At 71.9% G+C, this 57,671-nt stretch carries 42 protein-coding genes; 18 read left to right on the top strand and 24 right to left on the bottom strand.

All coding sequences use genetic code 11. The features are described from left to right. The first annotated feature begins 889 nt into the window (after positions 1-889). The gene (locus Ani05nite_RS41085) at positions 890-1,885 is read left to right on the top strand and encodes a hypothetical protein (protein WP_239130069.1); all 996 of its coding nucleotides are present in this window, start codon (positions 890-892) and stop codon (positions 1,883-1,885) included. Between the two features lie 1,404 nt (positions 1,886-3,289). Here the strand turns inward: Ani05nite_RS41085 and Ani05nite_RS16465 are convergent. Further along, on the bottom strand, positions 3,290-4,237 hold the full coding sequence (locus tag Ani05nite_RS16465) for a D-alanine--D-alanine ligase family protein (protein ID WP_377881482.1): 948 nt from the start codon (positions 4,235-4,237) through the stop codon (positions 3,290-3,292). Between the two features lie 8 nt (positions 4,238-4,245). Continuing rightward, positions 4,246-5,547, bottom strand: coding sequence for an aminotransferase-like domain-containing protein (locus Ani05nite_RS16460; protein ID WP_203769255.1), 1,302 nt, complete (start codon positions 5,545-5,547; stop codon positions 4,246-4,248). Between the two features lie 198 nt (positions 5,548-5,745). Between Ani05nite_RS16460 and Ani05nite_RS16455 the strand changes: the two genes are divergently transcribed. After that, on the top strand, positions 5,746-6,411 hold the full coding sequence (locus tag Ani05nite_RS16455; RefSeq protein WP_203769254.1) for a GNAT family N-acetyltransferase: 666 nt from the start codon (positions 5,746-5,748) through the stop codon (positions 6,409-6,411). 2 nt (positions 6,412-6,413) lie between these two features. Here Ani05nite_RS16455 and Ani05nite_RS16450 read toward each other — a convergent pair whose 3' ends face one another. From Ani05nite_RS16450 to Ani05nite_RS16415, 8 genes are all read right to left on the bottom strand, one after another. Then, the gene (locus Ani05nite_RS16450) at positions 6,414-7,565 is read right to left on the bottom strand and encodes an N-acetylmuramoyl-L-alanine amidase (protein WP_203769252.1); all 1,152 of its coding nucleotides are present in this window, start codon (positions 7,563-7,565) and stop codon (positions 6,414-6,416) included. A gap of 134 nt (positions 7,566-7,699) precedes the next feature. Further along, entirely contained in the window at positions 7,700-8,023 is a 324-nt protein-coding gene (trxA, locus tag Ani05nite_RS16445) for a thioredoxin (protein WP_203769250.1), read from the bottom strand. Between the two features lie 16 nt (positions 8,024-8,039). After that, positions 8,040-8,999 carry a thioredoxin-disulfide reductase gene (gene trxB / locus Ani05nite_RS16440; RefSeq protein ID WP_203769249.1) on the bottom strand — a complete coding sequence of 320 codons (960 nt, stop codon included), beginning with the start codon at positions 8,997-8,999 and terminating at the stop codon, positions 8,040-8,042. 145 nt (positions 9,000-9,144) lie between these two features. Continuing rightward, positions 9,145-10,131, bottom strand: a complete 987-nt coding sequence (locus Ani05nite_RS16435) for an RsmA family anti-sigma factor (RefSeq protein WP_203769248.1) — start codon at positions 10,129-10,131, stop codon at positions 9,145-9,147. After that, positions 10,128-10,877 carry an RNA polymerase sigma factor SigM gene (gene sigM / locus Ani05nite_RS16430; RefSeq protein WP_239130063.1) on the bottom strand — a complete coding sequence of 250 codons (750 nt, stop codon included), beginning with the start codon at positions 10,875-10,877 and terminating at the stop codon, positions 10,128-10,130. Before sigM ends, Ani05nite_RS16435 begins: the two co-directional genes overlap by 4 nt. Positions 10,878-10,922: 45 nt before the next feature. Further along, complete coding sequence (locus tag Ani05nite_RS16425) at positions 10,923-12,467, bottom strand: protein kinase family protein (RefSeq protein WP_239130061.1); 1,545 nt, start codon at positions 12,465-12,467, stop codon at positions 10,923-10,925. 177 nt (positions 12,468-12,644) lie between these two features. Further along, positions 12,645-14,408: a murein biosynthesis integral membrane protein MurJ gene (murJ, locus tag Ani05nite_RS16420; protein ID WP_203769246.1), complete on the bottom strand. Its 1,764-nt coding sequence runs from the start codon at positions 14,406-14,408 to the stop codon at positions 12,645-12,647. A 51-nt stretch (positions 14,409-14,459) separates the two neighbouring features. Next, positions 14,460-15,359: a hypothetical protein gene (locus tag Ani05nite_RS16415; protein WP_203769245.1), complete on the bottom strand. Its 900-nt coding sequence runs from the start codon at positions 15,357-15,359 to the stop codon at positions 14,460-14,462. A 93-nt stretch (positions 15,360-15,452) separates the two neighbouring features. On the opposite strand from Ani05nite_RS16415, the gene Ani05nite_RS16410 reads away from it, so the two are divergent. Next, the gene (locus Ani05nite_RS16410) at positions 15,453-16,883 is read left to right on the top strand and encodes a CCA tRNA nucleotidyltransferase (RefSeq protein WP_203769244.1); all 1,431 of its coding nucleotides are present in this window, start codon (positions 15,453-15,455) and stop codon (positions 16,881-16,883) included. Positions 16,884-16,913: 30 nt separating this feature from the next. Continuing rightward, positions 16,914-17,372 (top strand): methylated-DNA--[protein]-cysteine S-methyltransferase, encoded by a 459-nt coding sequence (locus Ani05nite_RS16405; protein ID WP_275410561.1) that lies wholly within the window; start codon positions 16,914-16,916, stop codon positions 17,370-17,372. A gap of 183 nt (positions 17,373-17,555) precedes the next feature. Here the strand turns inward: Ani05nite_RS16405 and Ani05nite_RS16400 are convergent, their stop codons facing one another. Next, positions 17,556-18,635, bottom strand: coding sequence for an inositol-3-phosphate synthase (locus Ani05nite_RS16400; RefSeq protein ID WP_203769260.1), 1,080 nt, complete (start codon positions 18,633-18,635; stop codon positions 17,556-17,558). Between the two features lie 17 nt (positions 18,636-18,652). Then, positions 18,653-19,288, bottom strand: a complete 636-nt coding sequence (locus Ani05nite_RS16395; protein WP_203769242.1) for a PadR family transcriptional regulator — start codon at positions 19,286-19,288, stop codon at positions 18,653-18,655. A 164-nt stretch (positions 19,289-19,452) separates the two neighbouring features. On the opposite strand from Ani05nite_RS16395, the gene Ani05nite_RS16390 reads away from it, so the two are divergent. The 3 genes from Ani05nite_RS16390 (at position 19,453) to Ani05nite_RS16380 (ending at position 24,566) form a co-directional block, all read left to right on the top strand. After that, positions 19,453-19,920 carry a DUF5318 domain-containing protein gene (locus Ani05nite_RS16390; RefSeq protein ID WP_203769240.1) on the top strand — a complete coding sequence of 156 codons (468 nt, stop codon included), beginning with the start codon at positions 19,453-19,455 and terminating at the stop codon, positions 19,918-19,920. A 522-nt stretch (positions 19,921-20,442) separates the two neighbouring features. Next, positions 20,443-22,923 (top strand): transglycosylase domain-containing protein, encoded by a 2,481-nt coding sequence (locus Ani05nite_RS16385; protein ID WP_203769238.1) that lies wholly within the window; start codon positions 20,443-20,445, stop codon positions 22,921-22,923. A 125-nt stretch (positions 22,924-23,048) separates the two neighbouring features. Then, entirely contained in the window at positions 23,049-24,566 is a 1,518-nt protein-coding gene (locus tag Ani05nite_RS16380; protein ID WP_203769236.1) for a glycosyltransferase family 87 protein, read from the top strand. Between the two features lie 15 nt (positions 24,567-24,581). Here Ani05nite_RS16380 and Ani05nite_RS41080 read toward each other — a convergent pair whose 3' ends face one another. Then, complete coding sequence (locus Ani05nite_RS41080; RefSeq protein WP_239130059.1) at positions 24,582-27,245, bottom strand: hypothetical protein; 2,664 nt, start codon at positions 27,243-27,245, stop codon at positions 24,582-24,584. A gap of 56 nt (positions 27,246-27,301) precedes the next feature. Further along, on the bottom strand, positions 27,302-28,078 hold the full coding sequence (locus Ani05nite_RS16370) for a deoxyribonuclease IV (RefSeq protein ID WP_203769234.1): 777 nt from the start codon (positions 28,076-28,078) through the stop codon (positions 27,302-27,304). A gap of 148 nt (positions 28,079-28,226) precedes the next feature. Here Ani05nite_RS16370 and Ani05nite_RS16365 point away from each other — a divergent pair, with 148 nt between their 5' ends. From Ani05nite_RS16365 to rplI, 5 genes are all read left to right on the top strand, one after another. Next, positions 28,227-29,228, top strand: coding sequence for a hypothetical protein (locus Ani05nite_RS16365; protein ID WP_203769232.1), 1,002 nt, complete (start codon positions 28,227-28,229; stop codon positions 29,226-29,228). Positions 29,229-29,517: 289 nt separating this feature from the next. Beyond that, positions 29,518-29,808, top strand: a complete 291-nt coding sequence (gene rpsF, locus Ani05nite_RS16360; RefSeq protein WP_023563150.1) for a 30S ribosomal protein S6 — start codon at positions 29,518-29,520, stop codon at positions 29,806-29,808. Between the two features lie 67 nt (positions 29,809-29,875). Continuing rightward, positions 29,876-30,436: a single-stranded DNA-binding protein gene (locus Ani05nite_RS16355; RefSeq protein ID WP_203769230.1), complete on the top strand. Its 561-nt coding sequence runs from the start codon at positions 29,876-29,878 to the stop codon at positions 30,434-30,436. Positions 30,437-30,471: 35 nt separating this feature from the next. Beyond that, positions 30,472-30,711 carry a 30S ribosomal protein S18 gene (gene rpsR / locus Ani05nite_RS16350; RefSeq protein ID WP_007073789.1) on the top strand — a complete coding sequence of 80 codons (240 nt, stop codon included), beginning with the start codon at positions 30,472-30,474 and terminating at the stop codon, positions 30,709-30,711. 14 nt (positions 30,712-30,725) lie between these two features. Next, complete coding sequence (gene rplI, locus Ani05nite_RS16345) at positions 30,726-31,175, top strand: 50S ribosomal protein L9 (RefSeq protein WP_203769228.1); 450 nt, start codon at positions 30,726-30,728, stop codon at positions 31,173-31,175. Between the two features lie 92 nt (positions 31,176-31,267). Here the strand turns inward: rplI and Ani05nite_RS16340 are convergent, their stop codons facing one another. Continuing rightward, positions 31,268-35,260, bottom strand: coding sequence for a hypothetical protein (locus Ani05nite_RS16340; protein ID WP_203769227.1), 3,993 nt, complete (start codon positions 35,258-35,260; stop codon positions 31,268-31,270). Positions 35,261-35,819: 559 nt separating this feature from the next. On the opposite strand from Ani05nite_RS16340, the gene dnaB reads away from it, so the two are divergent. Beyond that, positions 35,820-37,259 (top strand): replicative DNA helicase, encoded by a 1,440-nt coding sequence (gene dnaB / locus Ani05nite_RS16335; protein ID WP_203769226.1) that lies wholly within the window; start codon positions 35,820-35,822, stop codon positions 37,257-37,259. Here dnaB and Ani05nite_RS16330 read toward each other — a convergent pair. The 5 genes from Ani05nite_RS16330 to Ani05nite_RS16310 are packed head-to-tail and all read right to left on the bottom strand — an operon-like array spanning position 37,256 to position 47,480. Beyond that, positions 37,256-37,762, bottom strand: a complete 507-nt coding sequence (locus Ani05nite_RS16330; RefSeq protein WP_203769225.1) for a hypothetical protein — start codon at positions 37,760-37,762, stop codon at positions 37,256-37,258. The genes dnaB and Ani05nite_RS16330 overlap by 4 nt on opposite strands. A 27-nt stretch (positions 37,763-37,789) precedes the next feature. Then, on the bottom strand, positions 37,790-38,530 hold the full coding sequence (locus Ani05nite_RS16325; protein ID WP_203769224.1) for a hypothetical protein: 741 nt from the start codon (positions 38,528-38,530) through the stop codon (positions 37,790-37,792). Next, complete coding sequence (locus Ani05nite_RS41865) at positions 38,520-46,745, bottom strand: toxin glutamine deamidase domain-containing protein (protein ID WP_203769223.1); 8,226 nt, start codon at positions 46,743-46,745, stop codon at positions 38,520-38,522. Before Ani05nite_RS41865 ends, Ani05nite_RS16325 begins: the two co-directional genes overlap by 11 nt. Continuing rightward, complete coding sequence (locus Ani05nite_RS16315) at positions 46,742-47,074, bottom strand: hypothetical protein (RefSeq protein ID WP_203769222.1); 333 nt, start codon at positions 47,072-47,074, stop codon at positions 46,742-46,744. The genes Ani05nite_RS41865 and Ani05nite_RS16315 overlap by 4 nt, the downstream gene beginning before the upstream one ends. Continuing rightward, positions 47,067-47,480, bottom strand: a complete 414-nt coding sequence (locus Ani05nite_RS16310; protein ID WP_239130056.1) for a YbaB/EbfC family nucleoid-associated protein — start codon at positions 47,478-47,480, stop codon at positions 47,067-47,069. Before Ani05nite_RS16310 ends, Ani05nite_RS16315 begins: the two co-directional genes overlap by 8 nt. Before the next feature lie 124 nt (positions 47,481-47,604). On the opposite strand from Ani05nite_RS16310, the gene Ani05nite_RS16305 reads away from it, so the two are divergent. Then, positions 47,605-48,837, top strand: coding sequence for an SUKH-3 domain-containing protein (locus Ani05nite_RS16305; RefSeq protein WP_203769218.1), 1,233 nt, complete (start codon positions 47,605-47,607; stop codon positions 48,835-48,837). A 4-nt stretch (positions 48,838-48,841) separates the two neighbouring features. On the opposite strand, the gene Ani05nite_RS16300 is transcribed toward Ani05nite_RS16305, so the two are convergent. From Ani05nite_RS16300 to Ani05nite_RS16285, 4 genes are all read right to left on the bottom strand, one after another. Further along, positions 48,842-49,531 carry a maleylpyruvate isomerase N-terminal domain-containing protein gene (locus Ani05nite_RS16300; RefSeq protein ID WP_203769216.1) on the bottom strand — a complete coding sequence of 230 codons (690 nt, stop codon included), beginning with the start codon at positions 49,529-49,531 and terminating at the stop codon, positions 48,842-48,844. A 68-nt stretch (positions 49,532-49,599) separates the two neighbouring features. Next, on the bottom strand, positions 49,600-50,022 hold the full coding sequence (locus Ani05nite_RS16295; protein ID WP_203769214.1) for a TFIIB-type zinc ribbon-containing protein: 423 nt from the start codon (positions 50,020-50,022) through the stop codon (positions 49,600-49,602). A 1-nt stretch (position 50,023) separates the two neighbouring features. Further along, positions 50,024-51,289 carry a glycosyltransferase 87 family protein gene (locus tag Ani05nite_RS16290; RefSeq protein WP_203769258.1) on the bottom strand — a complete coding sequence of 422 codons (1,266 nt, stop codon included), beginning with the start codon at positions 51,287-51,289 and terminating at the stop codon, positions 50,024-50,026. After that, positions 51,262-53,799 carry a putative bifunctional diguanylate cyclase/phosphodiesterase gene (locus Ani05nite_RS16285; protein WP_203769212.1) on the bottom strand — a complete coding sequence of 846 codons (2,538 nt, stop codon included), beginning with the start codon at positions 53,797-53,799 and terminating at the stop codon, positions 51,262-51,264. The genes Ani05nite_RS16290 and Ani05nite_RS16285 overlap by 28 nt, the downstream gene beginning before the upstream one ends. 564 nt (positions 53,800-54,363) lie before the next feature. Here Ani05nite_RS16285 and moaC point away from each other — a divergent pair. Genes moaC through Ani05nite_RS16265 form a run of 4 tightly spaced genes read left to right on the top strand, consistent with a single transcriptional unit; the run spans position 54,364 to position 56,970 of the window. Beyond that, positions 54,364-54,837 (top strand): cyclic pyranopterin monophosphate synthase MoaC, encoded by a 474-nt coding sequence (moaC, locus tag Ani05nite_RS16280; RefSeq protein ID WP_377881495.1) that lies wholly within the window; start codon positions 54,364-54,366, stop codon positions 54,835-54,837. Further along, on the top strand, positions 54,834-55,319 hold the full coding sequence (locus tag Ani05nite_RS16275; protein WP_203769208.1) for a MogA/MoaB family molybdenum cofactor biosynthesis protein: 486 nt from the start codon (positions 54,834-54,836) through the stop codon (positions 55,317-55,319). The genes moaC and Ani05nite_RS16275 overlap by 4 nt, the downstream gene beginning before the upstream one ends. Beyond that, the gene (locus Ani05nite_RS16270) at positions 55,316-56,542 is read left to right on the top strand and encodes a molybdopterin molybdotransferase MoeA (protein ID WP_203769206.1); all 1,227 of its coding nucleotides are present in this window, start codon (positions 55,316-55,318) and stop codon (positions 56,540-56,542) included. Before Ani05nite_RS16275 ends, Ani05nite_RS16270 begins: the two co-directional genes overlap by 4 nt. Further along, on the top strand, positions 56,539-56,970 hold the full coding sequence (locus Ani05nite_RS16265; RefSeq protein WP_239130049.1) for a molybdenum cofactor biosynthesis protein MoaE: 432 nt from the start codon (positions 56,539-56,541) through the stop codon (positions 56,968-56,970). The genes Ani05nite_RS16270 and Ani05nite_RS16265 overlap by 4 nt, the downstream gene beginning before the upstream one ends. Positions 56,971-57,671: the final 701 nt, after the last annotated feature.

The following is a 57,671-nucleotide window of genomic DNA, read 5'->3' as shown; positions in this document are numbered from 1 at the left end:
CACTCGAGCTCGTCTCAGGACACCGGCCCACCAGCGATCGAGACTGCAGTTCGACCAACGCACAGACGGCGTCCGGAGGGCTCTGACAAACTGGCTCGCCCGCAGTGGCCACGAACCTCGGATGTCACAGAGGAAGGCCGCAGACAGGACCGCGTCGACCACTCAAACACCCGTGCCCGACTCATCCGAAGAGACGGCGAACAGCCCGCCGGCCCACCGCAGGTTTCACGTGAAACAACATGGAAGCGGTCGCCGACCCGCAGCCACCCGGAGCCAACTTGCGGCCCTCCGACGAACCCTCGGCAGCGGCTCCATCGTCCCTACAACCGCGCCCCCGAGATCGGCACGCAGCACTATCCACAAGCTGTGCGTAGAGACTGTTGAAGAAGCTCCCCGTGGCCGTTTCACGTGAAACAACTCCGATGGATGACACGTCCTCCACCGCTGTATCCACAGGGGGTGAGCACCATCTACGTCGTGTTTCACGTGAAACTGGTCAGCCTGTGGATAACTTCTGTGGATAACTTTCGCCGTGGCCCCTCCCCCACCGAAGGTGACGATCGTCGACCTTCCGGGCACTGTCTGAACGGGTGAGGGAGCATCGGCGAGTCCGCCGGAAATTGACCCGGGACAGTGCCCCTTGAGCTGGGCTAGGGTCAGCGTCGTGCCCCACAATCCCCCGCCGCTCCCCGACTTCACGCGCTGGCCTTCCTTCCCCTTCGAGGGAGACATGCGCGTCAAGAACCTCGCCGAGCCGGTCGAGGTGGAGCCCCCACGCAGTGGCGAAGACGCCGCCGACTGCGTCGCCTGCAACACGCCCGACGACGCGTACATCTGGGTCAGCGAGCGCTGGCGAGTCCGCGGCATGGACCGGCCCACCGGGCTGCCCATGGTCCTGATCCTCGAGTGCCGCTCGCACCTCGACATCGGCGACCTGCCCAACCTGCTTGCCGCGGAGCTCGGGGTGATGACGGTCCGCCTGGAGCGAGCGATCCGATCCCTCGACAGCGTCGCCCGCGTGCACGTGAACCGCTGGGGCGACGGTTCGGCGCACCTGCACATGTGGTTCCTGGCGCGACCCTACGGACGGCTGCAGCTCCGCGGCACGTTCCTGTCGCTCTGGGACGACCTGCTGCCGGTCATCCCGGAAGAGCAGTGGCGCGAAAACCTGGCGCTCGTCGCGGAGTGGCTCGCGGGTTTCGGCGGCCGCGCCATCGCCGAGCCTCCCCACATCCACTGGCAGTCGCCGTCCACATTTGGCAGCGAACCACCGAGCGCCCCGGACACCACCCCCGCAACCGGCGCCGAACCCCCGGCTTCATCCACAGGCCCCACGCCCGACCGCTCCCCCGCCGACCCGCTCCGGCCCAGCGACATCACCGCGGCCAACGCGGAGACCCGCAACCTCTCCTCCTACGCCACCCGCACCGCCAACCCCACCGATGCCGCCACCGCCGAACCCGCGCGGAACAACACCCCGACACCCGACGCCGGAAGTGCGACCCCAGACCCGAAACCCTCCCCCGCGCCCATCCCCGAAAACCCAAGCGCGATCTCACCGGAAACGGCCAAGGCCGAGGACACGCCACCCAGCGACGCATCCGGTACGGGCACAGCGCCCCCAACCGCAAGCACCCCGGTCCCCCATGCAACGGCTGCCTCGGACTCCCCCGGCCACCCCACCACGGCGGCGCCCCACCCGGCCCCGTCCGTGTCGCCGACGATCCCCGAGCAGTACCGCCCGGACAGCGCCAAGCCCGCCAACAAGACCCCAGGCAAGGGCGAGGACGAAGTTGAAGTCGAGGCTGAGAGTGCGGAGAGCCCAGTGCGAGGAGGGCTAGCCACCGCGAATCAATCCACAACCCCCGCCGCCCCGACTAACTGACCAAAGTCGGCAGGTCCACAGCCCAACCCACAGCCGAAACGCGGGCACCGCGCGGTCGGTACTCCACAGCCGGTTCCGCGCGGTTGGCACTGCACAGCCCGACTCCGCTGTCGGTACTCCACAGCCGGCGCCCGCAGTCGTAATCCACAGCCGGGCTACGGGGGTTGTTGACGCACAGCACCGCTACGTGCGATTGATAGTCACAGCGTGGCTTTGTGGGTTTGCTAGTCCGCAGCCGGACTCGGTGGTGGTGGTAGTCCACAGCGGGGCTCCGCGGGGCTGATAGTCCGCAGCGGGGCTGGATGGGCCTGGTGGTCCGCAGTCGGGTTCGGGGACTGGTAGTCCCCAGCCGGGCTCGGTGGGGTGGGCATTCCACAGCCGGGCTCCGTGGGGTAGGCATTCCACAGCCGGGCTCCGTGGGGTAGGCAATCCACAGCCGGGCTAAGTGCGAGGGGTAGTCCACCTCTCGCCCCGCGCGCAGCTAGCGATCCTCAACCCCTGACCAATCCGCCCGCGATAGTCCACGGTCGGACCTCGGGCGGCCGCCCGTCCACAGCCCTGATCCGCGTTCGCGCGGGCGGTACTCCACACCCCCGCTTCGCGACTGGAGGCCCACAGCCCAGCCGCACCCCAATCAACAAGGTCGGCGAGAGACATCCGTGAAGCGCTGAAGTCGAGAACTAAGGCGGCTCGCGATCAAGTCGGCACCGTGGACGAGCACAGCGGTGGGGTCATCCGCGTAGCAGCCAGCAGGACGCAACTCATCCCAACAGTCCGCGAACCTAAGGGTCAGCGCGTGGCGGCTGGGCCACGGACAGCGTGCTCCCTGCTCGCGGTCACGGGTCCTGTTGGTTGATCAGTGGAGCCGAACCGCGAATCGGTTGGTCGGTCGGCACCCCGGGCAAGAGCCACGATCAACTCCCGGAGCGGCGCACCTTTGCGCGACCCCCACAGACGACTGCAACCGACAACGGCACACAACGCGCAGGCGGAAAGGCCAGTGATGCATTCCCACCGGAGCCGCTGCGGCCGACCAAAGTCTGGGCAAGCGAAGATGTGTCGCCGAACCCTCGCCCGAGCGAACAGGGCCCAGGCCCCATCCCGACCGAAACCAAGGCCAAGGCCAAGGTCGAGCGGAGCGGAATCACCCCGACCAGAACCGAGCCCTAGCTCACGCTCGCGCGAGGGCCGCCTGTGGAAGGGGCGGGGGCCTGTGGGATGGGCGGGGCTGTGGAAGGTGCCGAGCCTGTGGAAGGCGCCGAGCCTGTGGAAGCGGCCGGACCCTGCGGAAGGAGTGAACCCTCCACCCAACCACCACAGAAACAAGATCAGGCCACCACCCAACAAAAACGGGGTGGTCGCCCAATCCAACGGACAACCACCCCGAAGAACGACCGCCCCCAATCACCCTCCCCCGCGAACAACCGCCCGCCCCACAAGATCCGCCAGCACCTTCCCAAGATCAAGCCCAGCCGCCTGCACCGCCAACGGCAGCAGCGAAGTCTCCGTCATCCCCGGCGATACGTTCACCCCGAGCACGTGCGGCTTCCCCTCCCCGTCGACGATCAGATCCACCCGCGAAAGGTCGCGCATCCCCAGCGCCCGGTGTGCCGCCAGCGCCGTATCGGCCACCGCCGTCGCCACCGGGGGCGCCAGCCGGGCCGGCGTGTGCCAGGTCGTCAGGCCCGCCGTGTACCGGGCCGCGTAGTCGTACACCCCGTCGCGGGGGACGATCTCCACCGGCGGGAGGGCCTCCGGGCCGTTGCCCAGGTCGACCACCGACACCGCCACGTCCGTGCCGGGCACGAAGCGTTCCACCAGCGCCGTCGAGTCGTACGCGAAGCAGCCCACCATCGCCGCCGGCAGCGCCGCGGCCTCGCGCACCACCGCCGCTCCCAGGCCCGATCCGCCCTGTGCCGGCTTCACCATCAGCGGCAGGCCCAGCCGCTCCGCGATCCGGTCGAGCACCGCTACCGCGCCCAGTTCCGAGAAGCGGTCGTGCGGCAGCGCGACCCAGTCGGGAGTCGGGATGCCGGCCTCGCGCAGCATCGCCTTCGCGGTCGGCTTGTCCCAGGCCAGCCTGGCCGCGCGGGCGTCGCAGCCCACGTACGGGATGCCGCACAGGTCCAGCACCCCGCGCAACGAACCGTCCTCGCCCGTCGCACCGTGCAGCGCGATCACCACCGCGTCCGGCGGGTCCTCCCGCAGCGTGGGCAGCAGGGCCACGTCCGCGTCGCTCAGTTCCGCGGACAGGCCGAGCGCGCGGAGGGCGTCCAGCGCTCGGCGACCCGAACGCAGGGACACGTCGCGCTCGTAGGACAGGCCGCCGGCCAACACCAAGACGTGGGTCATGGAAGTGATCATGCCAAGTCCGGGCCGGGAGTGTCCGCGCCGGCGTGCCCGCGGCGGCGCGGCGGTGGTGTCGGTCCGAAGACCGCGCGCATGGCCAGTTCCTGTTCCATCACGCCGGCCAGCCGGCGCACGCCCTCGCGGATGCGGTCCGGCGGCGGGAACGAGAAGTTCAGTCGCAGGTTCTGCCGGCCGGTGCCGTCGGCGTAGAAGCCGGTGCCCGGCACGTAGGCGACGCGGGCCGCGATCGCCCGGGGCATCATTGCCTTCGAGTCCAACCCCTCCGGCAGGGTGGCCCACACGAACAGGCCGCCCTCCGGCCTGGTCCAGGTCGTGCCGGCCGGCATCAGGTCACGCAGGGCGTCGAGCAGCGCGTCGCGCCGCTCCCGGTAGATCTCGCGGTACGTCTTGATCTGCTCGCGCCACGGCATGGTCGACAGGTACTGCGTCACCGCGCCCTGGGCGAACGCGCTCGGGCACAGGATGTTCGCCTCGCTGGCCATCACCAGCTTCTCCCGTACGGCATGGGGGGCGAGGACCCAGCCCACCCGCAGCCCGGGCGCGAACGTCTTGGAGAACGTGCTGACGTAGATGATGCCCTCGCGCCGGCGGGACCGGAGCGGTCGCGGTGCCTCGTCGGAGAAGCTGAGCATCCCGTACGGGTCGTCCTCCACCACCAGCAGCCCGTGCCGTTCGCAGATGTCGAGGACCTCCTCGCGCCGGGCGTCGGTCAGCGTGACGCCGGCCGGGTTCTGGTACGTCGGGATCGTGTAGAGGAACTTCGCCCGCCCGGCCGCCGCGACGACTGCCTCCTCGAGCGCGGCGGGCACCAGGCCGTCCGCGTCCATGGCCACGTGCCGCACCTGTGCCTGGGCGGCCTGGAACACGCCGAGTGCGCCGACGTACGTCGGCCCCTCGGCGAGCACCACGTCACCCGGGTCGAGGAACAGCCGGGCCACCAGGTCCAGGCCCTGCTGGCCGCCGACGGTCACCACCACGTCGTCCGGGGACGCGCCGGTGGCCGCGTCGATGCCGGACAGGCTCATGACCTCGCAGATGCGCTCGCGCAGCTCCATCGTGCCCTGGCCGATGCCGTACTGGAGGCTTGTCGTGCCGAGCTCGGTCGCGAGCCGGCCCATCATCTCCCCGACCGCGTCCAGCGGCAGCGCCGCGATGTACGGCGAACCGCCGGCCAGCGACACCACCTCGGGGCGGCTGGCCACGGCGAACAGCGCGCGGATCTCCGACGTCGTCATCCCGCGGACCCGCCGCGCGTACCTATCCGTGTAGTCGTCCTGGGTCGTGCCGGTCATGCGGCTCACCTCGATAAATCGCTGGTCACATCGGCGTCCCATGCTAAAGGTCCGACGCCCGGGGTCGCCTGCGGTTAACGACCGTTACGCTCCCGTTCAAGGCCATTGCGGCGTAGTATCCGTGCGGGGGCGCGGACGGGCACGTGAACAGGACCGTGCTTCGAGTCCGGAAAACTGTCGACTCTCAAGGGGTCCCGCATGTCGCGACGCCTGGTCAACCTGACTCTCGACACGCTCGAGGATCTGCCCCGGCCCTGCCGCCAGTGTGTGTACTGGGAGCTCGACCCGGTCGCCGCCGAGCGGGCCTGCGCCTCGGGTGATCCGGGCCTCGAGAAGGAAGCCTGGGTGTCGCAGACCCTCCTCGAATGGGGGAGCTGCGGAAAGCTGGCGTACGTCGACGGGATGCCCGCCGGCTTCGTCATGTACGCCCCGCCGGCCTACGTCCCGCGGTCCATGGCGTTCCCCACGTCGCCGGTCTCGGCCGATGCGGCCCTGTTGATGACCGCGCACGTGGTGGCCGCGTTCGCGGGCGGCGGCATCGGCCGGATGCTCGTGCAGGGCGTCGCCCGGGACCTCACCAAGCGCGGGGTCAAGGCGATCGAGGCGTTCGGCGACGCGAAGTTCGGCGAGGCCGGCGACGGCGAGGAGGGCTGCGTCGCCCCGGTCGACTTCTTCCTGTCGGTCGGCTTCAAGACGGTCCGCCCGCACCCGCGCTATCCGCGGCTGCGCCTGGAGCTGCGCACGGCGCTGTCCTGGAAGTCCGACGTCGAGTACGCGCTGGAGAAGCTGCTCGGCTCGATGAGCCCGGAGACGCTGCTGCGCCCGGTGCGGCCCGCGGCCGCCACCCGCTCGACCCCCAACTAGCGTCAGGCGTTGCGGGAGGCCAGGGCGAGGCGCAGCTGCCGCACGTCGATCGAGCCGGTCGGCACGTCCGCCTCGACGGGGAAGTACATCCGCTGCACCGCGGCCAGGATCGCCTCGACGACCTGCTCGCGGAAGGCCGGGTCGATCAGCCGCTCGCGGTCGGCCGGCGAGGTGAGGTAGCCCAGGTCGACGCGGACGGCCGGCATCCGGGTCAGCCGCAGCAACTCCCAGGTCTTGGCGTGGATCCGGCAGTCGCGCATGCCGGTCCGTACGACGATCTCCCGTTGCACCAGGTTGGCCAGCCGCTCCCCCACCGTGGAGGTGAGGCCGCTGCCGGTGCCGTAGTGGTACGTGGCCACGCCGTCCGCGGCCGGCGACTCCTGGCCGTCCAGGTGCAGCGAGATGAACAGGTCGGCGCCGAGGCTGTTGGCCAGTGACGCCCGCTCCTGGCTGGTCATCGGCCGGGCCGGGGACGGGCCGCGGGTCAGGTGCACGCGCATGCCGGCGGCGAGCAGCCGGCCCTCGAGCCGGTTGGCGAAGTCGAAGGCCAGGTCGGCCTCGGTCCACCGCAGCGGGCCGTCCGGCACGATCACGCCGGGGTCCTCGGCGCCGCCGTGGCCCGGGTCGATGACGATGGTCTTGCCGACCAGGCTGGAGCCGGACTGCCGGAACGCCTCGGCCTCGCGCAGCCACTGCGGCCGGCCGCCGACGACCTTGCGGCCGAGGCGGCGCAGCGCCTTCATGGTCTGCGGGCCGCAGGACCCGTCCGGGGTCAGCCCGACCTCGCGCTGGAACTGGGCCACCGCGCGGGCCGTGCGCGGGCCGTAGATGGCGTCGGCGCGCCCGCTGTCGAAGCCCATCTCCAGGAGCCGCTCCTGCAACGCCCGGACGTCCTCCCCGACCAGCGACGTGGGCACCGAGTGGTAGAGGGTGCGGGCGCCGAGCTTCCAGCGGGCGCCGTCGAGGGCCTGCCAGGTCTCGGGGCCGACCAGACCGTCGACGCCGATGCCGCGGCTCTGCTGGAAGGCGCGTACGGCGTTCTCGGTGGCCTCGTCGAAGGTGTCGGCCGCCGCCGACAGCAACTCCAGGCCGACCAGGATCGACTGGATCTCCTCCACGGCCGGTCCGGTGTCTCCACGTCGGATCGAACGCACGCGCGGCTCCCTAACGACTGGGGGGAAGAGCAGAGGGCAACTTACGGAGCGTACCCCCCGGCGCGGGCCGGGAATCACTCATGGCGAAGCACAACGCCCCGCATCCGATCGGATGCGGGGCGTCGCGGAGCGGCTCAGAGAGCCGACTCGATGAAGTTCACCAGGGCGCCCTTGGGCTTGGCGCCGGCGACGGAGTTGACCGCCTCGCCGCCCTTGAACATCGTGAGCGTCGGCACCGACATCACCCGGTAGGCGCGGGCGGTCTCCGGGTTCTCGTCAATGTTGACCTTGACGATCTGCACCCGGTCGCCCATCTCGGTGGCGATCTCGGCCAGCAGCGGGTCCACCTTCTTGCACGGCGCGCACCACTCGGCCCAGAAGTCCACCAGCACCGGCTTGTCGGACTGCAGCACGTCGGCCACGAACGTGGCGTCGGTGACCGCCTTGGTTGCTCCCACGGAAAACCCTCCTGAATTACAGCTCTACGAACGAGGCGATGAAGCGTTCCGCGTCGAGCGCGGCGGCGCAACCGGTGCCGGCGGCCGTGATGGCCTGGCGGTAGGTGTGGTCGACGAGGTCGCCGGCGGCGAACACGCCCGGGATGTTGGTGCGGGTGCTGGGGGCGTCGACCTTGACGTAGCCCTCGTCGTCCATCTCGACCTGACCCTTGAACAGCTCGCTGCGCGGGTCGTGGCCGATCGCGACGAAGACGCCGGTCACGTCCAGCACCTTGGTCTCGCCGGTCTGCACGTTGCGCAGCCGGGCGCCGGCCACCTTGCCGTCGTCGCCGAGGATCTCCTCGACGACGCTGTTCCACTCGACCTTGATCTTCGGGTTCGAGCTCGCGCGCAGCGCCATCACCTTGCTGGCGCGGAACGAGTCACGCCGGTGCACGATCGTCACCGTCTCGGCGAAGCGGGTGAGGAAGGTCGCCTCCTCCATCGCGGAGTCGCCGCCACCCACCACGATGATGTGCTGGTTGCGGAAGAAGAAGCCGTCACAGGTGGCACAGGACGACACGCCGTGGCCGAGCAGCTCCTGCTCGCCGGGCACACCCAGCGGACGCCACGCGGAGCCGGTGGAGAGGATGACGGCGCGGGCGAAATACTGCTTCTCGCCCACCCAGACCGTCTTCAGGCCCTCGGCGCCCGCCGCGGTGGGCTTGTCGCCCAGCTCGACGCGGGTGGCGTCGTCGGTGATGAACTCGGCGCCGAACTTCTCGGCCTGCTTGCGCATGTTGTCCATGAGCTCTGGGCCCATGATCCCGTCCGGGTGCCCGGGGAAGTTCTCGACCTCGGTGGTGGTCATCAGCGCGCCGCCGGACTGCACGCCCTCGATGACGAGCGGCTTGAGGTTCGCCCGGGCCGCGTAGAGCGCCGCGGTGTAGCCGGACGGTCCCGAGCCGATGATGATCAGGTTTCGGACCTCGTCCACTGCCGACTCCTCAGTCTGGTTCCGCCGGTTCACCCGGCGACATCGCATGCTGGAACGTCATCGTATGAGGGCGCATTCCCGCGCGTCCCGGCATGTGCCGGAGGGCATAGGTAACCCACCTCACGCCGGGCGGGATGACATCGGCTCAGCCTACCCGCACCGCGGCGAGCTTGTCCGCGCCGACTCCGGGCGTGCCGCAGGCCGGGCCGGAGGCCCACACCCAGGTCGCGTCGCCCGCGGCGACGAACCGCACGATCACGGCCGGGGCGCCGTCGTACCGGGCGAGGTCGATGGTCTGAGCGGTGATGTCGCCGGCGCCGTACTGCGCCGCGATGGCCTCGATACAGGCGCGCAACGCCGCCTGTTCGCGCAGCCGGTCCAGCGCCGGGTCGGGCTCGACGGCCGCTGCTCCCCCGCCCAATTTGCGGGACGGTGACTCCGGATCCTGGGCGGGCGCGGGGGCGAGCATCGTGCTGTTGCCGGGCGCCGCGAGGGTCTCCCGCCGGTAGTCCGTGCCGCTCTGCAGGATCTGGGCGGCGCCGTTGGGCAGGGCGAGCTCCTGCGCGGCAGCCGGCGGCTCCGCGGCGGAGCCGGCCGACGAGGCCGTGTCCTCGCTGCTCCCGCCGGCGAACTGCTGCTGCAGGCCGAAACCGGCGAACGCCAGCACTCCGGCGGCGATCCCGATCGGGGCGGTCCACCGCAGGCGCCGGGCGCGCCTTCCGCTAGACCCGGACGGTACGGCGACCAGATGCCGATCAGGCGCAGCACCATCACTACCCGGCTCCATGGCGCCCGGACCGGCCGTGACACCACCCGGAACGTCATCAGGCACGCTACTGCCGGGGGCAGCCGCCTCGACGGGGTGCGCGCCGTGATCGGCGGCGGTGAGCAGCGCGGCGTCGAGCCGGGCGATGACGTCCGCGGGCATCGGCTCGGCCGCCTCCCCCAGCGCCCGCAGGTGACCGGTCACGGCAGTGACACCGCCGGAGAGCAGGTCATGGGCGTCGCGCCAGGCGGGGTCGTCGGCGATCAGAGCGGCGACGGTGGCCTCGTCGGGGGTGCCGTCCAGCGCGCCGCCGACATAGTCGGCCAGCAGGTCGATGTCGACCCCGCTGAACTCTGCCCCGCTCACTGCTGGTCCCCCCTGTCGGCCACGGATCTGTCCGGCACGGACGGGTGCGCTGCCGTCGCGGCCGACCCTGATGGGACGCGTGCCGCAGCCGCCCGGTTCCCGGCGTGACCGCCGTCTCTCCCCGCGCCGCCGGCCACAGTGGTGTCCGAGCCCGTACGCAGGTGGCCGAGCGCCGTCGCCATGCGGGCCCGGCCGCGCGCGCACCGGCTCTTGATCGTGCCCTCGGCCACCCCGAGGATCTCCGCCGCCTCGAGCACCGGATAACCCTGCACGTCCACCAGCACCAGGGCGGCCCGCTGCTCGGCCGGCAGCGCCGCCAGCGCCGCGCGGACCACCAGCGCGGTGTCGTGGTCCTGGACCGGGGCGGCCGGCTCCGGACCGCCGGGCCGGTCGTCGGAGCGCGTGCCGTCCGGCAGCGGCACCGTGGGGTGGGCCTGGCGCCGGCGGATCCGGTCCAGGCAGGCGTTCACCACGATGCGGTGCAGCCAGGTGGTGACGGCGGAGTCGCCACGGAAGCGGGCCGCGCCGCGGTGCGCCGACAGCAGCGCGTCCTGCACCGCGTCGGCGGCCTCCTCGCGGTCGCCGATCGTGCGCAGCGCCACGGCCCAGAGCCGGTCCCGGTGCCGGCGTACCAGGTAGTTGAACGCCTGCGGGTCGCCGTCGACGTGCGCGCGCAGCAGCTCGGCGTCCGTCCGCCCGGGGTTGTCCGGGGCGGACGTGCGGTGCTGCGCGTCGCCGGAAGTCACGCCCAGCAATCTAGCCGAGGGGAGCGACCGGGTGGGGCCGCGCGGTCAGTTGCCGTAGACCTCGACCTTGCTGATCTCCGCGCGGTACCGGCCGTCCTCGTCCTGGGGCAGCTCGGTGATGAAGATCAGGAGGTACTGGTACTTGGCGTTCTCGTCGAACACGGAGAACGCGGAGTTGGTGCCGGCCGTCTTGGCCGTGTCGCTGTCGCCGAGCTTCTGGTAGGTCTTGACGATCTCTTCGTCGCCGGCGGAGGTGTTGCCCGGGTCCTTGGTGCCGGTCCGGATGTCCATCGCGATGCCCGGGGCCGAGGCCTCGACGCGGATGTCGCTGACGGTGCGCGGGGTGCCCAGGTTGATCAGCAGGCCCATGCCCGGCTTGTTGTAGAACTTCGCCTGCCGGAAGCCCGAGGTCTTCCAGACCGTGTCCTTGTCGTCGTCGACGGTGTAGGCGGCCTCGCCCTCGTCGGTGCGGTCACCCTGCGGCGGGTCGACGATGCGCACCATGTCCGGCGTCAGGGTGAGCTTCTTGGGCGCGGCGGCGGGAGTGCCGTCGCCGGTGTCGCCGGTGCCCGTACCGGCGCCGGCGGGATCCTGCGGCGCGGTGTTGGCCTGGGTGGTCTTGGCCGGCGAGTCGTCACCGGACTTGCTGATCGCCTGGATGCCGAAGACGAGCCCGATCACGGCGATGACGACCAGGGCGCCGATCCCGATGACGATCTTGCGGGTGCTGCGGACCGGCTCCGCCGAGGTGCCCTGGGTGAAGCGCAGCGGGCCGACGTCGTCGTACTCGTCGTCGGCGGAGTTCAGCCGGGCCAGCTCGGCGGTGAGCGCGTCGGCCGCCGGCGCCGCCACCCGCTTGTCGAGCAGGTCCATGGTCAGGTCGTCGAGGTACGCCGGGACGCCGGCGCGGATCTGCCGGGGCGGGATGACCGCGCCGCTGCTGTCACGCATCGCGTCGGGCAGCGCCGAGCTCCTGAGCTCGGCGTGCGGCCAGCGGCCGGTCAGCGAGAAGTAGAGGATGCCACCGACCGAGCGCACGTCCGACTCGGTGCTGTCGGCGGAGTCGGCGCGCGCGTCGGCGAGCACGATCCGGCCGTCGTCGCCGATCAGGGTGGTGCCGGGGTGCACGTTGCCGTGGACCATGCCGGTGGCGTGCACGGCGACGAGCGCATCGGCGATGGAGTGCGCGATCGCCGTGGCGCGCACCGGGTCCAGCGGGCCCTCCTGCGCGATCAGCTCGCGCAGCGCCTCGCCGTCGACCCACTCCCGGACCACGTAGGCCCGGGCGCCCTCGTCGATCGCGTCGTAGACGCCGACCAGGTTGGGGTGGATGACGCGGCTCGCGTCGACCGCCGCCTGCAGCATCTCGGTGGCGGAGTCGCCGCCGGGATAGCGCAGCACGACAGCCACCGGGCGCCGGAGGATCACGTCGATGCCGCGCCAGACCTGCCGGCCCGCGCTGTCGTTGTTGACGTGTTCCTCGAGCTGGTACCGCTCGGCCAGGATCTCACCGACGGTGGGTGCACCGAAGGTCATGACCGGCCCGGCCTCATCGGCCGCGGTCTCGTGGCCTTCGCCGACCTGGGTCACCAGTCCTCCTCGGTGGGTCCGCACGTGTCGAGCACGACCTTACCCGCACCGGGCCAATGACCCACACGTCATCCCCCGCCGCCGCGCCCGCCGGGGCCCGCCCGCCAGGGCTGTTTCCGCCGCTCGGTGGATAGAAACTACCTGTTCAGAGATTTATCCACAGGTTTTCCACACCGATCAGCGCCCGAGTTTGCGGCGCACCATGCCGACGACCTGGCTGATCTCCCGTACCCGCAGCAGCGCCGCTGTCGCCAGGTACACCACCATGATCACCGCGCCGCCCGCGAGGACCTGGAGAGCCGCTGTCAATCGCCCGGGCGTGTCACCGCCGGGGAGCAGGTGCACGACGAGCAGTCCGGCGCCGGCCGCCACCGCCGCCGCCACGAGCACCTTCAGCAGGCCGGCGGCCACCGAGCCGAGGTTGAGCCGGCCGATCCGGCGGCGCAGCACGGCCAGCGAGATCACCGCGGAGAGCAGGTACGACAGCGCGTTGGCGGCGGTCATGCCGGCCGCCGCGAGCGACTCGGAGAGCATCTCGGCCAGCACGAAGTAGCCGGCGATCCGCAGCAGGACGACCGGGATGTTGATCAGCGCCACCGTCTTGTTGCCCTGCAGCGCGTAGAAGGCATAGGTGCACAGGTAGCTGACCGACAGCGGGATCACCGCGAACGCCGCCACCACGAGCACCGTGCCGGTGGCGAACGCGTCCTCGTAGGTGAAGGCGCCACCCTGGAAGAGCGTGACGGCGATAGGCACGCCGAGGACGCCGTACGCGACGGCGATCGGGGCCAGGGCGGTGGTGGTCAGCCGGATGCCGCGGGTCAGGTCGGCGCTGACGTCGGCGTACCGGCCCTCGGCGGCGGCGGCGCTCATCTTCGGCAGCAGCGCGGTCATCACCGAGACGCCGATGATGCCGTGCGCCATCATCGTCAGCAGGTAGACGTTGTTGAAGGCCAGCACGCTGGCGTTGTTCTTGCCGGACACGCCGTTGAGGACGCGCACCACCACGAAGACCGCGAGCTGGTTGGCGGCCACGTAACAGAGCATCCAGCCGGCCAGCCGGCCCACCTCGCCCAGGCCCAGCGCGCGCGGCGACCACCGCCACTTCCAGGCGAAACCGACCTTGCGCAGCGCGGGCAGCAGGCCGGCGGCCTGGGCCACCATGCCCAGCAGCGTGCCGCCGGCGATCAGCGCCACCCGCCCGGGCGTCATGTCCTCGGGGCGGAAGCCGCGCGCGGTGCCGAACACCACGATGAAGACGCCACAGGTGGCGATGACGACGAGGTTGTTGAGGATGGGCGCCCACATCGGCGCAGCGAAGTGCCCGCGCACGTTGAGCACCGCGCTGATCATCGCGGACAGGCCGGTGAAGAAGATGATCGGCAGGATCAGGTACGCGAACGCGGTGACCAGCTCGCCGTACTGCTTGCTGGTGTTGTCGCTCGACTGGATCGCGGTGATCCAGGGGGCGGCCGCCACCACCAGCGCGGTGGCCGCACCCAGCGTCACCACCGCGAAGGTCAGCAGGCGCTGGGTGAACAGCAGCCCGCCGTCCGGGTCGGCCTTGCGCCGCCGCACCAGCAGCGGGATCAGCACGCTGGACAGGATGCCGCCGAGCAGCAGCTCGTAGATCTGCCCGGGCAGGAACTGCGCGCTGGTGTACGCGTCGCCGATGCCGGCGCCCAGCGTCATGCCGATCAGCATGTTGCGGACGAAGCCGATGATCCGGCTGACCAGGCTGCCGACCGCCATGATCGCGCTGTTGCCGGCCGTGCTGCCGCCGTCGCCGCCGCCGGTGGGCGGCACGTCCTCCGGCGGCAACGCCTGGTCGCCGGCCGCGGTGGTGCCCGGGTCGTCGATCGAGATCAGGATCGCCCCGTCGGACGACTGGGGATCACCGTCGCTCGCGGCGTGCGCGCTGCGGTACAGGCCGCCGTTCACCAAGACCTCCCCAGGGGTACTGACACACCGTCACCCTAGCCAGGCCGCGCCTCAGACGTGACGGCGCAGCAGGGTGCCGGGCAGCGCGCCGGCCAGCGTCTCCACCATCCAACAGGCCTCCAGGGGCACCAGCGGCTCGCTGAGCGCGTCCAGCACCGTCGGGTGGTCGCAGCCCGCCTCGGTGAGCTCGCCGAGCAGGTCACCGACCGGCCGCAGGTCACCGGTGTCCGCGATGTGCCGGGCCAGCGGCCGGACCCGGGCGTACCACTGCTCCCCCGGCAGCCGGGACAGCCGCTCGGCGGCCTGCCGTACCAGCTCGGCCAGCCCTTCGCGCGGGAAGCGGGAGCCGCCGCGGACCTCGAGCCGCGCCGGGGCGGGGGCGGTGTAGGCCGCGACGGCGGTCTCGTCGATCACCCGGGGTGAGGGCGCCGGCGGCTGCGGCCACCAGGATTCGGCCGCGAACAGCGGCAGCGGGGCCTGCTCCGGACCGGCGGGCACGGCCGGCGGCACCTCGCGGCGCAGCGACCTGTACGCGGCCGCGCGCACCGCCGCGGCCGCGCTCTCGTCGTCGTCGGCGGTGAGCGGCGCGAACGGCGACAGCAGCGCCACGACCAGGCCCGGATGCGGCAGGGTGGGATCCTCCAGGGCGATCACCCGGGCGCACAGCTCCAGCTCGTGCCAGCGCAGCGCGGCCGGGTACGGCCGGCCGGGCGCGGCCCAGCCCAGCTGCACCGGCTCGGTGCTGGCCGGCTCGCGCAGGCCCAGCCGCTGCTCGCCGGTCGGCAGGTCCAGGTCGAGCACGAGGCCGTAGCCGCCGGTGACCGGCAGGGCGACCCGCAGCTCGGCGGGGTCGGGATCGGGGAACGCGCCGTCGTGCACGAACAGCTGGGACCAGAACCGCGGATCCTCGCTCAGGCGACGCAGCGCCTCGGAAACGGGCACGACGCCCATCCTGCCCGTTGCGCCGCGGCGCCGCCACGGGGCGTCCCGCCCGCCGTGCCCACCACCGGCGCGCGGACCGGCGGACGCTACCCTGGTCGTCCCATGTCTGAGTTGAGCCGGGCCCAGCGCAACGCCGTCGCGGAGTTGCTGCGGGTCTCCCCCGTCGCCGATGAGCTGGGGCGCCGTTTCGGCGCCGCCGGCCATGAGTTGCACCTGGTCGGCGGGTCGGTGCGGGACGCGCTGCTCGGCCGGCTGGGTGACGACCTCGACTTCTGCACCGACGCCCGGCCGGAGCAGACGCTCGCCCTGGTCAAGGGCTGGGCGGACGCGATCTGGGAGACCGGCCGCGAGTTCGGCACGATCGGCGTGCAGAAGGACGGCCTGCGGCTCGAGATCACCACGTTCCGGGCCGAGGCGTACGACGGGGTGACCCGCAACCCGGTGGTGAGGTACGGCGACAACCTGCTCGACGACCTGCGCCGGCGCGACTTCACGATCAACGCGATGGCGGTCAGCCTGCCGGGGCACGTCTTCACCGACCCGTACGGGGGACTCGAGGACCTGGCCGCCGGGGTGATCCGGACGCCCGACTCCCCCGCCTCGTCGTTCAACGATGATCCACTTCGGATGCTGCGTGCCGCCCGGTTCGCCGCCAAGCTGCGGTTCGCGGTGGACGGCGCGGTGCTGGCCGCGATGACGGAGATGGCCGCCGACCTGGACCGGATCACGGCCGAGCGGATCCGCGACGAGTTCACCAAGCTGCTCTGCGGGCTGGACCCGATCGCCGGGCTGCGCATGCTGGTCGACACCGGACTGGCCGACCGGTTCCTGCCGGAGCTCTCCGGGCTCAAGCTGGAGATCGACGAGCACGCCCAGCACAAGGACGTCTACGAGCACACGCTGATCGTGGTGGCCAACGCGATCCGGCTCGAGGGCGACGCCGGCCCGGACTTCGTGCTGCGGATGGCGGCGCTGATGCACGACGTCGGCAAGCCGGCCACCAAGGCGGTCGGCCGCGACGGGCGGGTCAGCTTCCACCACCACGAGGTGGTCGGGGCCCGGCTCACCAAGCAGCGGATGAAGGCCATGAGGTACCCCAAGGACGTGACGTCCGAGGTGGTCGAGCTGGTCGCCCTGCACCTGCGCTTCTACGGCTACGGCCGCGGCGAGTGGACCGACTCGGCGGTGCGGCGGTACGTCACCGACGCCGGCGAGCTGCTCCCCCGCCTGCACAAGCTCACCCGTTCCGACTGCACGACCCGCAACAAGCGCAAGGCGGCGGCGCTGGCCGCCGACTACGACGCGCTCGAGGAGCGGATCGCCCGGATCGCCGCCGAGGAGGACCTGGCCCGGGTCCGCCCCGACCTGGACGGCAACGCGATCATGGAGCTGCTGGGCGTGCGGCCGGGCCCGGTGGTCGGCCAGGCCTGGCGGTTCCTCAAGGAGCTGCGCCTGGACCGCGGGCCGCTGGACCGCGACGAGGCCGAGGCGGAGCTGCTGCGCTGGGCCCGGGAGCACGGTCACGTCTCCTGACCTGTCGTACCCCTGAGGCAGGATGGGTCCGTGCAGTTGCTGGTGGAGTCCCCGATCGGACCGCTCGGCGTCGTGCTCGACGGCGACACCGTGATCGGCGTGCGCTTCGGCGCCTCCCACGGCTCGTCCGACCGGCATCCGGCGGCCGCGGAGCTGGCGGCCTACTTCGCCGGCACGCTCACCGACTTCACCGTGCCCTTCGACCTGCGCGGCGGTTCCGCTTTCGAGCGCGCGGTGTGGGAGCAGATCGCCGCCATCCCGTACGGCGAGATGGTGACCTACGGGGCCATCGCCAAGGCTCTGGGTGACCCAGGGGCGGCCCGGGCGGTGGGGACGGCGTGCAACCACAACCCGGTGCCGGTCATCGTGCCGTGTCACCGGGTGGTGGGGGCGGGCGGCAAGTTGACCGGCTTCGGCGGCGGCCTGCCCCGGAAACGCCGGCTGCTCGAGCTGGAAGCCCGGTTCAGCTGGGAACGGGCCTGGGGCTGACGGACTCGCGGGCCTGCACCTTGCGGGCTGGCGAGACCTCCAGCCCGGCGGCCGGTTCCTCGGCCTCGACCGGGCACGGAGTCGGAAAGCTGCGGGGACTCCGGCTCCGGTGCTGCGGTCGGGGGCGATCCGCCGCGTACCGGAAAAGGGCCGGACCGGGGCCCGACCCTTTTCCGAAGCGGATCAGCGCTCGATCTCGCCCTTGATGAACGCCTCGACCGCGTTCTTCGCGTCGTGGTCGTTGTACTGCACCGGCGGGGACTTCATGAAGTAGGAGCTCGCGGACAGGATCGGGCCACCGATGCCGCGGTCCTTGGCGATCTTCGCCGCGCGGACCGCGTCGATGATGACGCCGGCCGAGTTCGGCGAGTCCCACACCTCGAGCTTGAGCTCCGCGTTCAGCGGGGTGTCGCCGAAGCTGCGGCCCTCGAGCCGGATGTAGGCCCACTTGCGGTCGTCGAGCCACGGCACGTGGTCCGACGGGCCGATGTGCACGTCGCTCTTGACCATCTCGTGCGGGATCTGGGAGGTCACCGACTGGGTCTTGGAGATCTTCTTGGACACCAGGCGCTTGCGCTCCAGCATGTTCATGAAGTCCATGTTGCCGCCGAAGTTGAGCTGGTACGTGCGCAGCAGCTCGACCCCGCGGTCCTCGAACAGCTTGGCCAGCGCGCGGTGCACGATCGTGGCGCCGACCTGGCTCTTGATGTCGTCGCCGACGATCGGCAGGCCGGCGTCGGTGAACTTCTGCGCCCACGCCGGGTCCGAGGCGATGAAGACCGGCAGGGCGTTGACGAACGCGCAACCGGCGTCGATCGCGGCCTGCGCGTAGAACTTGTCGGCCTCCTCGGAACCCACCGGGAGGTAGGAGACGACGACGTCGACCTCGGCGTCGCGCAGCGCCTGGGCGATGTCGACCGGCTCGGCCGACGACTCCTCGACCATCTCGCGGTAGTACGTGCCCAGACCGTCGAAGGTCGGTCCACGCTGGACCGTCACGCCGGTCGGCGCGACGTCGGTCAGCGTGATCGTGTTGTTCTCGCTGGCGACGATCGCCTCGGCCAGGTCCATGCCGACCTTCTTGGCGTCCACATCGAACGCCGCGACGAACTTCACGTCGGACACGTGGTAGTCGCCGAAGGTCACGTGCATGAGACCCGGGACGCGGTCGTTGGGGTCGGCTTCGCGGTAGTACTCCACGCCCTGCACGAGGGACGAGGCGCAGTTACCCACACCGACGATGGCGACGCGGACGGAGCCCATCGCGTTTGCCTCCTTGTTCATTGCGGCCGGTCCTGATGCGGACCCGGGTGTTCGAGGGGTGTCTCCCCGGCTGGGGACGTGCCTGTTTTGAGGTTTGTCGCTGTTGCCGGCGATTTGCCGGAGCGCTCGTTGGTGATGAGCTCCTCCAGCCAGCGGACTTCGCGCTCGCAGGCGTCCAGTCCGTGGCGCTGCAGTTCGAGGGTGTAGGCGTCGAGGCGGTCGGACGCGCGGGCGAGCACCTCACGCAGTCCTTCCCGGCGTTCCTCGATCCGGCGGCGGCGGCCCTCGAGGATCCGCAGCCGCGTCGCCCGGTCGGTCCGGGAGAAGAAGGCGAAGTGCACGCCGAACCCGGCGTCGTCGTACGTCTCGGGGCCCGCCTGGGCGAGCAGTTCGGCGAACCGTTCCTTGCCCTCGGCCGTGATTTTGTAGACAACCCGGCCGCGCTTGCTGGTGAGCGGGGGAATGATCTCGCTGTCGGCGGACTCGGCCTCGCCGATCCAGCCGGCGGTCTGCAACCGCTTCAGCGTGGGGTAGAGCGTGCCGTAGCTGATCGCCGCGCGGATCGTGCCGAGCTTGGTGGCGAGCTCCTTGCGCAGCTCGTAGCCGTGCATCGGGGATTCCTGGAGCAGCCCGAGGATCGCGAGTTCCAACATGACGCCCACCCCCTCCGCTGTGCCGCACGATGTATCGGCCCGATACATCGCCACCGTAGATCGGGTTGCCGCCGATCGCAAGCGGCGTCATGGTTGTGCAGTCGCCACGCCACGCTGTGTGATGGCTGTCGCCGTACGGGTGGGAACCGCGTACTCTCTTCGCCATGCGCACGCAGCGGCAGGTGGTCGACTACTCGCTTCAGAAGCGGGCGCTGCTGCGTGACGTGCACAACGGCAAGGTGGGGACCCTTGAGGTCTGCGACGCCTCGCCGTACCTGAAAAACGCAGCTAGGTTCCACGGCGAGCCGACCGACGACCGCTGTCCGGTCTGCCGCCGCGACAACCTCACCCTGGTGCATTACATCTACGGCGATGAACTCAAGCAGTCCGCCGGACAGGCCCGCAAGCTGGCGGAACTGCCCGTCCTGGCGATGACGCTGAGTGAGTTCCAGGTTTTCGTGGTCGAGGTGTGCCAGTCCTGCGCGTGGAACCATCTGATCGAGCAGTACCTGCTCGGCCGGGACGCGCTGAACACCGACGAACTGGACCAGGACGGGGCTGTTGCCGCGTCCGCCTCGGGCCGCCACCGCGAGACAGGGTCGTCGTCACATCGACGGGAGGGCCGACAGTGAGCGGTCTCCACGTCGCTAACGTGGACACGATCCCGACCGATACGGGCATCCAGCGCCGCAGTCGGTCATTCTTGACATCCGACAGGGCGGCTGCGGACCCGCAGCCCAGAATCGTCCGCCCGTGGCAGTGCCTCCGCAGCCCCTCCAGGGCTTCTCTGGCGCGCCACCGCGACCGGTAGGTGTGACCGAATGAACTCGTACGGCGATCCGCAGTCTGCGCGTGCCCGGGCCCGAGTGCCCGGGCCGTCCGCTGCATCCACGCCTGACGACGACCCGTCCGGCTACGAGGAACGTCCCGCGCCCGACGCCTACCGGCGTCCGGCGGGTGGCCGCGCGAGCGTCAGTGGTTCGGTGCCGCGTGGCGCCGCCTCTGTCGGGGCGGCCCCGGTCGGTGGTCGTGCTTCCGTCGGAGCCGGCACGGGACCGGTGGGCTCTGCCCGCGTCGGCGGCCGGGCATCCGTGGGCGCTCCCCCGGCTGCGGCCGGCGCGTACGGCGGCCGCGGCGCCGTGGCGCGGGCAGCCGTGCGACCGGTGTCCCCGGCGGCCGGCGTCCCGGGCGGGCCCGACGGCTCCGGGTCCGGCAAGCGGGGCGGCGCCGACAAGATCCTCACCAAGGCCTCCAAGCGCCGCCGGCGGACCAACATCCTCACCGCCGCGGCGGCAGTGCTGGTCATCCTGCTCGGCGCCGGCGTGGTCGGCGGCACCTACTTCTTCGACAGCGTCGACTTCGAGGAGCCCACCGCCGAGGCGCAGACCACCCAGCTGCTCGCCAGCGACAACAAGACGGTGCTCGCCTCGCTGGGTCAGTTCAACCGCTCGATCGTCCCGGACGGCAGCATCAACCCGCTGATCAAGCTCGCGGTGGTCTCGGCCGAGGACAAGGGCTTCTACAAGCACAACGGCATCGACATGAAGGGCATCGCGCGCGCCGCCTGGAACAACTTCACCGGCGGCGAGGTGCAGGGCGCCTCCACGATCACCCAGCAGTACGCCAAGTACGCCACCAAGCGCAAAGAGATCACGTACAACGTCAAGCTCCGTGAGGCGGTCATCGCCCGCAAGATGGAGGACGTGTACTCCAAGGACCAGATCCTCGGGCGCTATCTCAACTCCGTGTACTTCGGTCGCGGCGCGTACGGCGTCGAGGCGGCCGTCAAGGCGTACTTCGGAACCAACCGCTCGGCGCTGACCCCGGTGGGCACCAAGGGCGCGATCACGGCCGGCGAGGCCGCGATCCTCGCCGCGGTCATCAAGCAGCCCGAGCCGACGGCCACCCACAAGGGTTACGACCCGCAGAACAACCCGACCGACGCCCTGGACCGCTGGCGCTACACGGTCGGCAACATGGCCGAGCTCGCGCTGCCCTCCGGCATGGCGGAGGCGGGAGTGCCCGCGGGCATCAGCCCGCCGACCGCGTACCCCAAGACCTGGATCAGGTGGGACGCGGACAAGTGCTCCACGACCTGCGGCAACAACAAGCCGAGCGCCAAGATCGTCAAGTACGTGAAGCGCGAGCTGCGCGACATGGACATCAGCGACGCCGAGCTCAACCAGGGCGGCCTGCAGATCAGGACCACGATCAACCCCGAGGTGCAGTCGCTGGCCGAGAAGGCGGCGAACGGCAAGAGCAAGAAGTCGCCGCTGAACGACATGGACTCGACGTACAAGTCGGCCCTGGTCGCGATCAACCCGACCAACGGCCGGGTGCTCGCCTACTACGGCGGCCCGGACGCGGCCAGCTGGGACTACGCGGGACCGAACTACAAGGACGACGGCAAGACGTTCGTCGGCGGCGGCCGGCCCCCGGGCTCGACGTTCAAGATCTACACCCTGCTGGCGGCCCTCAGCGACGGCTACGGCATGGACACCATCTGGAACTCCGAGCTGAAGAAGGTCAACGGCGGCGGCAAGATCAGCAACTCCGGCCGTGAGGGCGGCAGCCTGAAGTGCCCGACCCCGCGGGCGTGCACGCTCGAGGTGTCCGTGGAGCAGTCCTACAACTTCACGTTCTACTGGCTGGCGGACAAGCTCGGCCCGGAGAAGGTCATCGAGATGGCCCACAAGGCGGGCATCCAGCTGATCGGCGACCCGGAGACCACGGCCCGCTACGACCTCAACAAGCTGAGCGAGGACGAGCTCAAGTCGAAGGGCTACGGCCGCGAGGTCGGCTTCGGCCAGTACGCGGTCACCGCGCTCGACCACGCCAACGGCGTGGCCACGATCGCCAACGACGGCATGTACATCAAGGCCCACTTCGTCCGCTCGGTGTCGCAGCGGGACCCCAAGACGGGCAAGTTCGTCGCGGTCAAGAACACCGGCGAGAAGATCAAGCCGCAGCGGGCGTTCAGCGCCGACGTGGCCGCCGCGGCCCAGAACGTGATGCAGAAGATCCCCGGCATCAACGGCATCAGCCTGGACGGCGGCCGCAAGGCCATCGGCAAGACCGGCACGTGGGAGTTCACCGGCAAGGGCGGCAAGGACGGCGACAACGGTGACGCGTGGATGGTCGGCGGCACCCGGGAGATAGTCGCCTCCGTCTGGATCGGCCGCGAGAAGCAGAACAAGAAGACCAACCAGATGGACCTGTTGCCGATCTACAAGTACGGCACCAAGCCCATGAACGGCGGCTCGACCCCGGGCAAGATCTGGAAGATGTTCCTGGACTCGGCCTCCGATGCGATCAAGGCGGAGAACAAGCCGTTCCTGCCGAACACGACCGCGTTCGTCGACCCGAACAAGAAGGGCAACGGCGAGGAGCCGCCGCCCCCGCCCGTCGTCACTCCGCCGCAGAACAACCCGATCTGCCAGATCTTCCCGCAGCAGTGCCAGAACAACGGCAACGGCGGGAACGGCAACGGTGGTAACAACGGCAACGGCGGCAACAACGGTGGCAACGGGACACCCGGCATCACGTTGCCCGCGGTGCCCGGCGGGGACAACGGCAACGACATCAACGGTGGTGGCGGGGGCCAGACCGACGGAAACGTCGACACCCCCAACTGACGTAGCGCCATCCGAAGTGGCGCCCCTCCGCGGAGTGGGCGCCACTTCGCTTTTGCGGCCTTGTGGCCGGACTGTGCCGCAGGGCGTCTCCTGCCCGTACGGCGGATGCGGCATGATGCCAAAGCATGAGCGCGCCATCGTCCCCGGAGATCGACCGGCCCGACCTGCCCGCGGAATCGGACGGCTTCATCCGGGGGCTGTCCCAGGCGATCGGCGGACCGCTCGGTGAACACGCCGTGCGCCCGGATGCCCGCCGCGACCGGTTCTGGACCGCACCGCGGATCATCCTGGCGCTGCTCTGCCTGACGCTGGCGCTGAGCTGGGTGCAGAAGTCGCCCTGCCAGGACGGCGACTGGCAGAAGAACGTCCAGTACACCCGGTTCTGCTACACCGACGTGCTGGCGCTGTACTACGCCGAAGGGCTCAACGAGGGCAAGGTCCCGTACCGGGACCACCCCGTCGAGTATCCGGTGGTGACCGGCTACTTCATGGGCGCGCTCGGGCTGCCGGTGCACGCCCTCGGCCAGAAGTACCCGGAGATCAACCAGGGCAAGTGGTTCTACAACGCCAACGCGCTGGTGCTGTCCGCCCTGGCCGTCGCGTCGCTGGCGATGATCCTCGCGCTGCGCCGCCGCCGGCCCTGGGACGCGGCGATCTTCGCCCTGTCGCCGATCGTGCTGGTCACCGCGACGGTCAACTGGGACTTCCTGGCCATCGCCCTGGCGGTGTTCGGCCTGTACGCCTGGGCCAGACGCTGGCCACTGGTCGCCGGCCTGCTGCTCGGCCTGGGCGGCGCCGCCAAACTGTGGCCGCTGTTCATCCTCGGGCCGCTGTTCGTGCTGGGCCTGCGGGCCAAGCGCATGCCCCAGTTCTGGACGGCGACCGCCGCGGCCGTGGTCGCCTGGCTCGTCGTCAACGTCCCGGTCGCCGTGCTCTACCGCGACAGCTGGAGCCGCTTCCTCGAACTCAACCGGGAACGCCCGATCGACTGGGGCACCTCCTGGTACGTCGGCCGCTACGTGGACTCCAAGTGGAACACCGGGGTCGCCGGTGACCAGGGCCCGTTCCAGTGGCTCAGCGACCACATCCCGGTGCTCAACAACATCTCGTACGCGCTGACCGCGCTCGCCTGCCTGGGCATCGCCGCGCTGGCGCTGCTCGCCCCCCGCCGGCCCCGGCTCGCCCAGCTGGCGTTCCTGGTGGTGGCTGTCTTCCTGATCTTCAGCAAGGTCTGGTCCCAGCAGTACGTGCTCTGGCTGCTCCCGCTGATCGTGCTCGCCCGGCCCCGCTGGGGGGCGATCCTCGCCTGGTCGGTCGCGGAGATCGGCTACTTCACGGCGTTCTACGCGGAACTGCTCGGCGCGGGCGGCAAGCCGGTCATCCCCGAGGGCACCTTCGTGCTCGCCTCGAGCCTGCGGCTGATCACCGTGGGGATCCTGTGCGGGCTGGTGATCCGGGAGATCTGGCGGCCGGAGCTGGACGTGGTCCGGCGGACCTACCGCGACGATCCCGACGGCGGCGTCCTCGACGAGGCGCCCGACGCGGGCTGGGTCGACGGGCTGCGCCGGCGGCTGCGCGTCGCACCGCGGCCGGCGACGGCGGAGGTCGTGAGCGAGGCGCCCCCGCCGACGCCGGTCGGCTGAGCGCCCCGCCCGGGATCAGTTCAGGTAGAAGACCACGGAATTGTCGTCGAGGTCCTCGCGGCGGATGCCCAGCGTCTCCACCGGCACGTCGCCCGAGCGCTCCCACGGCGTGCCGACCACCTGGGCCCGCAGCAGCAGGACCGTGCCGACCCGGCGCTGGCGCAGGTACTCGATGCTCGCCACGTCCGGGAACGACGCCACCGCCCGGCGCATCTCCGACTGACGCTGCGGGGCGAACCCGCCGCTGCCGTTGGCCAGGTCCTGGAACCGGGACGTGGACCAGAGCATGACGGTCTGGTCGGTGAGCGCGGTGCTCGGCAGCACCAGCATCGGGCCGGTCAGGGTCCGCATCGCGGCCGGCTGCGCCGGCACGACCGGGTGGGCGGTCGCGCTCCAGGTCTCGACCAGCACCAGCAGCAGCGGCACGAGCGTGGCCAGGCGCAGCCACGGGCCGGGCCACGGCGGCATCCGGTGCGCGGCCAGATGCTCGGCCCGGCGGACGAACTCGGCCACCGCGCCGGCGGCCAGGACGGCCAGCAGCAACGTCACCCACAGCATCAGCCGGCCGGGGATCCGCACCCCGAAGGACGAGGGCAGGTGGCCGAAGAGCGGCAGGTAGGTCCAGCGGCCGGTGAAGAACGTGGTGCCGAGGGTGAGGATCACGCTGACCACGACGGCGACCAGCAGCAGCAGCCGGTGCCACATCCGCCAGACCGAGAACACCAGGCCGACCAGCGCGAGGGCGTACAGCACGAAGCCGGGCAGCAGGGCCATCTCGGCGGGCCAGCTCAGCGACTGCCGCGGCACGGCGTGCGGAGCGCCCCAGATCCGCGACTCGGCCGGGCCGATCAGCAGGCCCCGCAGCGGGGCCGAGAAGAACCCGATCTCGGTGCCGGCGGGCGCGGTGTCCGGCACCCGCAGGTACGGCAGCGCGATCAGCGACCCGACCCCGGCGAAGATCAGCCCGCCCAGCAGATCGGTGACCAGCAGCCGCCAACCGAGCACGGGCCCCGTCGACCGGCGGCGCAACCGGCGCACCAGCACCGCCAGGCCGACGATCACGCTCAGCGCGCCGAGCACGTAGGCGAACGGCAGGCCGAGCGAGAAACCGAGGCTGAGCTGCCAGGTGGCGACGAGCCAGCCCACGGCGGCCCAGCCGGCGTGGCGGCGGCCGGGGCGGAAGCCGTACCGCATGGACCAGCCGTGGCCGCGGGCGAGCATGGCCAGGGCGAGCGGGATGCCGCCGGCGGAGATGATGTCGAGGTGCCCCTCCTGGGCCAGCCGCCACGGCGCGTACGCGAACGCGACCGCACCGACCAGCGCGCCGGTGCGCCCGGCGCCCAGCTGGCGGATCAGGGCGTAGCCGCCGATGGCGAGCAGGGCGTGGGCGAGCACGAAGAGGATGTTGTAGCGCAGGACGGCGGCGAGCGGGCCGCTGCCGAGCATGCCGGCGGGCGCATAGCCGAGCAGGCTGTCACCGAACGCGAAGCTGTACGGCTCCGGGAAGAAGGCGTTCGACTGCCAGAGCCGGGCGGGGTCGGTGATCAGGATGTGTCCGGCCCAGGAGATCTGCCACGCCTGCCGGGACGGATCCCAGATGTCCTGCGGGAACGTGTGCATCGGGTAGCGCAGGGCGGGCCAGGTCAGCAGGACGGCGAGCAGCAGGGAGCCGTAGGTGACCAGGGCGTACTCGTGGATGAGGGCGCGCCCGGCGGCGCGGGCGGCCCGGCGGATGCGGCCGGGGGCCCGGTCGGAGGTCTCGGCGAAGGCGGTCCACGGGTCGGGCGGGGCGCCGGGTGGCCGGGTCGACGGGAGCTTGGGTTTGCGGCGGCGGGTGGGCTTGCCGGCGGGGGGTGCTTCCTGGTCGGCCTTCGGAGCGTCTTTGCCGTCGCCGTTGCCGTTGCCGTCGCCTTTGGGGGAGGCGGTGGGCGCGGTCTTGGTCGTGGGGCCGGCGGCTGGGGTCTCGCCCGGGGCGGTTGACGCTGCTGCGGTCGGGGTTTGTTCCGGGGTGGTGGCCGTGGTCGATGTCGCGGTGGTCGGACCTTGGGCCGGGGCGGTTGGGGATGTCGCGGCCGGCTGAGCGGGGGCGGCCGCGGCCGCCGGGGTTGTTCCTTGGCCTGGGCCGGGTGGTGGGGTCGAGGTCTTCCCTCGGCCGGGGTCGGTTGGTGGGACCGGGGTTGTCCCTCGGCCGGGGTCGGTCGGTGGGACCGGGGTTTTTCCCCGACCGTGGGCGGTGGGTGGGTCGGCTGTTGAGCCGTTGGTCGGGAAGGCGGCTTCGGCGTCCGCCGTCGAGCCGGGAGCGGCTGCGCCCGGAAGGCGCGGGGAACTGGTCGGGGAGTCCTTCGTGGACCGGTCGGGCGGTGGCGACGGGTCCGCGCCCGGTGGGACCGCCGGGCGGAGGGCGCCGGGCGCGCCGGGGTCGGTCTTGGTGGCCCGTCCGCGTCGCAGGCCGGCCCATCGGCGCACCGGCTTGGGTGGACGGCCGCCCACGGCACCCGGGGGTCCGTCGGCGGCGGGGTTGTTCGTGGTGGCGGGGTTGTTCGTGGCGGCTGGGTTGTCCGGGGCGGCCGGGAGGTTGGAGGCGACGGTGCGGCCCGAACCCGGGTCGGCTGCCGTCCCCGGTGCGGGCGCGGCCGCGGTGGAGTCGGCGCCGGCCGGCGGCGGCTGCTCGGTCGTCATGCTGCTCCCTCGTACCCCTGCCTCAGCCGTACCCCTGCCTCAGCCGGACGTCCGCCTCAGCCGGATGCCCGCTCGCGCAGCAGCGCGATGTCGGCGGACTGGCCCTCGACGCCTCCGGGCGTCTCGACGATCGCCGGTGCGCCGGCGGCGCGGATCGCCGCCACCACCAGGTCCGGATCGATCTTGCCATTACCGAGGTTGTCGTGCCGGTCACGGCCCGAGTCGAAGCCGTCCTTCGAGTCGTTGGCGTGGATCAGGTCGATGCGGCCGGTGATCGCCTTGACCCGGTCGACGATGTCGAGCAGCTCCTCGCCGCCGGCGTGCGCGTGGCACGTGTCCAGGCAGAAACCGGCCCCGAACTCGCCCACCGCGTCCCACAGGCGGGCCAGGTTGTCGAAGCGGCGGGCCATGGCGTGGTCGCCGCCCGCGGTGTTCTCGATCAGGATCGGCAGCGGCAGGCCGCCCTCCTTCTCCGCGTACGCGAAGGTTTTGCGCCAATTGTCGAATCCGACCGCGATGTCGTCGCCGGCGTTGACGTGCCCGCCGTGCACGATCAGGCCGCGCGCGCCCACTGCGGCCGCCGCGCGGGCGTGGGTGAGCAGCAGCTTGCGGCTCGGGATGCGGATGCGGTTGTTCAATGTGGCCACATTGATCACGTAGGGGGCGTGGATGTAGACGTCCACGTCGGACGCCTTGAGGGCGGCCGCGTCCGGACGCTCCGCCGGGGACTTCCAGCCCTGGGGATCGGCCAGGAAGAACTGGACGGCGTCGGCGCCGCGGGCGGCGGCCGCGTCGAGGGGTTCGGCGGGATCGACATGGGCTCCGATGCGCATGGGTCCGAGCCTACGACGCGGGTACGACGATCACCGCCCGTCGTCATGTGGCGACGTTGCGCGTCACCGGGCTCGTCGGCGCTTCGTTAATCGAGCGGATCACACATACCTACGTACCGGTGCGAACCGGTGTGAGCTGGGAGAGCGCATGTCGCGGCAAGTCCGAAACCGTGTGACGGCGACGGTGCTGGGTGGGCTTCTGCTCGGCGCCGCGCTGCTCACGACCGGCACGGCCAACGCCGAGCAGGTCGAGGGCGGCGGCCGCCAGGTGGTCTTCGCGGGCGGCGGGGTGCTGGGCCTCTCCTGCGGGTCCACCCCGTCCGTCGAAACCCTGACCGTGCCCACGGAAGGCCGGGTGCGGCTGGTCAACCGCACCGGGCGGGGCGCCCGGCTGCTGCTGAACGGCGAGTCCAGGGGCGCGATCGCCAACGACGGCTCGACCGAGGTGGTCTTCCGGCGCGGCACGACGGCGGTGACCCTCGATCCCAGCTGCGCGGTCACCGATCAGACGACGCCGGTGCTGGTCACGACCTCCCCGGCGCCGACCGAACAGCCCGATCCGATCCCCGTCCCGGTCGACACCGCGTCGAACCCGGCCGCGCCGCCGGTGGCGACCAGCGGGCCGGGCACTCCGGACGCGCCGGCGGACAGCGGCTCCGCGCTGCCCGACTCCGTCGCGCCGCCGACGCGGCCGCAGCGCCCGCCGGCCACGGCGGCCGGGCGGCCCACCAAGGCCCGGCCGGGGAAGGCGCACACCAACCGGGGCGCAGCCCACTCCGTGGCCACGGCGGCCCAGGCCATGCCGCAGGGCGGTGCGGTGCCACGGCTCCGGACCGGACCGGTCAGGGCTACGGCGGGAGCGCCCGTCCCGGCGTTCTCGGGCATGCCACCCGGTGACGACAAGACGCTGTCTCCCGGCGTACCCGCCCTTGATCTGCCCTCGTCGCCGCCGGTGGCCGCCCCGGCCCTCCCGGCTGATCCGGCCCCGGGCACGGTCGCGGCGGAGCCGGTCGCGGCGCTGCGGCCGCTGCCCGAGTCGCAGCCGATCGGGTTGCTCGCGGTGATCGCGATGGTGAGCGTGCTGGGCGTTGCTTTGGCCATCATTCGGGCATTTGTGTCGGAACGTGCATCTCGGGCAAGCGTGGCGTAGACTACCTCCCAGAAAGCTCCGCGGGGCGGCCGTTCCAACCTCATCGGTGTGGTCGTTCCTCCCCAGGTCCCACCCAGCGAATGCGGACCGGGCGCCCCGCGGCTTCCACCTCGAAGGGCTCCGTCCGTGGACGGGGCCCTTTTTGGGTACCCGGCTCCGCGCGGGTATGCTGGCTCGGTTCGCAATGGGTCAGCCGTGGGCGCCGCCCACGGTTTTCTGTTGCGGGCGACACAAGACCTCCTGCCACGGAGAGACCGTGGCCGTTCAGCCCACAGGAGGTGAGAACGTCTTGCGTCATTACGAACTCATGGTGATCCTCGACCCCAGTCTCGAGGAGCGCACCGTTGCACCGTCGCTCGACACGTACCTGAACGTGATCCGCACCGCGGGCGGCTCGGTGGAGAAGCTCGACGTGTGGGGCCGTCGCCGGCTCTCGTTCGAGATCAACAAGAAGGCCGAGGGCATCTACGCTGTCGTCGACCTGCAGGCGACGCCGGAGGCCGTGGCTGAGCTGGACCGTCAGCTCCGCCTGAACGAGTCGATCCTGCGTACCAAGGTCATCCGGCCCGAGACCCGCTGACGTTCGTTTTTGTCAGGGGGCTCTGGGAGCCTCCTTGCAGAACGCATGAAGCGGCGAGGAGAAGATCATGGCAGGAGAAACCACCATCACGGTCGTCGGCAACTTGACCGACGACCCTGAGCTGCGCTTCACCCCCTCGGGGGCGGCAGTCGCCAAGTTCCGCATCGCTTCGACGCCGCGGACGATGGACCGGCAGTCGGGCGAATGGAAAGACGGCGAGCCACTCTTCCTCGCGTGCAACGTCTGGCGTGACGCCGCCGAGCACGTCGCCGAGTCGCTGCAGCGTGGCGCTCGGGTGATCGTGCAGGGCCGGCTGCGCCAGCGGTCGTACGAGACCCGCGAGGGCGAGAAGCGCACCGTCTATGAGCTCGAGGTCGACGAGATCGGCCCGTCTCTGCGCTACGCCACGGCGAAGGTGCAGAAGATGTCCCGGTCCGGCGGCGGCGGTGGGGGCGGCTTCGGCGCCTCCGGCGGCGGCGCTGGTGGTGGCAACCGGCAGTCCAGCGGCGGCGGAGGCGGCAACAACTTCGACGACCCCTGGGCCACGGCGGCCCCGGCTTCCAGCTCCCGTCCCGCCGGCGGCGGTGGCGGCAGCAACTCCTCGTTCGACGACGAGCCACCTTTCTAAGCCCGTACGGGTCATGATTTCAGGAGTCAAGAGCTATGGCTAAGGCTGCGGCACTTCGCAAGCCGAAGAAGAAGGTGAACCCGCTCGACAAGGACGGGATCACCTACATCGACTACAAGGACACCGCGCTGCTGCGCAAGTTCATCTCCGACCGCGGCAAGATCCGCGCTCGGCGGGTCACCGGCGTGACCTCGCAGCAGCAGCGGCAGATCGCCCGCGCGGTCAAGAACGCCCGCGAGATGGCGCTCCTGCCGTACACGGCCACGGCGCGCTGAGGGGAGGCACCGATATGAAGATCATCCTCACGCAGGAGGTGTCGGGCCTCGGCACCCCCGGCGACATCATCGAGGTCAAGAACGGCTACGGCCGCAACTACCTGCTGCCGCAGGGCTTCGCCATCCAGTGGAGCAAGGGCGCCGAGAAGCAGGTCACGGTCATCAAGCGGGCGCGCGACGCCCGCGAGATCCGCGACCTGGGCCAGGCCAACGAGGTCAAGGGCCAGCTCGAGGGCCTGAAGGTCACGCTGACGGCGCGCTCCGGCACCGGCGGCCGCCTGTTCGGCTCGATCACCCCGGCCGAGATCGTCGACGCGGTGAAGACCGCCGGCGGTCCCGCGCTGGACCGGCGCCGCCTCGAGCTGGCGTCGCCGATCAAGACCACGGGCGCCTACCAGGTCCAGGTCAAGCTGCACCCCGAGGTGACCGCGTCGTTCCCCGTGAACGTCGTCGCCGCCAAGTAACACGGCTCACCCAGAGCGCGCCGGCCCTTCGGGGTCCGGCGCGCTTTGTCGTTCCCGCCTCCGCGGCCGCGGGGCCGGCGGTGATTTGCTCGTCAGCTGAGGGATTGGCCGGTGATGGCGGAGGTCAGCACGGTCGCCAGCCCGCCGCCCATCACCGCGGCGGCGAGGCCCACGCTCGCCGCCTTCCAGGAACCGCTCGCCCAGCGCAGGCCCACCGCGACCAGCATGCTCAGCACCAGGGACAGGCCGAACTGCGGCGCGGCGCCGGCCAGGGTGTCGAGGGCATGCGCCTGCTGGGGACCGTTGAGCACGAGCATGTAGAGCACGAAGAGGACGACCGGCACGCCGTACCAGACGACCGTGTAACCCACGGCCGCGAGCGGACCGCCGGTGTCCTCCTCGAGCTCCTCGTCGGGTTCGAGCAGGTCGTTCTGCCGGGCGGACGGCGACGGCAGCGTGCTGACCGGGCGCCGCTCGTAGGTGCCGGCGGACGAGGTCATCACCCCGCGCGGCGGCCACTGGGTGTCCGGCGGATCCTGCCAGCGCGCGCCGGTACGCGCGATGACCTCCGTGGCGCCCTCGGCCGCCGAATTGGCCGCCGGCACCTTCACGGACGCGGACGCGCCGTTCCTGGACGGCGGCCGGAACGGCACGAAGTCTGAGGTGCTGATCCGCCGCGACTCGCCGTCGGCCAGCTCGCTGCCGGCGCTGAGCTCGCGCCGCCAGTCCCCGGTGTTGCCCTCCCGGTAGGTCGCCGAGCCGCGGCCGGTGTCGTCGGCCCCGGCCTCACGCCAGGCGCCCGGCTCGACCCGCGGGCGGATCTCGGTCGCCGCGTCGTCGGCCACCGGAGGTTCGCCCTGCTCGGCGCGCAACTGGTTGCGCCAGGCGTCGGTGCGGGCGGCGGCCTGGGACTCGGCCCGCCAGGCCCCCGGCTGGGACGACACCGGCGCGGCCGCCGTACCCGACACCGGACGGGCGGCCGTACCGCCCTCGCGCCGCCACGAGTCGGGCCCGGCCACGGACGCACTGCCGCGGGGACGGTGATCCGGCGGCGCCGACATCGGGGACGCCAATTCGTCCGGATCGCTGTCGTACGCCTCGTCCGGGTCGACCGCGGCCCGCCGGCGCTGGGCGGGCGGCGCCGACATCGGCGTGCTCTCGTCGCGCTCCCACCCGTCGGGCTGATCACCCTCACGCCACGACGCGGGCTGCGCCGACACGGGCATGTCGGCCGCGCGCGGCCGGGACTTCGGGGCGATCGGGCGCGTCGGGGCCTCGCCGTCGCGGCGCCAGATCTCGGGATCGAGCGGCGGCTCCGCGCTCGCCGTCAGCTGGAGGCGCGCCGGCCGGGTTTCGGTGGCACGGCGGCGACCGCTGCCGTCCGGGTCGGCCGGCTCGCTGCGGACCCGCGCCGGCTCGTCCCGTTCGCGGCGCGCAACCGCGTCGCGGCTCTCGATGGCGCGCCGACCGCCGCCGTTGCCACGGTCGTCGTTGCGGGGACCTCGGCGCGGGCCTCGGTCATCATCCTCGTCGTCTTCGTCCTCGGGCTCCTGCCGGTGCCACTGGCCGGTGTCGCTGTCGCGCAGCCACACATCCGACTCGGGGTCCCGGTGCCAGGCGCCGGACGCGAGCTCCTGCTGCCAGCTGGTGTCCCGCTCGCGGCGCCGGCCGCGGTCGGCGTAGTCCCGCGGCGTGTCCGGCCCGCGGTCGAACTCCGGCCGCGCCGGGCCGCGCTGTCCCTCGAGACCGCGCGGGATACCGCCGCTGCGCTGGCCACTCTCCGGGCCGCGCCGGGTTTCGGGCCCGCGCGGCAGGTCGGCCTCGCGCCGGGCCCGGCGCGGGCCGCGGGGCGCTTCGAAGTCGCGCGGTGGCTCCGCGCCACGCCAGGCTTCGGAGGCCGGCTCGCGGAAGGCCTCCTGGCCGCGGCGCGGGGCCGGGCCGGGCTCGAGGGCGCGGGGCGGGCGGCCGCGGCGCGGCTCCCGGAAGTCTTCCTCGCCACGGTCCGCTTCCCCGCCACGGCCCGGAATGGCTTCTCCGGCGTAGCCCGGTGCCGGGAAGGCTTCTCCGCGGCCCGGTGCCGGGAAGGCTTGTCCGCGTGCCGGGAACGCTTCTCCGCCGCGGCCCGGTGCGCCGGTGCGCGGCTCGGGGCCGGGCCGGGGGCCGGACCAGCGCTCGATCTCTCCCCCGCGGGGCGGCGCCGCGCTGCGGGACGCCGGGGGCTCGATCTCGCGTCGGCGCGATCCGGTGTCCGCGCCTCGACCGCCCTCGACGCCCTGCTGCCAGGAGCCGGTGTCGGTGCGGCCGGTGTCCGGGCCGCGCTGCCACGATCCCGTGTCGGTGCGCCCGTTCTCCGACCCGCGCTGCCAGGAGCCGGTGTCGCTGCGGCCGGCGTCCGGGCCTTGACGCCAGGAGCCGGTGTCGGTGCGCCCGTTGCCCTGGTCGCGCTGCCAGGAGGAGGGCTCGATGCGGCCCGACCGGCCGCCGACCTCGGTCTCGCGCTGCCAGGAGCCGGTGTCGGTGCGGCCGCTCTCCACCGCGCGCTGCCAGGAACCGGAGTCGGCCCGGGAGCCGTTCTCGGATTCGCGCTGCCAGGAACCCGTGTCGCCGCGGCTCCGGCGGCCGGTGGCGGTGCCGTCGCGCTGCCAGCTCCCGGTGTCGGTGCCCTGCTGCCAGCTGCCGGTGTCGGTGCGGCCCGACCAGCCGCCGGCGCCGGAATCGCGGGGCTGCAGCGGCAGCGGGATGACCCCGGTCTCGGCGGCGCTCTGGGCCCACGGGTCGACCGGCGGTCCGGGCTCCGGATCACGACGCCAGGAGCCGGTGTCGCGCCAGCCGTCGGCCCGGGCCTCGTCGCCACTGCGCCAGCCGTCGGCCGCCGGCGGTGTGCGCCAGCTGTCCGTGCGGGGCTGATCGGTGCGGGACTGGTCGCCGCTGCGCCAGCTGTCGGTCACCGGCGGGCTGCTCTGCCAGCTGTTCGTGGTGGTGCTCGTACGCCAGCCGTCCGTCGCCGGCGGCTCGGTGGCGGCGCGGCGCCAGGCCGGCTCGTCGGTGGTCGCGGGGTCCGGGAACGCGGGGATGCTGCCGGTGTCGGTGTGCCCGGCCCAGTTGTCGGCGTCGGAACGCACCGTCCAGCCCGTACCCCCGCTGGTGCGGGATCCGGCGTCGGGCGCCCGGCGGCGCCCCACCGGCGGCCCGTCGGCCGGCCGGGCCTGGCCCGCGGCCGACTCGCGCCAGGCGGCGCGGTCGTCCTCGCGGACGAGGTGGCGGCCGTCGTCGATCGGGGCCGACCAACTACCGGCGTACGACGTGGGCGCGCTCGGTGGCGGCGTCGGCCGGCTCTCCCCGGGCTCCCGCCACGAGGGCTCGGCCGCCGGCCGGCTCGTCTCGGTGAAGGCCTGCCAGCTGGGCCGGCTGTCCCACGACGGCCGGGCGTCGGGCTGGCGGGGTGGCGGCGCGTCGGCGGGCGGCCAGGGCGGGGTGGCGCCGGCCGAGGTGAACTGCTGCCACGCCGGCCGCTCGTCGCCGCGCGCCGGCTCCCACGGCGGGGTGGCTCCCGGCTGACTGTGCCGGGTCTCGCCGGGCTGCTGCCATGACGGGGTCGCGTCGGGCGGCTGCCAGCCAGGAGTTGCGTCGGGCCGCTGCCAGGCCGGGGTCGCGTCGGCCGGCGGCCGGCCGGGGGCCGCGTCGGGCGGCTGCCAGCTCGGGGTCGTGCCGGGCTGATCGTCGGCGGGGGTCGGCCAGGCGGTGCCGGAGATGGCCGGGAGCCTGGTCGGGGCCTCGGCCTGCGGCGGGATGACGCTCTCCGCGTCGCCGCTCTGCCAGGCCTCGGTGGTCTGCCGCCAGCCGTGGGTGCCCGAGGCGGAACGCCACTCGGTGGTCTGGCGCCAGCGGGCACTCTCGGCGGTGGACCGCCACTCGGAGGTCTGGGTGCGCCAGCCCACGCCCTCGGCCGGCACCGCGGGGCGTCCCGTGGCCGCGACGTCCGACCAGCGACTCACCGTGCCGGCGGACTCACCCGGTGTCTCCGGGTTCTGCGCCCAGGCGTCGGCGCGCAGCGACCAGGCCACGGCCTCCGGAATGGGCTGCATGCTGCCGGTATCGGCCGGCGAGCCGGTGCCCCACACGGTGGCGCCGGGCTCGGCGATAGCGGACGAATCGGGATCTTCCGGGCGCTTTGTGGGTGTCCAGGAGTCCGACGCGCTCCTTTCGCGCGGCAGGCGGGCGCCGTAGTCCCACTCCCGTTGGTCCACGAGAAAAGCGTGACGTGCCCGCGTCCGATCTGCAATGTCTGAGGACGACAGCTTGCTCACGAAGGCGTCTTTTTATCTCTCCACACGGTGGGGACGACAAAAGTGCTGCTCAGAAGGGGACATCCGGCTGAATCCCCAGGCGTTGTGCACAGGCTGTGCACAGGGCCGCGCACAGGACGGGCCGGGTTGTCCACAGGTTGTCCCGAGGCTCGTCCACCGGCCTGCTTGGGTCGATGACGTGCGGGTTCGTATGGTTACCGGCGCCGGATCATGTCCTCCCCGAGGGCCGGGCCGGAATTCCGATGATTTTGTGGCCCCCGTCACTTCGGCACTCGAAAGTGTCGTACCCGGGCTGTTTGATCACGGAGCAGGAACCACGACGGAGGGGTAGGTCGTCATGTCGATCACCGACGACGCACGACCGGACGCCCGGCCGCAGTCGCCACCCGGCGGGAAGCCCTCCGGCGGGCGACCGCCCGGCGGCGGCCCGCCGCCCCAGACCGGCGGCTTCGACAAGTCACCACCCCAGGACATCGCGGCGGAGCAGAGCGTGCTCGGCGGCATGCTGCTCTCCAAGGACGCGATCGCCGACGTCGTCGAGATCCTCAAGTCCCACGACTTCTACCGCCCGGTCCACGCGACCGTCTTCGACACGATCCTCGAGCTCTACGGCCGCGGCGAGCCGGCCGACGGCGTCACCGTCGCGGCGGCGCTCTCCGACTCCGGGGACCTGCAGCGCATCGGCGGCGTGCCGTACCTGCACACGCTCATCGAGAGCGTGCCGACCGCCGCCAACGCCTCGTACTACGCCCGCATCGTCTCCGAGCGCGCGGTGCTGCGCCGCCTCGTCGAGGCGGGCACGAAGATCACCCAGCTGGGGTACGGCACCGGTGGCAACGGCGGCATGGACGTCGACGACATCGTCGACCTCGCCCAGCAGGCCGTGTACGACGTGACCGAGCGGCGGGTCTCCGAGGATTTCGCGGTCCTGGCCGACATGCTCCAGCCGACCCTGGACGAGATCGAGGCGGTCGGCGCCACCAACGGCATGATGACCGGCGTACCGACCGGCTTCTCCGACCTCGACCGCCTGCTCAACGGCCTGCACGCCGGCCAGCTGATCATCGTCGCCGGCCGCCCGGGTCTGGGTAAGTCGACCGCGTCGATGGACTTCGCCCGCAACGCGGCCATCCGGGCGAACTGCGCCAGCGCCATCTTCTCCCTGGAAATGAGCAAGATCGAGATCGTGATGCGCCTGCTGTCGGCGGAGGCCCGCGTCCCGCTGCACGTGCTGCGCTCCGGCCAGCTCTCCGACGACGACTGGACCAAGCTGGCCCGCCGGATGGGCGAGATCAGCGAGGCGCCCATCTTCGTCGACGACACCCCGAGCATGAACCTGATGGAGATCCGGGCGAAGGCCCGCCGCCTCAAGCAGCGCCACAACCTGAAGCTGATCGTGGTCGACTACCTCCAGCTGATGTCCTCACCGAAGAAGACGGAGAGCCGCCAGCAGGAGGTCGCCGAGCTCTCCCGGGGCCTGAAACTGCTGGCCAAGGAGGTCGAATGCCCGGTGATCGCGGTCAGCCAGCTGAACCGTGGCCCGGAGCAGCGCACCGACAAGCGCCCCCAGCTGTCCGACCTGCGTGAGTCCGGCTCGATCGAGCAGGACGCGGACGTGGTGATCCTGCTGCACCGCGACGACTACTACGACAAGGAGTCGCCGCGGGCGGGAGAGGCGGACTTCATTGTGGCCAAGCACCGTAACGGGCCGACGGACACGGTGACGGTGGCGGCGCAGCTGCACCTGTCCCGCTTCGTGGACATGGCGATCGTCTAGTCCCCACCTGCGCTCCGCACAACGACGCAAGCCCACCTGTCCTCATCCCCGTCGTAGATCGACGTACCCGTGGGAAACACGACCGTTCCGACGCCCGGCAGCGCAGCCTGGAGCAACGTGTCGTCATCGTGCACATGGATCACGGGTAAGGCTTCGGACGCTGCGAGCGCCCGAAAGATTGCGGTGGCGGCGAGTTCCTCGACGTCGGCGCCGGTGGCCGGGTCGATCCGGCACCCGCCGGTCTGCCACAGCCGCAACTCCACCTGGTAGGCATCGGGCGCCTCGAACTCGCCGTCCGGCCGGAACGGGGCATCGGAGAAGTGCGCCGTCACCGGCCCGCCGAACTCGCCGTCGGCGCCCTGGACGAGCCGTGCGGTGTCGACGAAAAGCCATGGCCGTTGATCGCGTATCTCGGTCCGGCCGCCGATCAGCCCCGCGGCGAATGCGGCTATCTCGACCGGTGAGCCGTTGCTGTGAACGAACAGCTGTTCACGGACTGTCATTGGTCAGGCGGCCCGACGTGACGAGGACTAGCGGGGTTCGACGAGGTAAGACGGGCCGCTGTCGCCGGGAGCCCGGTACAGGGGTGACTGGCCGAGCACGGTGAGCCGCAGAGGCCGGGCGTCGATCCACAGGCCGAAAAGGTCACGGGAGGCGCTCAGCGCGACGCTGGTGGGCCGGCTGACAGGATCGCCCAGCTCCCAGCCTTCCGGCACGAGGATCGCGCTCACGCGGGCGAGGGCCGCGGCTGGAGGCAAGTCACCGATGCCGGCCACGACCGTCACCTCGAAGCCGAAGCGTTCCTCGCTCCAGTCGACCGAACCCGGCGAGCGACGCAGCGGTCCCGGGTCGGACGAGAGAGAAACGTCCTGTCCGGGGAAAGCGCCGGTCAAAAGCTGGATCAGGTACGCCCGGAAGTTCTCGTGTGCCTCCTCGACGGCCCGAGTCATCTCGGGCCACGAGGGCGGAAGGGCCTGTTCGCGCATCGGAGGGCGAACCGGAAGCGGCACCCCCTCGACGAAGTGGCGCTGCTTGAACTCCTCCCAGGTAGGCACGCCGATGGGCCGTTCCGCGTGCACTCCGGAGGTCACCTCGACCTCGTAGATGACGCCGGCCCGGGTCATGGCTGCCTCGGCGGATTCGACGACCGACTCTGCCATCTCTCGATCGCTGTAGCTCCGCTCATCGATGAAGAAAGCCGGCCGCAGATCGTCGTACGCCTCGCCGTACTCGTACAGGTAGACGCTCGACTCCCGGTGTCTATCGACCATTTCTGTCCCGTTCGATGCTTTCGAGCTGATCCAATGCGGCAGCTTCCTCCATCGCAGTCTGCACTGCGAGCCGCTGTGCGCCGTCGGTGCTGACATAAGGCTTGTAGAGCGTGTTGTGCTCGATGTCGGCCGCCATGGACGCGCGCTCAGTGGTGAGTTGAAGTTCGTATGTGCACGGCAGGCCGTCGGTCTCGATCGAGATGATGAGCGGGATCACCCGGTAGGAGGGCGCCTGCGCCTTCGGCTCGGCGTACATGTTCTCGATCTCGAGAATGCGGTCGCCGAAGCGTTCCTTGACCAGTGACAACGCCTCGTCGAGCGTTGCCATGTCGGGAACAGTGAGCCGAACGCCGACCGCGTCGATGATGTCACCGACCCGGTACTCCGGCCGGGCCGGTCGACTCGGCCGTCCCCTCGTCATCCGCCCGACCTTGTCGACGAGATCCGCGGCCTTCTTGGCCCGGGCCGACACCCGGGCGCGGTCCCCGAGGAGAGCGGCCACTTCGTGAATCTCCCGCTCCGCCGCGGGCAGAACCCGGCGCCGCAGTCGAATCCCGTAGTCGTCCAGCAACGTCAGGTCGGCGGCGCTGAACGTCGGTCCGAGCGCCCGAGCCGGATCCTGCAATCGTGCGGCCGCCTCGAAGAGTTTCTTGCGAGGCGTGCCGTCCGGGGCAGTGTTGGTTTCATCGGAGACAGGCTGGAAGAGATTCCCCGCCCCGGGATGTGCGGCAAGGACGGCGGCGAGGGAGCCGTACTGCGAAGTGATCACCTGGCGGGAGAGCTCGACCAGCAGTTCCAGGGCCCGGGACCGCCGACCGGGGTCGAGCAATGCCTCCGTGGCGTTGAGCCGGTGGTTGGTGGCGGCATGGTCTGCCAGCAGGCGCACGACAACGTCGGCGAGCTCGGGGGAATGCGGCTCGACCCGCTCGATCACCGCGCGCTGGGCGTTGTCGAGCTCACCCGGATCGACATATGTGCTGGGCGATCCGGGATCGGGGGTCGCGCCTACGGGCGGGGCGGGCCGAAGTCCCAGCCCTTCTGCTGGCCCTCGTCGAGCATCTCCAGGAGGGTCTGCTCGGTCGGCAGCTCCGACAGCAGGTTCTCCCGCGCCAGCCGCTCGGCTTGCGCTCGATCGAGCCGCCGGATCCGTTCCCGGTAGTTCGGGTCCCTGAGGAAGGTGCCCGCCTGCTGTGGTGCGTAGATCCATGCCTTGCGCGGCGCGCTCCACATGACCGCCCGGAGCGGTGCTGTCGACTGCACTTCGTAGGCGATCAGACTCGTCATCGTGCCCGACATATCGGACTTCAAGATCGCTCGATAGCCGAACTCTGTTTGTGTCATCGTCATCCGATCCAAGACTCGCAAAGACATCGGCTCGGGTCAGGCCGGTCCGATCAAGAATCCTATCGAAGGTAAAACCTTCGTTCTGAAGGTCCCTGACGTATCTGGCCCAGTCCTCGTCATTTTCGGAGATCCACCTGGCGAACGTCGAGTCGACGTCCTTCCATGCCACACCCTCAATCTGCCTCAATCGGTCCAGGCTGTCAGGCATGTGCTGCGCGACATCCGCCCGTTTGTTGATTGCGAGCATTCGCAGGAAGGCGTCGACCTGAGCGGCGACGGGCGCAGCGGGATGCCGCACGACTTCGTAAAGGTCGTGAGTGTCCTTCCCGATCGACCGTGAGAGCTCGGTGGGGAACTGCAACTCGAAGGTAGCGCCCGCCGGATCGACGACAGTGACGTTGAGCCCGTTGTGCCGTCCATCTCCGCGCCAAAAATTGACGATCTTCTTGATGCCGTACCCGCGAACCTGCAGTTCGGCGAGCGCAGCGACGGCGTTGGCCTCGTATCCCTGTTCGGGGAGTTGAATGGAGAAACGTACCCGGTCCTTGGTGTTCCTAAGGAAATCCGCAGGGGAGATCTCCTCCGCCTCGAACTCGGCGGCGTACGCGCGGGCCAGCGAAGACTTGGTCTTATAGGAATTCTCGAGACCGACGAGCTGGGCCCGCCCCTCCCCTCCGGCTGCGTTGACGGAGCTGACCACCTCCTCAAGCGTGACTCGCAACCGGGCGGCGACCTTCATCGACGCATCGACTGATCTTTCGATGGCCGCTCGGTCGTCCTTATCGAGAGCTTCCAGCTGCCGCCTTTCGGCCTCGCGAGGGTCGAAGTCCTCGGCGACCATTTCGGACGCCGGAATCCGGGGGGCGCTCGCGGTGCCGGTAATGCCGGGGCCGGATGGCTGTGTGTCGTCAGCCGTCACCGACGAGGCGGGCCGCAGGTCAGGGTTTTCCGCCGGATGCTCCAGAGGATCGCGGTCACGATTCTGAGGGCCCGGTCCGGCCTTTCCGACCTCAGGATCGCTCGAAAGCCGGACTGAGTCTCGTCTCCCACTGCCTTCCGCTTCTTCGACCTGGCGACTCCCGGGTTCGGCGGCCGGGTCGATGGGCCTCTCAGGTTTCGCCCCTTCCGGGTCGCGTCCCTCCTCAGTGTCTGCGTTGTTCCGATCGGCCGAATCAACGGATTCGGGTGTCGGGCTACGGCCGTCTGCCTCGTCGAAAGCGTCAGGCGATGTACCCGTCGGCTCCAGGGACGACCGGCTCCACAACCCCGCCTGGTGGTACGGCAACGGCGCCAACAGCCCCTGCCCGTCCACCACCACAGCATCCATCGAAATGACGTTGCCGTCGTTCTTCTCGCCCGTGTGCGAGTACAGCGGCGTTTCCTCCGACAACCGTCCCGTCTGCGGATCCAGGAACAGGATCGTCCCGTTCTGGTTGACCGCCGCCCAGGCGTGCGCCGTGCCCTCCTCGGAATCGGTCACGATGAAGGCGAAAGCGCCGTGCCCCGCGTTGTACAGGTGGTTGTGCAGATTCGTCATGGCCTTGTCGACGGCCTGTTTGGCCTGCCGGGGCTCCAGCCCGCCCACGTACGGGCACAGGCCCTGGAATTCCCCGCCGACCGTGTCCTCGATGCGGGCCAGGCCCCGGTCCTCGGCCCCGAGCGGCCGGGTCGGGTCGCCCTGGGCGTACGAGTCGAAGGTGCGCGGCGCCGAAACGCGGGGGCGGCCATGCACGTACGTGTCGTACAGCGACAGCACGCCGTCCACGCAGTTGATGCCGCGGGTCGGATCGGCGGCCGGGCCGCCGTCGTTGGCCAGCCCGAACCATTCCCCCTGACGGGGATCGGCCAGCCGGATCACCGTGCCGTCCGCATCTCGCGGCATGGCATTTTCCAGGTCGGCCTGATGTACGGCGAGTGGCGCGCGCAATCCGCCCCGTCTGCCGTACGGCCGGGTGTGGTCGACCGGTGGCGGATCGCCGTCGCCGGTGAGCGCCGACTGTTCCCCGGTGTCGACCCCGCCGACCGCCATCGTGCCGACGTCGTCGTTGATGCGCACCCAGTCCGCCGGCTCGACCTCGACCCGATCGGGCGCGAATTCCCCGGTCCGCACCTGCCGGGCCCTGGTCTCCAGGTCGTCGGCGTCCTCGCTGGTACGCCGCGCCTCGGCCCGCAGATACTCGCCGTGCAGCTCCGAACCGGACCGCAGGGCGGCGTCGGCCTGCATGCCGAGCTCGAGCACTTTGCTGCGCTGCCGGTCGGCGAGCCGCATCAGGTAATCGGCGTACTCCGCTCGCCGGTTGTCCTCGTGCGTGGCGCGCGCATGGTCCATGTACTCGCGGTACGACTTGCGTTCCCGGGCGTCGTGTTCGGTTCGCCGGTAGCCCTCAAGCCGGCGCGCGCGGTCGGGGTCGACCTCGGTGTTCGGGGCCGGTGCGCCGGACTCCAGGGCGTCGGCGATCGACGGCCGCGGGTTGTGGTCGGCGGTGATCGGCGCGTCGTCGCGGGCGGGGTCGGGGCTCGGTGCTGGTGGTGTCCGCGGGTGGTCGCGGGGGGTCAGCGCCTCCGCGATGCGGTCCACCGGCGCCGGCCGGGGCGCCAGAGCCTCCGCGATGCGGTCGACCGGGCGGCGCGGTCCGGGAATCGGGGCGGGTGCGGGCTGCGGCGGGGCGGACGATTCCAGGTCGGGGTTTGGACCTGGTGGGGTCGAGCCGGTACGGGGGTCCGGCGCCGGGCGTGAATCGAACGGCAGGAGCGGATCCGGCCGGCCGGAGCGCGCGTCGTCGGTCAGCAGAACGTCGGATGGCTCAACGGGGGGAGCCGGCGGGGAAGGCAGGACATCGGGACCCGGCGAGGGCGACGGCGCCGGCGCGGGTGACGGCGACGGCGAGGGCGAGGGCGACGGCGAGGGCGAGGGCGACTGCGCGGGTGACGGCGACGGCGACGGCGAGGGCGAGGGCGCCGGCGCGGGTGACGGCGACGGCGAGGGCGAGGGGAAAGGCGCGGGTGACGGCGACGGGGAAGGCGGCGGCACAGGCGCAGGAGAAGGTGTCGGTGCCGGCCCCGGCACAGGCCCGGGGAAGGGCGGAGGAGCCGGCGAGGGCGCAGGCGGCTGAGGGGCAGGCGGCTGAGGCGCCGTCTGCTGGTAAGCCGACGAGTAATAAACAGGCGCAGGCCGCGGCGCCGGCGCCGGCAGTGTCGTCTGCTTCGGCCGCCACAGCCCGTCCGGCCTGCCCTGGAACGGCATCGGGTTGCCGCGCCCGTCCACCACCAGCGCGTCCAGCGCCACCACGTTGCCGGAGTGCGGCTGGCCGAGGTGGCCGTACAGGCTGGTGCCCGGGGGCGCGACCAGGCCGGATTGCGGGTCCACGAACAGGATCTGGCCGTTCTGGTTCACCGCCGCCCAGGCGTGCGCCGATCCGCCTTCCCACGCGTTCACCAGGAACGCGAAGGAGCCGTGACCGCCCGCCTGCAGCTGCGCGGCCACGTCGCCGAGCGCCTGCTGGATCTTCTGGCCGGCGACGGCCGGGGGGTCGCCCGCGACGATCGGGCACAGCGACTGGAACCGGCCGCCGGTCGCGTGCTCGGCGCGTTCGGGGCCGATCTCCTCGCCGTACAGCGGCTTGGTCGGGTCGCCGTCGCCGTAGGCGTCGAACGTGCGCGGCGCCGACACGCGGGGCCGGCCGTGCACGTACGTGTCGAAGAACGACAGCACGCAGTCCTGGCAGTTGATGCCGCGCGTCGGGTCGGCCTGGGAGCCGCCGTCGTTGACCAGCCGGAAGTACGGCGCGCGGGGGTCGGCGCCGCGTACCGGATCGCCGTTGCCGTCGCGGGGCACCGCGGTCTCCAGGTCGACCTGGTGTTGCGCGAGCGGCTCGCGCAGGCCGGACCTGGTCCCGTAGCGCCGGGTGTGGTCGATCGGCGGCGGGTGGTCGTTGCCGGTGAGCATCGACCGAGTGCCCACCGTCACCCCGCCGGCCGCCAGCCGGCCACTGTCCACGTTGGTCCGGTGCCAGGCCTGCGGCGCGACGTCGGTGACGGTGCCCGGCGGTGGCCGCCACGACGGGTCCTTGAGCACCTTGACCTGCGCCTCGGCCCGCTCCGCCTCGTCGACGGCCAGGTCGACGTGGGCCTGGAAGTACGCGGCCAGGTGCGGGTCGAACTTGAGGAACCGCGCCACCCGCGCCGACCGCCGAGCGCTGCGGGCCCGGCGGCGCGCGTTGTCCGCCTTGTTCTCGTAGGCGTCGACCACGTCCTGCCGGCGGGAGGTCGCGTACTCCACACGCAGCTCCCGCGCGTGCCGGAAATAGGCTTCCGCTTCGGTCTCGGGCGCCTTCCGCGCCGACCCGCCGAACCGGGGACCCGCGGGCGCGGCCGCGACGAAGACCGCCGGGTCCGTCGGGGGCACGCTCGCCCGCGCCGGTACGTCCACAGCCCCGTCCCGCGGCGCGGGCACCTGCGGAGGTCGCGGGGGAGCGCCGGCAGCGGGCTGATCGTGATCGTTCCGTCCCGGCAGCAGCCCGGTCGCGGGTCCGCCGGGATTCGGTCCGCCGGGAGTCGGGCCGGCGGGATTCGGGCCGGCGGGATTCGGGCCGGCGGGAGTCGGCCCGCTGGGGTCGGTCCGCCCGGGCGGCAGCCCGGTCGCGGGTCCGCCGGGATTCGGGCCGCCGGGAGTAAGCCCGGTGGGAGTCGGCCCGCTCGGATCTGTCCGCCCGGGCAGCAGCCCGGTCGCGGGCCCGCTGGCAGCCGGCGGCGAGATCCCCACCGCAGCGGTGCCGCGGACAGGTCCGGTCGTCGGCGAGGACCCGGACGATGCCGGAGAAGTCGAACCCGGAGGCGAGAGGACTCCGGATCCCGTCGGGGTCGCCTGAACGCTCGGGCCGGTCCCGGTAGGCGAGGTGAGCGACGGCCGGGTTCCTTGGGCCGTCGGATGCCCGGGCGAGGTGCCGTTCGACTCGGTGCCGACAGGTGAGGAGGCGACCCGCGGGCTGGTCGCGGCGGGAGTGTCGGAGCGCGAGCCGAGGTCGCGGGGCGCCGGTGTGCTCCCGTTCCCGGACGCGTCCGTCCCGAAGGGAGACCAGGGACTGAGCCCACCGGCGGCCACGGATGACCGCGGCCCCACACCCACGGACGACGACCCGTTGCCCGCAACCGACGCCGAACCAGTCGCAGGCGACCCCGAGACCCCGCCCACCGACGAAGACCCCGAGCCCCCCGTCCCCGACGAAGACCCCGAGACGCCGGCCATCGACGGAGACCCGCCCGCGCCGGCCATGGAAGGAGACGCCGACGACGATCCGGCCATGGAAGGAGAAGCGCCCGCCCCGGCCATGGAAGGAGAAGCGCCCGCCGCCGAAGGCCCGAACCCACCCCCCGGCCCACCAGAACCGACAAAACCGGCAGGCCCAGACCCGGCAGGCCCAGACCCCGTCAGCCCGGACCCGGCAGGCCCAGACCCCGTCAGCCCGGACCCGGCAGGCCCAGACCCGGCAGGCCCGCCAGGCGCAGCGGAGGAGCCGGAACCCCCCGAAGACCCGGCAACACCATGATCGCCGCCGGCCCCCGCAGGCCCCTCCACCGGTGGCGCAAGACTCGACAGATTGACCCCACCGGACGAGGACCCGCCCGCCGGGGCGGAGGAGGTCACCGATTCTGGAGAAGAGCCCGCAGATCCGGACACCGGCCCGGGCGACGATCCCCTCGATCCATTGGCAAATGCCGGTGAATCGTCCGAAACCGACACGGAGCCAGGGGCGGCTCCGGAGTCCGACCCACCCCCGGGCGCGGGCCCGGGCGAGGTGACCGGGGAAAGCGGCCCCCCTGCGCCCGAGGAAGGGGCCGAGGACCCGAGATCCACCCCGCCCGCGGGCACATCCAGGTTCCCGACCTGGTCGGCCAGCCCGTCCGCGAAGCCCGACCGGGCTCCGTCCATCATCGACCCGCTGGCCCCCGAGCTGGCCGACTTCGCCACGCTCTCCAGGCTCGGCAGGTCCCCGCTGACCGCCGCCCCGCCGAACTCGCCCAGCACCTCGGCGGCCATCCCGCGGGTCAGCCCGCCGCCGCTGTGCCCACCCTTGCCGATGCCCGCACCGCTCGCCGCAAAGCCGCCCGCGAAGCCGCCGGCCGCCGACATCCCCAGGTCCTGCACGTCGAAGCCGTGCGCGCGACCGGAGGAATTCTGGTACGCCTGGATCGCGCCGTTGGTGGCGATCTCCTCCTTCATCTCGTCGAAGCCCTCCTTGAAGGCTTCCTTGCCGAGATGCTTGAGGCCGGCCTTGGTGGTGAGCTGCTTGGCCGCCCGCTGCCCGGCCTCCTTGAGCGTCTTCTTGATCGCCTTCTTGCCGAGCTGGGCGATGAGCCGCTTGAAGATCTGCTGGATGGCCAGCCGGGTCGCCGCGATCAGGCCGCCCGCCGCGGGGGACGCCGCGCCCAGCGTCAGCGCCACGGCGACCGCCATGCCGATCAGCTCGATCAGGAACAGCCCGATCTCGATCCAGGCCTCGAGCTTGGCGCCCTCGATGTCGCAGCCGCACTCCTCGACCAGCTTGCCCAGCTCGTCGGCGATCGCCATGAGCGAGTTGAGCGGCGCGTTCTCGTCCGCGGAGAGCTGGTCCCAGGCGCCCTTGAAGGCCTGCGCGCCCGCTCCGCCGTACCCCGAGATCACCTGGCCGGCCGCCTCGTAGGCCTCGTTGCGGGGGTCCGCCAGGCGCTGGGCGAGCGCATACCACCGGTCCGCGACGTCCCACGTGGTCTTCTCGTTGCCCGCCGGCCAGTCGAAGCCGACCACCCACTCGAGCGCCTCGTACGCCCAGCCCGGCACGTCGAACGGGCAGTAGTCGAGCGGGTGCGGGATGGGGCTGGGCAGGATCGTCACGAGCGTTTCCTGTACGTCCGCTCCACCTGGACGGCCGCGTGGTGGTCGGTCGCGGTCGCCTCGCGGACCGTCTCGACCACGGCATCGCCCAGGCCCTCGACGTACAGGCCGAGTTTCTCCCAGGCCAGCAGCACCTGCTGCTCGATCGGGCGGTAGTTGTTCTCGAAGGTCTGGCCGATGTCGTCGGTGCCCCACGGGCGTCCGCCGCTCAGCGCGGCGAGCTCGTTGCCGGCGCCGCGGCGTTCCGCCGTGAAGTGCTGACCGGCGGCCGCCAGGTCGCGGCCGCCGCCGGCCACGCGGTCGGGATCCAGCCAGAGTTCGTCAGGCATCGCCGTCCGCCTCGCGCATGATCGCGTCCTGGCGCCGCAGCAGGGAACCGAAGTCGTTGTCCCTGATGTACTGCATCGGGCCGGAGTCGGCCGGCAGGTAGCCGGACATCATCTGCTGCACCTGCTCGGCGACCTGCGCGGCGGCCCGCTCGGTGGTGGCGACGATCTTGCGGCCCAGCTCGCCGGCGTCCATGTCGCGGTAGATGCGGCGGTCCAGCCGCAGGTCGATCAGCTGGCCGCGGGGGCCCACCGTGGCCCGGATCAGCCCGTCCTCCGACTCCGCGGTGACCTGCAGCCGCGCCAGCCGCTGCTGCATGTCGTCCATACCCGACCGAAGTCGCTGATACTGCCCGTAAACGTCGTCGAAGCGCGCGCGCAGCGCGTGGTTGGCATCGCGATCCGCCATGTCCGCCACGGTCGTCCTCCCCCGGCACCCGACCATCGATCGAGGTGACCCTACCGGGCGGCGCGACGCGACGTGGTCCGGTAGTTTCACCTCCGCACACGGATGCGGGGTGACAGGGGTTCAGATGATCACGCGGGAGGACGCCGAGGAGATCGCCGCCGGCTGGGCGCGGAGCGAGACCGAGCGCCGGGGGTACGAGTGCCTGCCCATGATCTCGGAGTTCGACCTGGGTTTCGTGGTATGGACCAAGCAGCCGCCGACCGTCCTGCCGATCCCCGGTGACGGGGCCCGCACGGTCATCGACCGCCAGACCGGCGCCCTGTCGACGTACCCGGGTGTCCCCGCGGACGTGATCGCCGAGCTGTACCGCACCCACCAGCCGGCCGTGGCCGCCCAGCGCCGCACCGTCGATCCCGAGGTCGAGCTGCGCCGCAACGCCCGCCGCCGGCCGGCGCCCACCACCGCGGCGCACCTGACGGTCGACGGGCGGCTCTTCATCGCCCGCGGCGCCAAGGGCGATCAGGAGATCAACCACCACCCGCTGGTCGCGGCCTACCTGGCGGATCTGGAGCCGGCCCGGACCGTACGCGGCGCCGAGCGGCACGCCGAGCTGATCGTCCTCTCCGACGCCCTGCACGAGGCCGACCGGCAGCGGGACGAGCCGCTGAGCCTGGACGAGGCGCGGGCCTGGCTGCGTACCGCCGGCTTCGAGGCCTTCTACGTGCGCGAGCCGGGTGATCCGCTGGGCGCCACCGAGGCGCGGCCGTGCGAGTCCTGCATCCTGACGCTGGTCGACTTCGCGCTGCTGCCCTGGTCGCACCTGGCGTTCGTGGAGCCGTTCCGGCCGTACTCGGAGAACGTCGCCCAGCCCGGCCGCTTCCCGGACGAGGTCGCCGGGGCGCTGGCCGACGCGGGCTGGCGTCCGATGCAGCCGGTGGTGGCCGAGGTGCTCGCCGACGGCATGATCGACGACGTCGTCAACGTGCCGGGGCGGCGCCACCGGCACGTGCCGTTCCCGGCGGCCCGGGCCGCGATCATGGACTTCCCGGGCATCTTCTGCGGCCTGCGCGGGCCGGGGGTACGCCGCTGGGTCCGCTGGCTGAACCTGGAGCCGGTGGCGGCGGCGCACTCGGCCGACGTGCTGGGCGAGCTGGCCGAGGTGATCGGGGCCCGGCTGTTCCCGATCGGCGTGGAGGCCAAGGGCGACGCGATCGTGGCCATCGACGAGCGGGGCCGGGTGTTCGCCCTCGACCAGGGCGGGGAGTGGTTCCTGGGCGAGACCCTGGACCAGGGCCTGCTCAGCCTGCTGACCGGCGACGGCCCGGCGGAACGCCTCCGCGACGACGGCACCTGGTAGGGCGTCAGCCGAGCAGCGGGAACAGCTCGGCCCGGTCGCCCAGGGCCTCGCGGTCCCGGTCCGTCAGCTCCTCGCGGCCCGAGCCCTTGAGCAGCGCCTCCTGCTCGGACCAGTGCGGCGGCAGCCCGTCCGAGCCGGCCAGGCCGTCGATCGTGGACAGTGCGACGGCCACCGCCGCGGGCGCCGGGTCGGGCGCGTCCGGCAGCGACACGATCATGTCGAGGTGGTGGATGACGGCCTCGGTGACCAGGGTGGCGACGAAGTCGCGGACCGGCAACACGAGATTCTGCGTACGCACGAAGCCGTCCGGATCGGCCCGGCCGGCGGCGTACCCGGCCGCTGCCGCCGTCTCGGTCCAGCGCTCCACAACGCCCCGCGGCCGGTTGAAGGCTGCGGCCGTGCGGCGCACCCACTGCGCGTGCGCGAGGGCGGCGGCGGCGTCACCCGAGCCCGGGAACGAGCGGAAGTACGTGACGAAGTCGGTGTCGGGCGGCCCGGCGGCCGGCGTGGCCAACGCGACCAGGGCCCGTTGCGGATCCAGGCTCAAGTGCAGCAGCAGGTCGGCGACCGTCCAGCCGCGGCACCCGGACGGCAGCAGCAGGTCGAGGTCGTCGAGGTCGCGGACGACGGAGGTCACGCCTGCGTAGGCGGCGTTCAGGGCCGCGACGAGGGCGGCCGGCGCGGGAAGTCCCATGACTGTGCACCCTGGCACGCCGTGGTCCCGCCCGCATCCTTTCGCGGGCGGGACCAGCCGGCGCTCGCTCAGTCGAAGAGCTCGTTCAGGAAGCTCTTGTGCTTGCGGCCGCGGTAGTGGCCGTGGTGACCCTGGCGGTAGTGACCGTGGTAGCCGCCGCCGTACTGGGGCTGGTGGGCGCCGTAGGGAGCGGCGGCGGGATACGCCGGCTGGCCGTAGGCGGGCGGCGGCGCCGCGTAGCCACCACCGTGCGGCGGCGGGGGCGGCGGCGGGGCGTAGCCACCCGGCTGGGGCGCCATGGGCGGAGCCTGCGCCGGTCGGGGCGCGGAGGACGCCTGGCGGCTGTTCCAGTTGGCCTCGGCGTCGAAGAGCTTCTCGAGCTCACCGCGGTCGAGGAAGATCCCGCGGCACTCGGTGCACTGGTCGATGGTGACGCCGCTGCGCTCGTAAACCCGCATCTCGCCGCGACACTTCGGACAGGTCATCTGCATCTCACAAACGGTACAAGGCTGTGTCACCACGTGGTGCCGTAGTCGCTGTGCGTCTGCTGAGTACCGCGTTCAGGGCCGGCGCCCAGAGCAGCAGGGCCAGCGGGTACAGCAGGTAACCGAACCTGGTCGTGGGCATCAGCAGGATCGCGGCCAGCAGCCCGTACCCGCAGAAGAGCGCGGCGGCCGCGGCCGTGCGCGGCGGCCGGCGGACGAGCACGACGGCGATCGCGAGGGCCACCGCGACCAGCAGCCCGGCCGCGACGTACCGGCCGCCCGGCACCGCCTGGGCGATCAGGTAGCCGGGGAACGGCGACTGCGCGGGGCTGGTCACGATGCCGTGCCCGAGCGGGAAGCGGATCACGTTCTCGACGAACGCGTCCGCGTCGACCAGGGCGGGCAGCAGCGCGAGCACCGGCAGGCCGAGGGCGCCGGGCAGGAAGCGCCGCCCGTGGCCGGTGGTCAGGGCCAGCACGGCCAGGACCACCAGGATCGGCAGGGCGAAGAGCTTGAGCGCGGCGGCCGCGCCGACCGCGAGACCGGCGGCGCCGTAGCGGCCGCCGGCGCAGCAGGCCAGGGCCAGCAGTCCGAGAGCCAGAACCGGCAGGTCGTCGCCGCCGGTGGCCAGGGTCAGCGCACAGATCGGGAGCACGGTGGCGAACTGCACGGCCCGCACCAGCGGCCCGCCGGGCGGCACCAGCCGCACCGCCGCGGCCAGGGCGGCGACGGTCGCCACCGCGAACCACACCCGGGAGTCGGTCCACCACACGTCGCCGAAGGCCGCGCGGGGCAGGCCGAAAACGGCCATCCCCGGCTGGTACGGCGCATAGCCCAGCAACTGCTCCCCCGGCGGCAGCGCGGCGATCGCCTCCGGCCCCAGGTACGGCGTCCCGCTGCCCGCCAGCCGCTCGCCCATGTGCTCGACGACCAGCACTTCCTCCTGCGCGCGACCGGCCTGCCCGGCGGAGCGCTGCACCGCCTCCACGATCAGGGGCAGCAGCGCCGTACCGGCCCAGGCGACCCAGGTCAGCGGAAGCCGTCCCGCCGGCCGCCGCAGCACCAGCTGCCCCACCACGACCAGGAACGCGCCGAGGTAGGCCCAGGCGGCGATCGCACCCCAGGCGCGATGCGGCAGCAGCGTCGAGGTCAGCGCCGTGAGGAGGGCGAACAGGGCGGCCAGGCCGTAGAGCGCGGCGTCGGCGGCGAGGCCACCGTGGGCCCGGTCGAAGCGCGCGAGCAGGGTCACGCGGGCAAGTGTGGCAGAGACGATCTGCCCTGCCCCGGTGACCGGCGGCGGGGCATCCGCACGACGGACCCGGCCGGATGCAGGGCGCCGGCCAGCACACCCGGCCGCCCGCCGGAACCACGCTGCAGGGTGGAGAGCAGGCGCCCGGCGCGCATCGGGCGGGCGAACAGGTGTCCCTGACCGGCGACACAGCCCAGGTCCCAGAGCGCGTGCCGCTGCGGCTCGCTCTCGACGCCCTCGGCCACGACGGTCAGGCGCAGGCTGCGGGCCAGATCCACCGTCGAGCGCACCACGGCGGCGGCCTCGGAGGAGGTCTCGACCGCCCGGACGAACCCGCGATCGATCTTGAGCTGGTGCACCGGGAGCCGGGACAGCACCGACAGGGACGAGACGCCGGTGCCGAAGTCGTCGAGCGCCAGCCGTACCCCGGCGTCGCGCAGCTCGCTCAGCGCCCGGTCGACGACCTCCAGCTGGCTCAGGGTGAGGGTCTCGGCCAGCTCGAGCACCAGCCGGTCGGCCGGCACGGCGTGCCGGCCGAGCTGGGCCAGCACGGCCCCCGGAAAGGTCTCGTCGAGCAGGCTGCGCGGCGACACGTTGACCGCGACGGTCAGGTCGAAGCCGGCCTCCAGCCACATCCGGTACGCGGCGAGCGACTGTTCCAGCACCGCGTCGGCGAACCCCGGCAGCTGCCCGGAACGCTCGACGGTCTGCAGGAACTCCGCCGGGCTCAGGGTGCCGTGTTGCGGGTGGTGCCACCGGGCCAGCGCCTCGGCCGAGAGCACCTCGCCGCTGCCGAGGTCGACGATCGGCTGGAAGTCGACGGTGATCTCATGCTCGGCCACCGCCCGCGACAGCTCCCCGCCCAGCATGAGCCGGCCCACGTCGGCCGTGTCACGGGCGTGCGCGTAGGTGGCCGTCCGCTGACCGCCGCGTTTCGCCTGGTACATCGCCACGTCGGCGCGGCGCATGAGCTCCTGCACACCGCCGCTGCCGGGCGCGAGGGCGATGCCGCCGGCGGCCTCCACGGTGAGCTGCATGCCCTCGACCTCGATCGGCCGTTCCAGGGTGTCCAGCAGCACGGTGGCGCGGTGCGCCGCGACCGCCGGGGTGGGCAGGCCGGTCAGCAACAGCGCGAACTCGTCGCCGCCGAGCCGGGCCACCAGGTCGCCCGGGGTGGCGGCCTCCTCCAGGCGCTTGGCCACCTCGCGCAGCACGTCGTCGCCGGCGGTGTGCCCGAGCGTGTCGTTGACCTCCTTGAAGTGGTTGAGGTCGATCAGCAGCAGCGCGAAGATGCCGTCGGTGTTGCGGGCCGCGAAGATGGCCTTCGCCTGCTCCAACAGCTCGCGACGGTTGGCCAGGCCGGTCAGCGGGTCGTGGGCGGCCGCGTACGCGTTCTCCGCGTTGATCCGCTTGAGCTCGGCGTAGGCCCGCGCGTTCTGCACCGCGGTGTGCAGCGAGGAGGTGAAGGTGCGGAGCTTGTACTCCTCGGACTCGTCCAGGCTGACCGGCTTGCGGAACAGCAGGCGCAGCACGCCGATCACGGCCCCGTCCGGACCGTGCAGGACCGCCTCGACGACCGGCCCGGTGCGAGCGGGGGCTCCGTCGGGGGATCCCTCGTAGGTGACGCGCCCCGTCGACCCCCGCACCAGCCGGGACGGGCTGATGTCGCGCAGCTCGATCTCGGCGCCGTCGGCCGAGAACAGGCCGGGCGCGCGGGTCACCGCGGCGTGCAGGACGGCGGTCAGGTCGGTGACGTTGAGCTGGTCCGTGCTGGCGGCCAGCCGCTGCCAGGCCTCCTGGTCGGTGCGCTGGCGGATGCGGTTCTTGGTGGCGAGCTGCAGGGCGAGCATGGCCGGCACCATCGCCACGATGAGCACGGGCTCCCGCTGGATCACCAGCACCACCGCCAGCGCGATGGCGACGTTGATCAGCCGGACGGCCGCGACGACGTCCCAGTTGCGCTTGAAGGACTGCATCCAGGAGGTGCGGGTGGCCAGGGCCACCACGGTGTGGGCGAGCAGCTCGTCCACCACGGCGTAGGCGAGCGAGGCCAGCACGAGGGCGGCGAGGAGCCGGGGCCCCAACTGCACCGAGAAGCTCAGGTCCGTCGGGGGGCGGACGCCGGCCAGGTACGCGGCGGCCCCCGCGGCGGTGGCGGCGAGCACGTTCTTCGCGACGCTGAAACTGATCTTCAGCGCGTCCCGCATGAAGATCTTGGCGATCAGGATGCCCAGTGCCGTACAGATCAGCGCCAGCGGCAGGGGCACCGTGGTGACCGTGACGAGGATGGCGCCCGAGGTCGAGGCGAATGCGTGGTTGTCCGACCGGACCCGCATCTCGATGAGCCCCGAGGTGGCCGACGCGATGATGACGGTCAATGCGGCGACATAGAGCAGCTGGCCGGGTGGGATGGCGGTGAGCGAGCCGGCCGCCCAGATCAGGCAGCAGACACCCCCAAACGCGACGAGACCGACATACAGCCGGAGCTGCCTGTCGGTCTTCGCGTCGTTCACTGCGGACTCCCCATACCCCATGGTGACCTGTGGCCCACACGCACTGTCAATGCCCGGGCCTACCTGGGTAACGGTACCGGTCTCAGGTCCACTCCTGCTCACGCATCGCACACCTCCGCTCCGTGAATGCGCGGCGGCCATTGTGGGGGCCCCGGCGCGACGATTCCTTCGCGATCCGCTTTCGCATTTCCTGACAACAGACTAGGAACGATGCACGGACTTGTGAAGAAGGATTTGTCGGTCGTTTCACGAATTGCGAGTAGAGCGAGCTTTGTACCATATGCGTAGCGAGGGAATGACGCTCCGCATTCGGGCGGTACGGCCTCATGCCCCGGTCCCGTACCGGCCAAACGCTGGCAAATGCCCTGCTGCCGCCCGAGGAGGTCGAAGTGAATGTACTTCCGTCGGCGGCCCGGCGCCCCCACTCGAAAGCGCGCGATGGCCCAATTCACTGCGCGGATCGGATTGCGAAACGAAATGGCTACGGAAAGTCGGTGATCGCTGACGATGCGGCACCGTGGCGTGCTTAATCCCCCCGCTGTGTGCGGTCCTCGATACGCTGTGCGGGTGACGAACGCTGCAAAAATGACGCATGTCGACGCCGACGGCGCGGCCCGCATGGTCGACGTGTCGGCCAAGACCGTGACCGAGCGCCGGGCCGTCGCGGCCGGCCGGCTCAGCACCACCCCCGAGGTGGTCGCCCTGCTGCGCGGGGACGGCCTGCCCAAGGGCGACGCCCTGGCGGTCGCCCGGATCGCCGGGATCATGGGCGCCAAGCGCACGCCCGACCTGGTCCCGCTGTGCCACCCGATCGGGCTGCACGGTGTGACGGTCGACCTGCGCATCACCGACGCCGGGGTCGACATCACCGCGACGACCCGCACGGCCGACCGCACCGGCGTCGAGATGGAGGCGCTCACCGCGGTCGCCACCGCCGGGCTGACCCTCATCGACATGGTCAAGGCGGTCGACCCGGCGGCGAGCATCGAGTCCGTACGGGTGCTGCGCAAAGAAGGCGGCAAGACCGGCGACTGGCTGCGCCCCGAGGACCGCCCGTGATCCGCGCCCGGGTGATCGTCGCCTCCAACCGCGCCGCGGCCGGCGTCTACGCCGACACCAGCGGCCCGCTGCTGGTGGCCGGGCTGCGCGAGCTCGGCTGCCAGGTCGACGCCGAGCCGGTCGTGGTGCCGGACGGCGAGCCGGTCGCCGAGGCGCTGCGGGCCGCCCTCGCGGACGGGATAGCGGTGGTGCTCACCAGCGGCGGAACCGGCGTCACCCCGACCGACCGGACCCCCGAGGCGACCCGGCCGCTGCTCGACTTCGAGGTGCCGGGCATCGCGGAGGCGATCCGCGCGTACAGCCGGGACAAGGTGCCGACCGCGGCGCTGTCCCGGGGGCTCGCCGGGGTGGCGGGCCGCACACTGGTGGTCAACCTGCCCGGCTCGACCGGCGGCGCGCGCGACGGCCTGGCGGTGCTGGGACCGATCCTTGTCCACACCGTCGCCCAGATCGGCGGCAGCGACCATAAGCTCTCCGAGTGAGCGCAGACAGCATCCCGGTCGACTGGGACAAGGCACGCACCCTCGCGTACGAAGCGGGCCGCGCCGCCACGGGCCCCGCCGAGACGGTGCCCCTGGCCGGCGCCGACGGCCGTACCCTGGCCGAACCGCTGGTCACCCTGACCGACCTGCCGGCCTTCCCCACGTCGAGCATCGACGGCTGGGCCGTGCGCGGCCCGGCGCCCTGGCGCCCGGCCGGCCGGGTGCTGGCCGGCGGCACGGCGGCCCCGCTGACCGCGGACGGCACCTGCGTCGAGATCGCCACCGGCGCGATGGTGCCCGAGGGCGCCGAGGCCCTGATCCGCGTCGAGGAGTCCCGCCGCGACGCCGCGGGCCTGGTCACCGGCACCCCCCGCGACCAGCCGGAATGGCGGCTGCCCGGCGACGAGGCCCGCCGCGGTGAGGAGCTCCTGCCGGCCGGCACCCCGGTCGACCCGGCCGTCCTGGGCATGGCCGCGACCTGCGGCTACGACACCATCCCGGTCCGGCCGCAGCCCCGCGCGGCCCTGCTGGTCTTCGGCGACGAGCTGCTGACCAGCGGGCCGCCGGGCACCGGCCGGGTCCGCGACTCGCTGAGTCCCCTGGTGCCGCCCTGGCTGCGCCGCTACGGCGCGACCGTCAGCCCGGCCGCGGTGCGCGGCCCGGTGCAGGACACACTCGCGGCGCACGTGGCGGCCATCCGCGGCGCGCTGGCGATCGCCGACGTGGTCTGCACGACCGGCGGCACGATGAACGGCCCGGTCGACCACCTGCACCCCGCGCTGGCCGAGCTCGGGGCGGAATACGTGGTCAACACGGTCGCGGTCCGCCCCGGCTTCCCGATGCTGCTGGCCCGGGTGCCCGGCCCGGACGGCCGCTACCGCTTCCTGGCCGGCCTGCCCGGCAACCCGCAGTCGGCCGTGATCGCGCTGATCACGCTGGTCGCGCCGCTCCTGGCCGGCCTGCACGGCCGCGACCTGCCGCCCCTGTCGACGGTCGAGCTGGCCACGCCGGTGCCGGGCCGCGGCGACTTCACCCACCTGGCGCTGGCGGCGCTCGACGAGGACCGCCGCCGCGCCACCCCGGTCGGCCACGTCGGCTCGGCGATGCTGCGCGGCCTGGCCGGCGCCGACGGCTTCGTGGTGGTCCGCCCCGACACCCGGTCAGCCGCCGGCGACCTGGTCCCGTTCCATCCGCTGCCGCTGTATCCGGGAGAGCGCCCGTGACCACCACAGAAACCGTGCGGATCGCCGCGGTCCACGACACGACCCTGGACCTGGCCGCCCACGAGCAGGCCGTGGCTGACCCCCGGGCCGGAGCGGTGGTCTCCTTCCAGGGCGTGGTCCGCGACCACGACGAGGGCAAGGGCGTCACGCTGCTGGAATACGAGGGCCACCCGAGCGCGGCGCAGGTCCTGCGGGAAGTCGCGGACGAGATCGCAGCGGACCCGCACGTCTATGCGGTGGCGGTGTCCCACCGGGTGGGGGTGCTGCAGATCGGCGACGTGGCGCTGGTGGCGGCGGTGAGCACGGCGCACCGGGGGGCGGCGTTCGCGGCTTGCGCACGGCTGGTCGACGAGGCGAAGGCGCGGCTGCCGATCTGGAAACGTCAGGTGTTCAGCGATGGTTCCGAGGAGTGGGTGAACTGTCCTTGATGGGGTCGGATCAAGATCAAATTCAAGATCTTGATGTCGTGCCTGGTTGCATGGTGCTGACCGTCGCTCCCGCCGATTGCGAGGTCCGTGCTTGGTTCTATCCGGTTTGGGGTGGTGCTTGGTAGGGGCTTCGGGCGGGGGTGCGCCACTTCCTGCGGGCCTGATTTGTGGGTCGGCCTTGCGGGTCGCTTTGGCTTGCGTGTTGCTCTGACCTGGCCTTGCTGTGCGTTGCGCTTCGCTCGGCCTTGCGCCTTGCATCCGGCGTCGCCGCCCCGGCTTTTGCCTGGCCCCGGGTTTCGCCGTCCCGTTCTGCGTTCTGCTCGGCTTGCGTTCTGCCCGCCCCCCGTTCTGCTCGGCCCGCGTTCTGCTCGGCCCGCGTTGCCCGCTCCGCGTTCTGCCCGGTCCCGGCCTACCCCGGCCACTCCGTGTTCTACTCGGCCGCGCTTTGCTCTGGCCCGCCCGCCCGGCGTTTCCCTGGCCTCCGCTCCGCTCGACCGGACTTCCGCCTGGTTTGCTTTCGCTCCGGCCGGCCCGCCTTCTCCTCGAGCCCCGCTTCCGCTCGGCTCACCTCGACTTCCGCCTGGTCTTGCTTTCCGTTTTGCCTGGTCCGCGTTCCGCTCGGCCCTCGTTCCGCTCGGCCCTCGTTCCGCTCGGCCCTCGTTCCGCTCGGCCCTCGTTCCGCTCGGCCCTCCTTCCGCTCC

The organism is Actinoplanes nipponensis (assembly GCF_016862275.1).
GTDB lineage: Bacteria > Actinomycetota > Actinomycetes > Mycobacteriales > Micromonosporaceae > Actinoplanes > Actinoplanes nipponensis.
This window is presented reverse-complemented; position numbering and strand designations above follow the sequence as displayed.

Coding starts and splice junctions, on each gene's coding strand:
- Ani05nite_RS41085 (WP_239130069.1), top strand. CDS start 890: ATGGTCCTGATCCTCGAGTGCCGCTCGCACCTCGACATCGGCGACCTG.
- Ani05nite_RS16465 (WP_377881482.1), bottom strand. CDS start 4,237: ATGACCCACGTCTTGGTGTTGGCCGGCGGCCTGTCCTACGAGCGCGAC.
- Ani05nite_RS16460 (WP_203769255.1), bottom strand. CDS start 5,547: ATGACCGGCACGACCCAGGACGACTACACGGATAGGTACGCGCGGCGG.
- Ani05nite_RS16455 (WP_203769254.1), top strand. CDS start 5,746: ATGTCGCGACGCCTGGTCAACCTGACTCTCGACACGCTCGAGGATCTG.
- Ani05nite_RS16415 (WP_203769245.1), bottom strand. CDS start 15,359: ATGGGCGTCGTGCCCGTTTCCGAGGCGCTGCGTCGCCTGAGCGAGGAT.
- Ani05nite_RS16410 (WP_203769244.1), top strand. CDS start 15,453: ATGTCTGAGTTGAGCCGGGCCCAGCGCAACGCCGTCGCGGAGTTGCTG.
- Ani05nite_RS16400 (WP_203769260.1), bottom strand. CDS start 18,635: ATGGGCTCCGTCCGCGTCGCCATCGTCGGTGTGGGTAACTGCGCCTCG.
- Ani05nite_RS16395 (WP_203769242.1), bottom strand. CDS start 19,288: ATGTTGGAACTCGCGATCCTCGGGCTGCTCCAGGAATCCCCGATGCAC.
- Ani05nite_RS16390 (WP_203769240.1), top strand. CDS start 19,453: ATGCGCACGCAGCGGCAGGTGGTCGACTACTCGCTTCAGAAGCGGGCG.
- Ani05nite_RS16380 (WP_203769236.1), top strand. CDS start 23,049: ATGAGCGCGCCATCGTCCCCGGAGATCGACCGGCCCGACCTGCCCGCG.
- Ani05nite_RS41080 (WP_239130059.1), bottom strand. CDS start 27,245: ATGACGACCGAGCAGCCGCCGCCGGCCGGCGCCGACTCCACCGCGGCC.
- Ani05nite_RS16370 (WP_203769234.1), bottom strand. CDS start 28,078: ATGCGCATCGGAGCCCATGTCGATCCCGCCGAACCCCTCGACGCGGCC.
- Ani05nite_RS16365 (WP_203769232.1), top strand. CDS start 28,227: ATGTCGCGGCAAGTCCGAAACCGTGTGACGGCGACGGTGCTGGGTGGG.
- Ani05nite_RS16355 (WP_203769230.1), top strand. CDS start 29,876: ATGGCAGGAGAAACCACCATCACGGTCGTCGGCAACTTGACCGACGAC.
- rpsR (WP_007073789.1), top strand. CDS start 30,472: ATGGCTAAGGCTGCGGCACTTCGCAAGCCGAAGAAGAAGGTGAACCCG.
- rplI (WP_203769228.1), top strand. CDS start 30,726: ATGAAGATCATCCTCACGCAGGAGGTGTCGGGCCTCGGCACCCCCGGC.
- Ani05nite_RS16340 (WP_203769227.1), bottom strand. CDS start 35,260: ATGCAGCCCATTCCGGAGGCCGTGGCCTGGTCGCTGCGCGCCGACGCC.
- dnaB (WP_203769226.1), top strand. CDS start 35,820: ATGTCGATCACCGACGACGCACGACCGGACGCCCGGCCGCAGTCGCCA.
- Ani05nite_RS16330 (WP_203769225.1), bottom strand. CDS start 37,762: ATGACAGTCCGTGAACAGCTGTTCGTTCACAGCAACGGCTCACCGGTC.
- Ani05nite_RS16325 (WP_203769224.1), bottom strand. CDS start 38,530: ATGGTCGATAGACACCGGGAGTCGAGCGTCTACCTGTACGAGTACGGC.
- Ani05nite_RS16315 (WP_203769222.1), bottom strand. CDS start 47,074: ATGCCTGACGAACTCTGGCTGGATCCCGACCGCGTGGCCGGCGGCGGC.
- Ani05nite_RS16310 (WP_239130056.1), bottom strand. CDS start 47,480: ATGGCGGATCGCGATGCCAACCACGCGCTGCGCGCGCGCTTCGACGAC.
- Ani05nite_RS16305 (WP_203769218.1), top strand. CDS start 47,605: ATGATCACGCGGGAGGACGCCGAGGAGATCGCCGCCGGCTGGGCGCGG.
- Ani05nite_RS16300 (WP_203769216.1), bottom strand. CDS start 49,531: ATGGGACTTCCCGCGCCGGCCGCCCTCGTCGCGGCCCTGAACGCCGCC.
- Ani05nite_RS16295 (WP_203769214.1), bottom strand. CDS start 50,022: ATGCAGATGACCTGTCCGAAGTGTCGCGGCGAGATGCGGGTTTACGAG.
- Ani05nite_RS16285 (WP_203769212.1), bottom strand. CDS start 53,799: ATGGGGTATGGGGAGTCCGCAGTGAACGACGCGAAGACCGACAGGCAG.
- moaC (WP_377881495.1), top strand. CDS start 54,364: ATGACGCATGTCGACGCCGACGGCGCGGCCCGCATGGTCGACGTGTCG.